General features: G+C 64.1%; 45 protein-coding genes, 1 pseudogene and 1 riboswitch (1 of these 47 running past the window's edge). Of the genes and pseudogenes, 20 read left to right on the top strand and 26 right to left on the bottom strand.

Annotated elements, in window-relative coordinates:
* Together pyc and ACT6VE_RS14770 are read right to left on the bottom strand one after the other, a co-directional pair.
* A protein-coding gene (gene pyc / locus ACT6VE_RS14775; RefSeq protein WP_444799331.1) for a pyruvate carboxylase crosses the window boundary here: on the bottom strand, positions 1-2,296 show its 5' portion. 1,163 nt of this gene lie to the left of the window's left edge; 2,296 of the gene's 3,459 nt are visible here — the first part of the coding sequence; its start codon is at positions 2,294-2,296; the stop codon falls past the left edge of the window.
* Positions 2,297-2,412: 116 nt separating this feature from the next.
* The gene (locus tag ACT6VE_RS14770) at positions 2,413-3,153 is read right to left on the bottom strand and encodes a LuxR family transcriptional regulator (RefSeq protein ID WP_444799330.1); all 741 of its coding nucleotides are present in this window, start codon (positions 3,151-3,153) and stop codon (positions 2,413-2,415) included.
* A gap of 305 nt (positions 3,154-3,458) precedes the next feature.
* On the opposite strand from ACT6VE_RS14770, the gene ACT6VE_RS14765 reads away from it, so the two are divergent.
* Positions 3,459-5,216: a glucan ABC transporter ATP-binding protein/ permease gene (locus ACT6VE_RS14765; RefSeq protein ID WP_444799329.1), complete on the top strand. Its 1,758-nt coding sequence runs from the start codon at positions 3,459-3,461 to the stop codon at positions 5,214-5,216.
* Between the two features lie 6 nt (positions 5,217-5,222).
* Here ACT6VE_RS14765 and ACT6VE_RS14760 read toward each other — a convergent pair whose 3' ends face one another.
* Together ACT6VE_RS14760 and ACT6VE_RS14755 are read right to left on the bottom strand one after the other, a co-directional pair.
* Entirely contained in the window at positions 5,223-6,392 is a 1,170-nt protein-coding gene (locus ACT6VE_RS14760) for an OpgC family protein (protein ID WP_444799328.1), read from the bottom strand.
* Positions 6,393-6,416: 24 nt separating this feature from the next.
* A complete protein-coding gene (locus tag ACT6VE_RS14755; protein ID WP_444799327.1) occupies positions 6,417-14,906 on the bottom strand; it encodes a GH36-type glycosyl hydrolase domain-containing protein in 8,490 nt (2,829 codons plus the stop codon).
* Here ACT6VE_RS14755 and ACT6VE_RS14750 point away from each other — a divergent pair.
* From ACT6VE_RS14750 to metH, 3 genes are all read left to right on the top strand, one after another.
* Positions 14,905-15,111, top strand: coding sequence for a hypothetical protein (locus ACT6VE_RS14750; RefSeq protein ID WP_444799326.1), 207 nt, complete (start codon positions 14,905-14,907; stop codon positions 15,109-15,111). The two genes, ACT6VE_RS14755 and ACT6VE_RS14750, sit on opposite strands and share 2 nt — an antisense overlap.
* 202 nt (positions 15,112-15,313) lie before the next feature.
* A riboswitch (cobalamin riboswitch) is annotated at positions 15,314-15,530 on the top strand.
* A 101-nt stretch (positions 15,531-15,631) separates the two neighbouring features.
* Positions 15,632-15,847: a hypothetical protein gene (locus tag ACT6VE_RS14745; RefSeq protein ID WP_444799325.1), complete on the top strand. Its 216-nt coding sequence runs from the start codon at positions 15,632-15,634 to the stop codon at positions 15,845-15,847.
* Between the two features lie 86 nt (positions 15,848-15,933).
* Positions 15,934-19,725, top strand: coding sequence for a methionine synthase (metH, locus tag ACT6VE_RS14740; protein WP_444799324.1), 3,792 nt, complete (start codon positions 15,934-15,936; stop codon positions 19,723-19,725).
* 6 nt (positions 19,726-19,731) lie between these two features.
* On the opposite strand, the gene ACT6VE_RS14735 is transcribed toward metH, so the two are convergent.
* On the bottom strand, positions 19,732-20,766 hold the full coding sequence (locus ACT6VE_RS14735; RefSeq protein ID WP_444799323.1) for a YeiH family protein: 1,035 nt from the start codon (positions 20,764-20,766) through the stop codon (positions 19,732-19,734).
* 78 nt (positions 20,767-20,844) lie between these two features.
* On the opposite strand from ACT6VE_RS14735, the gene ACT6VE_RS14730 reads away from it, so the two are divergent.
* Entirely contained in the window at positions 20,845-21,720 is an 876-nt protein-coding gene (locus ACT6VE_RS14730; protein ID WP_444799564.1) for a LysR substrate-binding domain-containing protein, read from the top strand.
* On the opposite strand, the gene cobM is transcribed toward ACT6VE_RS14730, so the two are convergent.
* Both cobM and cbiE read right to left on the bottom strand, forming a co-directional pair.
* On the bottom strand, positions 21,717-22,478 hold the full coding sequence (gene cobM / locus ACT6VE_RS14725; protein ID WP_444799322.1) for a precorrin-4 C(11)-methyltransferase: 762 nt from the start codon (positions 22,476-22,478) through the stop codon (positions 21,717-21,719). The genes ACT6VE_RS14730 and cobM overlap by 4 nt on opposite strands.
* Position 22,479: 1 nt before the next feature.
* Positions 22,480-23,736 (bottom strand): precorrin-6y C5,15-methyltransferase (decarboxylating) subunit CbiE, encoded by a 1,257-nt coding sequence (cbiE, locus tag ACT6VE_RS14720; RefSeq protein ID WP_444799321.1) that lies wholly within the window; start codon positions 23,734-23,736, stop codon positions 22,480-22,482.
* On the opposite strand from cbiE, the gene ACT6VE_RS14715 reads away from it, so the two are divergent.
* Entirely contained in the window at positions 23,729-24,499 is a 771-nt protein-coding gene (locus tag ACT6VE_RS14715) for a cobalt-precorrin-6A reductase (protein ID WP_444799320.1), read from the top strand. The two genes, cbiE and ACT6VE_RS14715, sit on opposite strands and share 8 nt — an antisense overlap.
* Here the strand turns inward: ACT6VE_RS14715 and ACT6VE_RS14710 are convergent.
* The 6 genes from ACT6VE_RS14710 to ACT6VE_RS14685 form a co-directional block, all read right to left on the bottom strand.
* Positions 24,463-25,227, bottom strand: a complete 765-nt coding sequence (locus ACT6VE_RS14710; protein ID WP_444799319.1) for a precorrin-3B C(17)-methyltransferase — start codon at positions 25,225-25,227, stop codon at positions 24,463-24,465. The two genes, ACT6VE_RS14715 and ACT6VE_RS14710, sit on opposite strands and share 37 nt — an antisense overlap.
* Positions 25,224-25,961 (bottom strand): precorrin-2 C(20)-methyltransferase, encoded by a 738-nt coding sequence (locus ACT6VE_RS14705; RefSeq protein ID WP_444799563.1) that lies wholly within the window; start codon positions 25,959-25,961, stop codon positions 25,224-25,226. Before ACT6VE_RS14705 ends, ACT6VE_RS14710 begins: the two co-directional genes overlap by 4 nt.
* Positions 25,962-25,963: 2 nt before the next feature.
* On the bottom strand, positions 25,964-26,596 hold the full coding sequence (locus ACT6VE_RS14700) for a precorrin-8X methylmutase (protein ID WP_444799318.1): 633 nt from the start codon (positions 26,594-26,596) through the stop codon (positions 25,964-25,966).
* Entirely contained in the window at positions 26,593-27,942 is a 1,350-nt protein-coding gene (gene cobG / locus ACT6VE_RS14695; protein ID WP_444799317.1) for a precorrin-3B synthase, read from the bottom strand. Before cobG ends, ACT6VE_RS14700 begins: the two co-directional genes overlap by 4 nt.
* Complete coding sequence (cobF, locus tag ACT6VE_RS14690) at positions 27,939-28,718, bottom strand: precorrin-6A synthase (deacetylating) (protein WP_444799316.1); 780 nt, start codon at positions 28,716-28,718, stop codon at positions 27,939-27,941. The genes cobG and cobF overlap by 4 nt, the downstream gene beginning before the upstream one ends.
* A 129-nt stretch (positions 28,719-28,847) precedes the next feature.
* On the bottom strand, positions 28,848-29,669 hold the full coding sequence (locus tag ACT6VE_RS14685; RefSeq protein ID WP_444799315.1) for an AraC family transcriptional regulator: 822 nt from the start codon (positions 29,667-29,669) through the stop codon (positions 28,848-28,850).
* A 109-nt stretch (positions 29,670-29,778) separates the two neighbouring features.
* On the opposite strand from ACT6VE_RS14685, the gene ACT6VE_RS14680 reads away from it, so the two are divergent.
* The 3 genes from ACT6VE_RS14680 to ACT6VE_RS14670 are packed head-to-tail and all read left to right on the top strand — an operon-like array spanning position 29,779 to position 31,643.
* Positions 29,779-30,978 (top strand): MFS transporter, encoded by a 1,200-nt coding sequence (locus tag ACT6VE_RS14680; RefSeq protein WP_444799314.1) that lies wholly within the window; start codon positions 29,779-29,781, stop codon positions 30,976-30,978.
* 57 nt (positions 30,979-31,035) lie between these two features.
* Complete coding sequence (locus tag ACT6VE_RS14675; RefSeq protein ID WP_444799313.1) at positions 31,036-31,365, top strand: type II toxin-antitoxin system RelE/ParE family toxin; 330 nt, start codon at positions 31,036-31,038, stop codon at positions 31,363-31,365.
* Positions 31,362-31,643, top strand: coding sequence for a helix-turn-helix domain-containing protein (locus ACT6VE_RS14670; protein ID WP_444799312.1), 282 nt, complete (start codon positions 31,362-31,364; stop codon positions 31,641-31,643). Before ACT6VE_RS14675 ends, ACT6VE_RS14670 begins: the two co-directional genes overlap by 4 nt.
* 15 nt (positions 31,644-31,658) lie before the next feature.
* Here ACT6VE_RS14670 and ACT6VE_RS14665 read toward each other — a convergent pair whose 3' ends face one another.
* Positions 31,659-32,942, bottom strand: a complete 1,284-nt coding sequence (locus ACT6VE_RS14665; protein ID WP_444799311.1) for an NAD(P)/FAD-dependent oxidoreductase — start codon at positions 32,940-32,942, stop codon at positions 31,659-31,661.
* Between the two features lie 110 nt (positions 32,943-33,052).
* Positions 33,053-33,955, bottom strand: a complete 903-nt coding sequence (locus ACT6VE_RS14660) for a LysR substrate-binding domain-containing protein (protein ID WP_444799310.1) — start codon at positions 33,953-33,955, stop codon at positions 33,053-33,055.
* 115 nt (positions 33,956-34,070) lie between these two features.
* On the opposite strand from ACT6VE_RS14660, the gene hglS reads away from it, so the two are divergent.
* From hglS to ACT6VE_RS14640, 4 genes are read left to right on the top strand one after another with little or no spacing between them, the layout of a single operon-like run.
* Positions 34,071-35,468 (top strand): 2-oxoadipate dioxygenase/decarboxylase HglS, encoded by a 1,398-nt coding sequence (gene hglS / locus ACT6VE_RS14655; protein ID WP_444799309.1) that lies wholly within the window; start codon positions 34,071-34,073, stop codon positions 35,466-35,468.
* An 11-nt stretch (positions 35,469-35,479) separates the two neighbouring features.
* Positions 35,480-36,898, top strand: a complete 1,419-nt coding sequence (locus tag ACT6VE_RS14650; protein WP_444799308.1) for an FAD-binding oxidoreductase — start codon at positions 35,480-35,482, stop codon at positions 36,896-36,898.
* A gap of 22 nt (positions 36,899-36,920) precedes the next feature.
* Positions 36,921-38,444, top strand: a complete 1,524-nt coding sequence (amaB, locus tag ACT6VE_RS14645) for an L-piperidine-6-carboxylate dehydrogenase (protein WP_444799307.1) — start codon at positions 36,921-36,923, stop codon at positions 38,442-38,444.
* A gap of 6 nt (positions 38,445-38,450) precedes the next feature.
* Positions 38,451-39,683, top strand: coding sequence for a pyridoxal phosphate-dependent aminotransferase (locus tag ACT6VE_RS14640; RefSeq protein ID WP_444799306.1), 1,233 nt, complete (start codon positions 38,451-38,453; stop codon positions 39,681-39,683).
* A gap of 155 nt (positions 39,684-39,838) precedes the next feature.
* Here ACT6VE_RS14640 and ACT6VE_RS14635 read toward each other — a convergent pair whose 3' ends face one another.
* On the bottom strand, positions 39,839-40,960 hold the full coding sequence (locus tag ACT6VE_RS14635) for a saccharopine dehydrogenase NADP-binding domain-containing protein (protein WP_444799562.1): 1,122 nt from the start codon (positions 40,958-40,960) through the stop codon (positions 39,839-39,841).
* Positions 40,961-41,051: 91 nt separating this feature from the next.
* Here ACT6VE_RS14635 and ACT6VE_RS14630 point away from each other — a divergent pair, with 91 nt between their 5' ends.
* A complete protein-coding gene (locus tag ACT6VE_RS14630) occupies positions 41,052-41,492 on the top strand; it encodes an Lrp/AsnC family transcriptional regulator (protein ID WP_444799305.1) in 441 nt (146 codons plus the stop codon).
* Here the strand turns inward: ACT6VE_RS14630 and ACT6VE_RS14625 are convergent.
* Positions 41,489-42,742: an NAD(P)/FAD-dependent oxidoreductase gene (locus ACT6VE_RS14625; RefSeq protein WP_444799304.1), complete on the bottom strand. Its 1,254-nt coding sequence runs from the start codon at positions 42,740-42,742 to the stop codon at positions 41,489-41,491. The two genes, ACT6VE_RS14630 and ACT6VE_RS14625, sit on opposite strands and share 4 nt — an antisense overlap.
* 166 nt (positions 42,743-42,908) lie before the next feature.
* Here ACT6VE_RS14625 and ACT6VE_RS14620 point away from each other — a divergent pair, with 166 nt between their 5' ends.
* The gene (locus tag ACT6VE_RS14620; RefSeq protein WP_444799303.1) at positions 42,909-43,616 is read left to right on the top strand and encodes an MOSC domain-containing protein; all 708 of its coding nucleotides are present in this window, start codon (positions 42,909-42,911) and stop codon (positions 43,614-43,616) included.
* A gap of 2 nt (positions 43,617-43,618) precedes the next feature.
* Here the strand turns inward: ACT6VE_RS14620 and ACT6VE_RS14615 are convergent, their stop codons facing one another.
* Complete coding sequence (locus ACT6VE_RS14615; protein WP_069061581.1) at positions 43,619-44,272, bottom strand: GntR family transcriptional regulator; 654 nt, start codon at positions 44,270-44,272, stop codon at positions 43,619-43,621.
* 183 nt (positions 44,273-44,455) lie between these two features.
* Between ACT6VE_RS14615 and ACT6VE_RS14610 the strand changes: the two genes are divergently transcribed.
* Both ACT6VE_RS14610 and ACT6VE_RS14605 read left to right on the top strand, forming a co-directional pair.
* Positions 44,456-45,799, top strand: a complete 1,344-nt coding sequence (locus ACT6VE_RS14610) for a glutamine synthetase family protein (protein WP_444799302.1) — start codon at positions 44,456-44,458, stop codon at positions 45,797-45,799.
* Positions 45,799-47,103 carry an NAD(P)/FAD-dependent oxidoreductase gene (locus ACT6VE_RS14605; RefSeq protein WP_444799301.1) on the top strand — a complete coding sequence of 435 codons (1,305 nt, stop codon included), beginning with the start codon at positions 45,799-45,801 and terminating at the stop codon, positions 47,101-47,103. Before ACT6VE_RS14610 ends, ACT6VE_RS14605 begins: the two co-directional genes overlap by 1 nt.
* Positions 47,104-47,174: 71 nt before the next feature.
* Here the strand turns inward: ACT6VE_RS14605 and ACT6VE_RS14600 are convergent, their stop codons facing one another.
* The gene (locus tag ACT6VE_RS14600; protein ID WP_444799300.1) at positions 47,175-48,398 is read right to left on the bottom strand and encodes an argininosuccinate synthase; all 1,224 of its coding nucleotides are present in this window, start codon (positions 48,396-48,398) and stop codon (positions 47,175-47,177) included.
* A gap of 184 nt (positions 48,399-48,582) precedes the next feature.
* Here ACT6VE_RS14600 and ACT6VE_RS14595 point away from each other — a divergent pair, with 184 nt between their 5' ends.
* Together ACT6VE_RS14595 and ACT6VE_RS14590 are read left to right on the top strand one after the other, a co-directional pair.
* The gene (locus tag ACT6VE_RS14595; protein ID WP_444799299.1) at positions 48,583-49,434 is read left to right on the top strand and encodes an SDR family NAD(P)-dependent oxidoreductase; all 852 of its coding nucleotides are present in this window, start codon (positions 48,583-48,585) and stop codon (positions 49,432-49,434) included.
* An 85-nt stretch (positions 49,435-49,519) separates the two neighbouring features.
* The gene (locus ACT6VE_RS14590; RefSeq protein WP_444799298.1) at positions 49,520-50,161 is read left to right on the top strand and encodes a LysE family translocator; all 642 of its coding nucleotides are present in this window, start codon (positions 49,520-49,522) and stop codon (positions 50,159-50,161) included.
* Between the two features lie 6 nt (positions 50,162-50,167).
* Here ACT6VE_RS14590 and ACT6VE_RS14585 read toward each other — a convergent pair whose 3' ends face one another.
* The 6 genes from ACT6VE_RS14585 to ACT6VE_RS14560 form a co-directional block, all read right to left on the bottom strand.
* On the bottom strand, positions 50,168-50,764 hold the full coding sequence (locus ACT6VE_RS14585) for a DUF1287 domain-containing protein (RefSeq protein ID WP_444799297.1): 597 nt from the start codon (positions 50,762-50,764) through the stop codon (positions 50,168-50,170).
* 60 nt (positions 50,765-50,824) lie between these two features.
* Entirely contained in the window at positions 50,825-51,619 is a 795-nt protein-coding gene (locus ACT6VE_RS14580) for an ABC transporter ATP-binding protein (protein WP_069060611.1), read from the bottom strand.
* On the bottom strand, positions 51,619-52,497 hold the full coding sequence (locus ACT6VE_RS14575) for an ABC transporter permease (RefSeq protein WP_444799296.1): 879 nt from the start codon (positions 52,495-52,497) through the stop codon (positions 51,619-51,621). Before ACT6VE_RS14575 ends, ACT6VE_RS14580 begins: the two co-directional genes overlap by 1 nt.
* A gap of 128 nt (positions 52,498-52,625) precedes the next feature.
* Positions 52,626-53,579 (bottom strand): ABC transporter substrate-binding protein, encoded by a 954-nt coding sequence (locus tag ACT6VE_RS14570; protein ID WP_444799295.1) that lies wholly within the window; start codon positions 53,577-53,579, stop codon positions 52,626-52,628.
* Positions 53,580-53,695: 116 nt separating this feature from the next.
* Positions 53,696-54,925 carry a 23S rRNA (adenine(2503)-C(2))-methyltransferase RlmN gene (rlmN, locus tag ACT6VE_RS14565; protein WP_444799561.1) on the bottom strand — a complete coding sequence of 410 codons (1,230 nt, stop codon included), beginning with the start codon at positions 54,923-54,925 and terminating at the stop codon, positions 53,696-53,698.
* 137 nt (positions 54,926-55,062) lie between these two features.
* Positions 55,063-55,983, bottom strand: a complete 921-nt coding sequence (locus ACT6VE_RS14560; protein ID WP_444799294.1) for a LysR family transcriptional regulator — start codon at positions 55,981-55,983, stop codon at positions 55,063-55,065.
* 126 nt (positions 55,984-56,109) lie between these two features.
* Here ACT6VE_RS14560 and ACT6VE_RS14555 point away from each other — a divergent pair, with 126 nt between their 5' ends.
* Entirely contained in the window at positions 56,110-57,504 is a 1,395-nt protein-coding gene (locus ACT6VE_RS14555; RefSeq protein WP_444799293.1) for an MFS transporter, read from the top strand.
* Positions 57,505-57,579: 75 nt separating this feature from the next.
* Here the strand turns inward: ACT6VE_RS14555 and purU are convergent.
* Positions 57,580-57,671: pseudogene (purU, locus tag ACT6VE_RS14550) on the bottom strand (formyltetrahydrofolate deformylase); the annotation flags it as partial.

Genomic DNA, 57,671 nt, shown 5'->3' with positions numbered 1-57,671 from the left:
CACCCGATTCAACGGCTGCGAGCACGGTTGCGGCGGCAATGCCGGACGTATCGTGCGTGTGGAAATGGATCGGCAGGTCGGTCGCCTCGCGCAGCGCCTTGAACAGCACGCGGGCGGCAGCAGGCTTCAAGAGACCCGCCATGTCCTTCAGCGCGATCATGTGGGCGCCGGCCTTTTCCAGGTCGGCGGCGAGCGCGGTGTAGTACTTCAGATCATATTTCGGGCGAGCGGAATTGAGGAGGTCGCCGGTATAGCAGATCGCCGCCTCACAGATCCTGTCCTCTTCCGCGATCGCATCCATCGACACACGCATGTTGTCGACCCAGTTAAGGCAGTCGAACACGCGAAAAACGTCGATGCCGCCCTTGGCTGCCTGGCGGACAAAATATTTCACGACATTGTCGGGATAATTCTTGTAGCCGACGCCGTTGGCGCCGCGCAGCAGCATCTGCAAGAGCAGGTTCGGCGCGTCCTCGCGGATGCGGGCGAGGCGATCCCACGGGTCTTCCGTCAGGAAGCGCATGGAGACGTCGAAGGTCGCGCCGCCCCAGCACTCCAGCGAGAAGAGCTGCGGTAGCGCCCGGGCATAGGTGCCGGCGACGCGGGCGATATCATGCGTGCGCATGCGGGTGGCAAGCAGCGACTGGTGGCCATCGCGCATGGTCGTGTCGGTCAGGAAGACCTGGCTTTCGCCGCGCACCCATTCGGCAAACTTCTTAGGGCCGAGTTCGTCAAGCTTCTGCTTGGTGCCGGCGACGATCTTGCCTTCGATGAAGGGCACGATGGGTTTGGCGACATCCGCCGGCGGCCTCGGACGGCCCTTCGCCTCCGGATGGCCGTTGACGGTGACGTCGGCGAGATAGGTGAGCAGCTTGGTGGCGCGGTCCTGACGCTTCACCTGCTGGAAGAGTTCCGGCGTCGTGTCGATGAAGCGGGTGGTGTAGCTGTTGTCGCGGAAGGACTCGTGGCTGATGATCGCTTCAAGGAAGGTGAGGTTGGTGGCCACGCCGCGGATGCGGAATTCGCGCAGCGCCCGGTCCATGCGGGCGATCGCCTCCTTCGGGTTTGGTGCCCAGGCCGTGACCTTGACAAGCAGGGGATCGTAGAAGCGGGTGATCACCGCGCCCGGATAGGCCGTGCCGCCGTCGAGACGGATGCCGAAGCCGGAGGCCGAGCGGTAGCCGGTGATGCGGCCATAGTCGGGAATGAAGTTCTGTTCCGGGTCTTCCGTGGTGATGCGGCACTGCAGCGCATGGCCGTTGAGGCGGATATCCGCCTGTGCTGGAACACCCGATTCCGGCGTGCCGATCGCCTCGCCGTCGAGGATATGGATCTGCGCCTTGACGATATCGATGCCGGTCACGACTTCCGTGACGGTATGCTCGACCTGAATGCGCGGGTTCACCTCGATGAAGTAGAATTTGCCCGAATCCATATCCATCAGATATTCGACCGTGCCGGCGCCGATATAGTTCGTCGCCTTGGCGATCTTGATGGAATGCGCGGCCAGTTCCTGGCGCTGCGCCTCGCTCAGATACGGGGCCGGTGCGCGCTCGACAACCTTCTGGTTGCGGCGCTGGACCGAACAATCGCGCTCGAACAGATGCACGACATTGCCATGTGTATCGCCGAGAATCTGGCTTTCGACGTGGCGGGCGCGCTCGACGAGCTTTTCGAGATAGACCTCGTCCTTGCCGAAGGCGGCCTTGGCCTCGCGCTTGGCTTCCGTCACCTCGCGCAGCAGGTCCTTCGGGTCGCGGATGGCGCGCATGCCGCGCCCACCGCCGCCCCAGGAAGCCTTCAGCATCACCGGATAGCCGATGCTCTCGGCAAGCCGGTGGATTTCGTCCGCATCGTCCGGCAGCGGATCGGTGGCCGGCACGACGGGCACGCCGACGGAAATCGCAAGGTTGCGCGCGGCGACCTTGTTGCCGAGCTGGCGCATCGTATCCGGCCGTGGGCCGATGAAGATGAGGCCGGCGGCATCGCAGGCGTCGACGAATTCCGGGCTCTCCGACAAGAGGCCGTAACCCGGATGAATGGCGTCAGCGCCCGAAAGCTTGGCGACGCGGATCACTTCCTCGATCGACAGATAGCTCTCGATCGGCCCGAGATCGCGTGTCAGATGCGAGCCGCGGCCGATCTGGTAGCTTTCATCCGCCTTGAAGCGGTGCAGCGCAAGTTTGTCCTCCTCCGCCCATATCGCGACCGTTTTTATGCCGAGCTCGTTGGCTGCGCGAAAAACGCGAATGGCAATTTCGGAACGGTTGGCGACAAGGATCTTGGAAATGGGCAAGTCGGACTCCTCAATGACTTGAACGCGGGAAATGCTGCACCCGCGAAGAGGATTATTAGCGGGTAATTTTCAAAGTTCAATTTTGGAGTCGCCGTTCGGCGAAAGAATTGCGACAATCAGGAGACAAGGCCGAGCCGGAAGGCGATGGCGATAGCATGGTGCCGGTTGCGCGCGCCGAGCTTTTCCTGGATGCCGTTCATGTACCAGTCGACCGTGTGGCTGGAAATGCCGAGCACGCGGCCGATATCGTGCGAGGTCATGCCCTCGGCAAGCAGGCTCAGCGCCTCCATTTCGCGGCGCGTCAATTCCACGTCGACGATGGCGGAAAGGCGCGCAGCCTCTTCCGGATCCGCGACGTTGATGAGCTTCCAGTACAGCCGGCGGGCGATATTGTCGAAAAGTCCGATCTCGACACTTTCCAGGTCGACCGGCTTGCCGCCCAGGCTGAGGCTGCCAATGAGACCGCGGCGGCCGTGCACGGGAAACACGTAACCATCCTCGAGCCCGTTCTGCCGCGCATCGACCATCATGCGCTCCATGCGCTTGCGATGCGGGCTGAGACGGAAGGCGCCCAGCGTGTCACGCCAGCGGAAACCGGCCTGCGCATGGCCGAGATAGCGCACGGTCGGATCGACCTGCATATAGCGTTTGCGCAAATAGGTTTCCGGCCAGCCCTTCGGCCAGCGGCCGGCGAGCAGCAGGCTCGATGGGCTCTCCACCGGCTTCGGCGCCTGGAGGAGGCCGTAATAGTCGAACCCGTAAAGCATCAGCAGACGCTCAAACTCAGCCGTCGTCTCTTCCCGGCCGCGCAACTCGTCGATCAGTGCAAGAAATTGCACCAGCAAGTTGATCTTCATATGCCTCGCGCTTAAAGCGCCCCAAATCCATTTTTGAAAAAACCAAACCCGGCCCCGCGTTCGAACCAGTCATGTCCCATTCATGTTGCCCCGCATACAATTGGCAGGATCGAAGGATGAAAATCAATCGGCTAAGGGACATAGCGCGGCGTAAAATCGAAAATCACGCAAGATTTCATAGGAGTCATGAAATTTGCACGCTGTCGAAGAACTTTAGCCCCTTCCGCTGATTAAGAGCGCACTGCAAAGAGAACTGGTGCTTTCGCTGCACCGCACAATAGGTATCGCCGGAAAGGCCTTATTCCGTGTCTTTGTTTCAGGTTTATGCAAGAGCCCTTAGCTATCTTGGGGTCTACAAGATTCGCGTCGGCTCGGTGGTGGTGGCCAACATCGTGCTGGCAATCATCACCATTGCGGAACCGATCCTGTTCGGCCGCATCATCGACGCCATCTCCTCCAAGGGTGACGTCACGCCGATGCTGGCCATGTGGGCGGGCTTCGGCCTGTTCAACACGATCGCCTATGTGCTTGTCGCCCGCGAGGCCGACCGGCTGGCGCATGGCCGCCGCGCGAGCCTTCTGACGGAAGCGTTCGGCCGCATCATTTCCATGCCGCTTTCCTGGCATAGCCACCGCGGCACCTCGAACGCGCTGCATACGCTGCTGCGCGCCTGCGAAACGCTGTTCGGCCTGTGGCTGGAATTCATGCGCACGCATCTGGCGACCGCCGTGGCACTCGTTCTGCTGATTCCCACGGCTTTCGTCATGGATTATCGCCTGTCGATCGTGCTGGTGGTGCTCGGCGTGCTCTATGTCATCATCGGCAAGGTGGTGATGAACCGCACCCGTGAAGGCCAGGCATCGGTGGAGAACCACTACCACACCGTCTTCTCCCACGTGTCGGACTCGATCAGCAACGTTTCCGTCGTGCACAGCTATAACCGCATCGAATCCGAGACGCGCGAACTGAAGCGCTTTGCCGAGCGTCTGATCAACGCGCAGCTTCCCGTGCTCGACTGGTGGGCGATTGCCAGCGCGCTGAACCGCATCGCATCGACGATTTCGATGATGACGATCCTCGTCATCGGCACGGTGCTCGTGCAGCGCGGCGAAATCCGTGTCGGTGACGTCATCGCCTTTATCGGCTTCGCCGGCCTGCTCATCGGCCGCCTCGACCAGATGAAGGCCTTTGCCACGCAGATCTTCGAAGCCCGCGCCAAGCTTGAGGACTTCTTCACGCTCGAGGATTCCGTCAAGGACCGCGAGGAGCCGGCCAACGCTGGCGATCTCGGCGACGTCAAGGGCCGGATCGAATACCGCAACGTCAACTTCGACTTCGCCAATGCGACCCAGGGCGTCAACGACGTGTCTTTCACGGTGGAAGCCGGCCAGACCGTCGCCATCGTCGGCCCGACGGGTGCGGGCAAGACGACGCTCGTCAACCTTCTGCAGCGCGTCTACGAGCCGAAGTCCGGCCAGATCCTGATCGACGGCGTCGATATCGCGACGGTGACGCGCAAGTCGCTGCGCCGGTCCATCGCCACCGTCTTCCAGGATGCGGGCCTGCTCAACCGTTCGATCTCCGACAATATTCGCCTGGGCCGTGAGGGTGCGACGGAAGAGGAAGTCATGGCAGCGGCAGAAGCGGCGGCAGCGAACGACTTCATCACCTCCCGCCAGAGCGGCTACGAGACCCATGTCGGCGAACGTGGCAACCGGCTTTCCGGTGGCGAACGCCAGCGCATCGCCATTGCCCGCGCCATCCTCAAGAACGCGCCGATCCTCGTGCTCGACGAGGCGACCAGTGCGCTCGACGTGGAGACGGAAGCGCGTGTGAAGGCGGCAATCGATCAATTGCGCCGCAACCGCACGACCTTCATCATCGCCCACCGCCTGTCCACCGTCCGCGAAGCCGACCTCGTCGTCTTCATGGATCATGGCAAGGTGGCCGAGATGGGCACGTTCAACGATCTCAGCCAGAGCAACGGCCGCTTCGCCGCCCTGCTGCGGGCAAGCGGCATTCTGACGGACGACGACGTGCGCAAGAGCCACACCGCCGCCTGACGTCTCTCATCGTTGTGAGTCGTTCCTTTTGACCGGCAGGGCCTGCAAGCCCTGCCGTTTTGCATTCTGGCTGATGACGGCCGCCTGCCAGTCAAGATAACGCGCATAGGCGATGTGCAGCGCGATGCCGAGGATCGCGTAGAGCGTGCCGAGGATCGGGTTCTTGCCGGTCACGAACATCATCACCTGCCCCGCCATCGCAAGGATCGTGCCGAAGATGAAGACGGCAAGCGAATGCCGCCCCACGGCCACCAGCGGATGGGAAAGCGGCAGCGCGGCCCAGTTGGACAGAACCGGGATCGTCGCCACCAGATAGGCGCCCGCCAGCACATGAAGCAGCCGCGTGATCGAGAGGAACGTCTTGTCGAAACCGGTCAGTACCGCCGGCAGGCCGTAGGAAAAATCGATGTTCCACCAGGAGAACATCACCCACAGCATCGAGACGAAGAGATAGGTCGCCGACAGCGCCATCAGCACCGGATTGCGCGAAAAGCCCTTCTTCTTCGCCCGCAACACGCCGACGAAGCCGATCACGAAGAGGAACTGCCAGGACAGCGGATTGAGGAACCAGTAGCCGTCATCGAGAAAATTCGACGGCGCGATCTGCCAGATGCCGGCACAGAGCCAGAGCGTGCCGGAGACGGCGATCAGCAGCCAGGCGCTGCGCCGATAGAGCCAGAGGAAGCCCGGCAGCATCAGGAACAGCACGGCATACATGGAAAGAATGTTGTTATAGCCGAACTGATGGCCGAGCAGCACCATGCTGACCACGCCCTGCTCCGTGCGATCCACGACAGCGCGCAGATTGATCTCGGACAGGAGATCCGGCCGGCCGAACCACAACGCACCGCCGGCAAAGATCGCGAAGGTAATGACGCTCGTCATGATATGCGCGACGTAGAGCGTCAGCGCCCGCCGCAGGATGCGCAGCGTCACCGCCAACCGCTCGCCGACCGCAAAACGCGCGCCATAGGCAAGCCCGACCGACATGCCCGAAATGAGAACGAAGGCTTCCGCCGAATCGGAAAAGCCGAAGTTCTTGTGCGTCAGGTGCTCCAGATACTGGCCGGGAACGTGATTGACGAAGATCGTCAGCAGGGCAAGCGCCCGGAAGACGTCGAGGCGTGTGTCGCGTTCGCGCGGCACACGCCCCACCAGTCCATGTCTGTCTGTCATAATTCTCTGATCCATATGCATGGATCAGAGCAAATAACCCTCGTTTGAAGATTTGATGACAGTGTCGTTCACACTTGTTTGCCATCCACCGTCATTGGCGCGCTCGACACGGATCGAAAGTGTCCGTCCATCCAGGACGAGCGTCGCCTCATAGCCGTTCCACGCGGCCGGCAGAACCGGTTCGACGAAGAGGCGGTTGGCTTGCCTACGGATGCCGAGGATGCCCTCGACTGCCGCACGGTAGAGCAGGCCTGCCGACCCGGTATACCAGGTCCAGCCGCCCTGCCCAGTGCGTTCGCCTGCACCATAGACATCGGCGGCAACGACATAGGGCTCGACGCGGTAAAGTGCTGCCGCTTCCGGGTTTTGCGCGTGGTTGATCGGGTTCAGCAGGTTGAAGCAGGTCCAGGCATCCTCGGCCCGGCCCTGCCGCGCCAACGCCAGCACGACCCAGGTCGCGGCATGGGTATATTGGCCACCGTTTTCGCGCACGCCCGGCGGATAGGCCTTGATGTAGCCCGGATCCTGCGGGGTCTCGACGAGCGGCGGAGTGAACAGGCGGATGATGCCGTGCTCCCGGTCGACAAGGTTTTCCATCACCGCATCCATCGCCTGACGCGACCGTTCCGCACTGCCCATGCCGGACAGCACGCTCCAGCTTTGCGCGATCGAATCGATCCGGCACTCCGCGTTTTCAGCGGAGCCGAGCGGCGTGCCGTCATCGAAATAGCCGCGGCGGTAGTAGCTGCCGTCCCAGCCGGCCGTTTCCAGCGCGATCTTGAGGCGGCCGAGATGCTCTTCCCATTGGCTGGCGCGGGTCTGGTCCCCGCGCTCACGGGCGAGCGGGATGAAGCCGCCAAGCGTGCCGGCGAGGAACCAGCCGAGCCAGACGCTCGTGCCACGGCCTGCCTCACCGACGCGGTTCATGCCGTCGTTCCAGTCGCCGCCGAGGATGAGCGGCAGGCCGTTCTCTCCGGTGCGGCGCAGCGCCAGGTCGAGTGCGCGGGCGCAATGTTCATAGAGCGGCGCCTCTTCAGACGAGCGATCCGGCGTGAAGAACGCATCGTGCTGGCCTTCGGCCAGTGCCTGTCCCTCGATGAAGGCAAGCGTTTCGTCGAGGACCGTATGATCACCGGTGGCGCGGCAATAATATTCGACCGCATGGGCGAGCCACACCACGTCGTCGGAGATCATGGTGCGCACGCCGGCGCCGTTGTCGGGCAACCACCAATGCTGCACGTCGCCTTCGACGAATTGCCGCGAGGCCGCGTTGAGGATCTGCCCGCGGGCAAGCTCCGGCCGGTGCAGGATGAAGGCAAGCGTATCCTGCAACTGGTCGCGGAAGCCGTAGGCGCCGCTTGCCTGGTAGAAGGCCGAGCGGGCCTGGATGCGGCAACCCAGTGCCTGATAGGGCAGCCAGTCATTGACCATGCGGTCGAGCGCCGGATCGGGCGTCTTGACCTGAAGCGTGCCGGTAAAGTCGCTCCAGTAGCCACGAACGGCGGTCATGACCTTGTCGAAATCCACCGCGCGGCTCTTGTCGGCCAGCGCCCGGGCGCTGTCGGCATCGGCCGTGTCGCCGAGCACGAAATGCAGTTCACGCGTCTCGCCGGGTTTCAGCGTGATATCGACGGCAAGCGCCGCACAGGGATCGCCGATGCCTTCGGCGGAACCGGACAGCGCCTGCCCCGCGACGACAGCCGCCGGCAGCACGATGTCGCCGCCGCGGCCAATGAACTCGCGCCGTTTCGCGGTAAAGCCCGAGAGCGGCGCATTGACGGCGAAGAAGCTGGTCCGGCCGGCAAAGTCGAAGCTGTACGGGTTCGTTGCAAAGAGCGCGCCGCTCTCCTCGTCATGGCTGGTCAGCACAAAGGGCGCGGTCTTGGTGGGATTGTTGCCGAGCACCCACTCGACATAGCCGTAAACCGTCACGCTGCGCTCCGTTTCACCGGTGTTCTTCACGACAAGGCGCGAATATTTGACCGGATCCTCAGGATCGACCGTCTGCACGAGATCAAGCTCGATATCGTCTTCCCAGCTGCGGAAGGCCGAGTAGCCGAGGCCATGCCAGGTCTCGAACTTCACCGAGGGCTTGCGCGACAGCGTGGCGAAGGGCGTCATTACCGTGCCGCGCTCGCGGTCTCTCACATAGAAGGCCTCGCCCGGACGGTTGATGACCGGATCGTTCGTCCAGAGCGTCAGCTGGAAGTCGCGCGAATTGCGGCTCCAGGTGTAGCCCGCGCCTTCCGCCGAAACGTGGAAGCCAAAATGCTGGTTGGCGATGACGTTGATCCACGGCTGCGGTGTCGCCTCGCCGCCGCGCAACCGCACGGCATATTCCCGGCGATCGGCGTTGAAGCCGCCGAAACCGTTCCAGAAGGAAAGACCGTCACCGTTTATGTCCACCGGCTCGCCGGCGGGCGCCGGCAGCTTCGGAACCAGCGTTTCGGCCTTCGTCTCCTCCACACCGCGCGGCGTGGAGAACAGGGCGACCGTGCGGGCAATCTGGTCGGCAAGCGTGCCGTTGCGCGCGTGGAAAACGGCGCGCGCGGTGGCGAGCAGCGCCTGCCAGGTGGTGCCGTCCATCAGGTCGCGGCGCACCGTGAAGACATGCTGGCGCGCACCGTCGGACTGGCTGCGGCTGCGCAGGTTCTCGCACATATGGTCGAGTGTGTGCTGCATGTCCTGCGCATAGGAAGAGGCGCGCTCGTTCAAGATCACCAGATCGGCCGTGACGCCGCGGTGACGCAGGTAATCCTGTGCACGCAACGCCTGGCGGGCGACTTCGATGTCCATCTCGTCGTTGATACGCAGCACGAAGATCGGGAAGTCGCCGGAAATTGACAGCGGCCACAGCGCCGACTGGGCAGCCAGCCCGCTCTGGATCGTGCCGGTATCGGCGCGAAGGTGCATGTCCGGATAGGTGAGGTAACGGCCGAGCATCTGGAAGCTCGCCGCCTCCTGCGAGGTGACGCCGACATGGCGCATATGCACCTGCGAGCGCGTCCAGGCATGGATCATTTCGTGGTTGAAGACGTCCGGGTGGCGGTAGCGGTCGATTGCCGCATCCACTTCGGCACGGCTGGGGGCGGCAATGGTCCAGAAGATGACCTTGACCTTCTTGCCGGCCGGCACGCGCACCACGCGGCGCAGCGCCATGATCGGATCGAGCGTGAAGCCGTCCGTGCCGGAAAGCTGCGCGCCCGGATCGAAGGCGGCGGCCGTCGTCAGCGATCGGCCGCGGCCGATGAAGCGGCGGCGGTCGGTTTCGATCTCGGTGCGGCGCGAGGGACCGGCATTGTCGACGATCAGGTGGGCGACCATCATGTCCGGTTCGTTCGGGTTGCGCTTCTGCCGCTCGGCGCGCACGACATCGCCGCGCTTGCCGATCTCGGTGCGGATGAACATTTTCGAGAACAGCGGATGGGCGCTGTCGGCCTCGTCGGTCGAGATGACCGGCTCCATGTAGGACGTCACTTCGATGAAGCGGTCCTCCGTTCCGGTGTTGAGAAGCGTCAGGCGGCGGCCTTCGGCGTCATGCTCGGTGGCAACGATGACCTCGAGTTCGCTCGTCAGCGTGCCGACGGTCTTGATGAACTCCGCCTTGTCGTCGCCGAACTGGGTCTTCGTTTCCTCGCCTTCGGCGCGCTTCGGCTCGGCAGTGGCGGACCACCACTCGTTCGTCGCCGTATCGCGCAGGAAGAGGAAGGAGCCCCAGCGGTCTTCCGTGGGGTCGGGCTTCCAGCGGGTGACCGACTGGCCGTTCCAGCGCGAATAGCCGGCACCATTCGCCGTCAGCATGACGGAATAGTGCCCGTTCGACAGGAAGACGGTCTCGCGCTCCCTGGAGAACGGATCCTTGATGATGCGGATTTCCGGGCGCAACAGGTCGGCCTGCGTGCTGCCGACGGTTTCCGGTTCGCGCTTGGCGTTGATGACCGGAATGTCGCGCGGCGCCTTTTCCTGCAGGAGCAGTTCGGCGGCCTCGATGACCGGGTCGGAGTGGAAACGTTCGCGCAGCGCGCCGTTGAAGACGACGTTGGCAACGGCGGCGATCGACATGCCGTGATGGTGCGCCATGTAGTTGCGCACGACCGCGCAGGTCTTGCCCTCCGGCACGCGCGTCGGCGTGAAGTCGACGGCATCGTGGAAGCCATAGACGCCGAGGGCACCGAGCTTGCGCAGCCGCTCGAGGTTTTCGAGCGAGGCCGCCGGCGCATATTGCGAGGCAAGCAGCGAGGCATAGGGCGCGATCACCGCATTCTGGCCGAGGCCGCGCTTGAGGCCGAGCGTCGGCACGCCGAAATTGGTGTACTGATAGGTCAGTTCGTGGTCGCGGGCGTTGAAAGCGGCTTCCGAAATGCCCCAGGGCGTGCCGAGACGGCGGCCGTGGTTCATCTGCTCCTTCACCACCAGATTGTTCGTCTGGTTGAGGATGCCGCCCTGGCGCTCCTGCATGACGAGCGGCGGCATGAGATATTCGAACATCGAGCCCGACCAGGAGACGAGCGCACCGCGCGAGCCGACCGGCACGACCGGGCGGCCGAGCTTGTACCAGTGCTCGGTGGGAAGATCCCCCTTGGCGATGGCAAACAGGCTGGTGAGACGTGCTTCCGAGGCGAGCAGGTCGTAGCAGGCCTCGTCGAGTTCGTTGGTCTCGACGCGGTAGCCGATGGACAGCAGGCGGCGCTCCTGGCGGAACAGGAAGCCGAAATCCATCGAGAAGGCGATGTCGCGTGCACGGTCGCGCAACACGACCAGACGCGCCCGCAAGGTCTCGATGCTGCCTAGGTCGAAGACGCTGTCGGCAATATGCGCCTCGCAGGCCGCGACCAGCGCGCCCGCCCAATGCACGACCTCGCCGCTCTGCGGCGACTTGATCTCGTGGTCGAGGTTGACGATCAGCTTGTTGACGTCGCGCGCCAGCACCGAAAGGTTGATGACGCGGATGGAGGCGAATTCGTGCTCGCGCTTGACCGCGGCGAGCGCGTTGTGGAAGCCGGCGATGCGCTCCTCGATGAGACGGCGCAGCGGGCGGACGGTCTTGCGGTCGTCGGGGAGTTCGCCCAGCGTCTCGGACAGGATCGATGCCACGTCGCCGATGCCGTCGAGGCTGCCCTGCAGAAATGCCGACGGCGCTTCGGCCCATTCGCGGCACATGGAAGAGACGGCGATGAGGTGGCCGGCGAGGTTGCCGCTGTCGACCGCCGAAACGTAGCGAGGGCCAAGCGTTTCCAGCGTATTCGTGCGGTACCAGTTGTAGAGGTGGCCGCGATATTTCGGCATGCCGTCGACGGTCGAAACCGTCTGTTCCAGGCGCCGCACCGTCTCTTCAAAACCGATCCAGCCGAAATCGCGCGCGGAGATGACCGAGAGCAGGTAGACGCCGATATTGGTCGGCGAGGTGCGCTCGGCAAGCACCGGCTGCGGCGTTTCCTGGAAATTGTCCGGCGGCAGGAAGTGCTGCTCGGCCGTCACGAAGGTCTCGAAATAGCGCCAGGTGCGCCGCGCGATCTTGCGAAGCTCGGTGGCGACATAGTCGGATACGACGAGCTGGTCCTCGGTCTCCGCCGTCTGGCTGACATTCCAGGCGATCATCGGCGACAGCAGCCAGACGAGAGCGAACGGAATGCCGATGAAGGGCAGGCCCGTATCGGAGACCATGGCGAGCGCCACGGAAACCACGGCGAGCGCCGGCGCCTGCCACATGGATTTGTAATGAGCAAGAATGCCGCCGCGCGCGGCACTGTCGGCCTGCGCGGCCGTGCGCCATTCCAGCATCAGCTTGCGGCTGACGAAGGTGCGGTAGAGCGAGCGGATGATCGCATCCGCCATCAAGCCCGCCGAATGGGCGATGAAGACGATGCGGAGCGCGACCTGCGCATTGGCCGCGCGGATGTCCGAGATGACCCGATGCACATGGGCACGCGCGACAATGTCGTTGCGGCGCGGCATGATGCCGGAGATCAGCGACAGCGTCGGCGCGACGAAGAGCAGGAAGATCAGCACGAGCTGCCAGATCAACGCCTGGCGCGGCTCCATATAGTACCACCCCATGACCGAGGCGACGAGCCAGCCGATCGGGATGAGACTGCGGCGCAGGTTGTCGTACATCTTCCAGCGGCCGATCATGGAAATTCCACTCGACGGGCTGAAGAGGTAGGGCAGCAGCTGCCAGTCGCCGCGCGCCCAGCGATGCTGGCGCGAGGTCTCGACACCGTAGCGCGTCGGGAAATCCTCGACGAGTTCGACATCCGTCACCAGCGCGCAGCGGGACAGCGAGCCTTCGAGAAGGTCGTGGCTCAGCACCGCATTCTCACCGATCCGGCCCTTCACGGCCGCCTCGAAGGCATCGACGTGATAGAGGCCCTTGCCGGTGAACGTGCCTTCGCCGACGAGATCCTGGTAGATGTCGGACACGGTGAAGACGTAGGGGTCGATGCCACGATCGGCGGAAAAGATGCGCTGGAACGTCGAGGCTTCCTTGCCGGTCGTCAGCGACGGCGTGACGCGCGGCTGGAGAATGCTGTAGCCGGCGGTGATTTCGCCCGTCGCCTCGTCGATGACCGGGCGGTTGATCGGGTGGTGCATCTTGCCGACGAGCTTCGTCACGGCGTCGCGCATCAGGCGCGTGTCGGAATCGAGCGTCATGACATATTTGACGTCCGCCGGCACGATGTTGGCGCCCGGCAGGAAGGTCGTGTCGCCGTCACCGCGCAGAAGCAGGTTCAGCTCGTGCAGCTTGCCGCGCTTGCGCTCCCAGCCCATCCAGGCGCCTTCTGACGGATTGTAGAGCCGGCGGCGGTGCAGGAAATAGAAGCGCGTGCGGCCGTCATAGGCGTAGCGGGCGGACAGCGCCGCAACCTCGCGCTTGGCGTAGTCGAGTACGTCGAGATCGGCCGGCGTTTCTTCCGACTGGCTGTCGGCCCAGTCGCTGATGAGCGCGAAATAGATCTCGCCGCGCGGATTGGCGAGGTAGTGCACCTCGAGATTGCGCACCAGTTCGTCGACATGGTCGCGCTTGGAAATCAGACAGGGCACGGCAAGCAGCGTGCGTGCATCGTCCGGAATGCCGTCCTTGAATTCATAACCGACAAGGCGGGACGGCGTGACGAAGAAGGTGACCAGCGTGTTGAAAAGACCCGTCGCACCCTCGGAGGCCGGCAGCGCGAAAAGCACGAGCATGATGAGCCATGCGCCGTTCGGAATGTCGAGCGGATCGAGGAAGAAATAGACCGCGATCATCGCCAGCAGCGTCAGGATGATGTTGGGCCCGGCAATCGCGAACCAATCCAGCTTGCGGATCAGGCGCACGGCCTGCTGGACAAGCGAAGGCCGGTAGCCGATGCGCTTTTCGAGCTGCTTGCGCTTCTTGCCGACGAGGAAGGCCGCCACATTGGCCTTGTAATCCAGGTCCTCGACATGCGCCGCCGCATCTTCCTCGGTCATGGTGAGCGCGGTTTCGGTCACTTCCAGCTCGGTCTTGCCGGAACGGCGGGCGAAACGCTCGATCGTGTTGCGGTACTTGTTGCGCGAGCCGAAATCGAGGTCGCTATAGTCGGAACGCTGGCGCAGCGCTTCGTCGAGACGGCTGACGCTCTCGAACCAGACGGGCCATTCCGTATCGTCGACGGAGCGCAGGCTCTTGATGAGCGAACTCATCGTGACGTTGCCGGAGGACAGCCGGTTGTTCTCCGCGACGATCAGCTCCTCGAGATCGCTGCCGCGGCTCTCGATCTTGCGCTCCAGCCACTGGATCACGGCGCCGGAGGCCTGCAGGCCGTCACGAAGCCGGTAGAGCAGCTGGATGACGAAAGTGTTGTCGTCGATGAAGGTCTCCATCGACTGGAGATGGGCAATGCATTTTTCCGGATCGTTGAGCCGGATCAGTTCGTCCGCCACCTCGTTCGCCTTCAGCCGCATCTTGCGCGAGCGCTCGACGCGGCTCGAAATGCGGCGGAGGTTTTCGAGAAGCACGAAACGAATGAAGGACGGCAGCGCCCAGAGTTCGCCGATCTTCAGCGCATCAACCTTCTGGAAGCCCTGGACGAAGGCCGTCAGGCCGTCATGCGAGACGCCGCTATGCGTATGGGCGACATAGAGCCAGGCGAGCGCCAGCGTGCGCGGCATGACCTGTCCCTCGACCTCCATGGTCGGCAGCTGGCGGAAGAAGCGGCGGGGGAAATCGCGACGGACTTCCTGGATCGCCTCTTCGATCACGTAATAATTGTCGAGCAGCCATTCGGCGGCGGGGGTGATCTGCACGCCCGCTTCGACGTCCTTCGCGGTCACCTGATAGACGCGGAAGATCTCCTTCTCGTTCTCCTTGTGCCGGGCACGGAATTCGAAGGGACGGAAGCCGGGCAGGGCCGCGCGTTTGTCGCGCGCCAGCGCTTCACCGCAATCGGCGAGCTCCTCCAGCGTCAGATAGGTGGCGCGGATCGAATCGTTATAATCGATCTGCTTGACGTCGGCATCGCGCGAGGAGGCTTGCGGCGTATTATGAAGGGGCATGTTTCTGATTCTGGATCCGGCCATGTGGAACCATCCGGCGGCGGCCTTTGCGCTGGACAGTTTTTTGCGGGCAGGGTTCATATTTGTGCCGCGATCAGCCATGGCACCGAACCGCACCTGGGAGATGCTTGACGGTTGGACATGGCTCAGGCGACACGCTTGTTGGCATCCTGGCCGCGTGGTGCATGAAAACGGCATTTTTTAGCCGTAAGGACAGAGACTTGCAACATGTCAACAGGACTGGATGGCGCAGCATGGACCCTCATCTGCGGATTTGGTGAATCGCCCCTCCCTCCCGCAGGGCGAACCTGCGCATGGTGCAGGCGAAAAGCCCAATGCCTGACGACGGAAAAAGTTCCCGCCCTGTGCATGACGGCCAAAACCATTGACTTGCCGGCGCGCTGACGCCAGTTTGCCGAAGTCAGGGTCTTCCGAGTCGCATGCGGCTTGGAGGCTAAGAGGGAAGCCGGTGCGATGCTCCAGATGGAGTGCCAAGACCGGCGCTGCCCCCGCAACTGTGAACGGCGAGCGACTGTCGATAAAGCCACTGGTCTTTGGACCGGGAAGGCGAGACTGGAGCAACGACCCGTGAGCCAGGAGACCTGCCCTGATACTTGAAACGTCCATGGGCGGGGTGTCCCAGTGGTGCGCTTGCTTGTCGCCTTTGGGCGAAATCCAGCATGCGTGCGTCCGGTCATCCCCCAATTTACCGATTGGGGATCTACATGTTTGCAACCACCGACAACGGTCTCTCCGGCACCGGAAAACCGGAATCCGTTTTCATCTCCTGGCTGCTCTGGCAGCCGCGCGGCGCCGACCTTGCCGTCGAGGCGCTGAAGGAGGTGCAAAAACTCTCCCGTTATGACGATTCCGATCCGGATATTACCCGCCTCCGATCGCTGTTCGTATCGCTTGCCGGCGCAGACGGGCCGCTTCACTGATGCGTCAGCCGGCATAAAGACATATTGACATAAAGATATCTTTATGTGACTTCCGATGCAGTATGATTGCACCGGAGGGCTTTGCCATGGCCAAATCGCACCTGGACACCCTGTTCGGCCCCGAACTCCCGCCCCGCGACGGCCGCGAGATCCTCGCCGCCCTGCAGGAGGCTGCCCGCGAGCGCATCCTGGTGCTCGACGGCGCCATGGGTACGGAAATCCAGACGCTCAAGCTCGTCGAGGACGATTTCCGCGGCGACCGCTTCGGCGATTGCGCCTGCCACCAGCAGGGCAACAACGACCTCCTGACGCTCACTCAACCGGGCGCGATCGAGGACATCCACTACCGCTATGCGCTGGCCGGCGCCGACATTCTCGAAACCAACACCTTCTCCTCCACCACCATCGCCCAGGCCGATTACGGCATGGAGGACATGGTCTATGAACTGAACCGCGACGGCGCACGCCTTGCGCGGCGCGCCGGGCTGCGCGCCCAGGAAAAGGACGGCCGCCGCCGTTTCGTCGCCGGCGCGCTCGGCCCGACCAACCGCACCGCCTCCATCTCGCCTGATGTCAACAATCCCGGCTACCGCGCCGTCTCCTTCGACGACCTGCGCCTCGCCTATGCCGACCAGCTGCGCGGCCTCATCGATGGTGGCGCCGACATCATCCTGATCGAGACGATCTTCGACACGCTGAACGCCAAGGCCGCGATCTTCGCCACCCGCGAAATCTTCGAGGAAAAGGGCATCGAGCTGCCGGTCATGATCTCCGGCACGATCACCGACTTGTCCGGCCGCACACTGTCCGGCCAGACGCCGGAAGCCTTCTGGAACTCGGTGCGCCACGCCGATCCCTTCTCCATCGGCCTCAACTGCGCGCTCGGCGCCAATGCCATGCGCGCCCACCTCGCCGAAATTTCTTCCGTGGCACAGACCTTCGTCTGTGCTTACCCCAATGCCGGCCTGCCGAACGCCTTCGGTCAATATGACGAGACGCCGGACGAGATGGCCGCCCAGATCGAAGGGTTCATGCGTGATGGCTTGGTCAATATCGTCGGCGGCTGCTGCGGCTCGACGCCGGACCATATCCGCGCCATCGCCGCCGCCGCCGCCCGCCATAGCCCACGCGAAATCCCCGACATCCCGCGCCATATGCGGCTTTCCGGCCTCGAACCCTTCACGCTGACCGACGCCATTCCCTTCGTGAACGTGGGCGAGCGCACCAACGTCACCGGCTCGGCGAAATTTCGCAAGCTGATCACCGCCGGCGACTATGCGGCCGCCCTCGACGTCGCGCGCGACCAGGTGGCGAACGGCGCGCAGATCATCGACATCAACATGGACGAGGGCCTGATCGATTCTGCCAGGGCCATGACGGAATACGTCAATCTCATCGCCGCAGAGCCGGATATCGCCCGCGTACCCCTGATGATCGACAGCTCGAAATGGGAGGTGATCGAGGCCGGCCTGAAATGCGTGCAGGGCAAGCCGCTGGTCAACTCGATCTCGCTGAAGGAAGGCGAGGAAGCCTTCCTGCACCACGCCAAGCTCGTGCGCGCCTATGGCGCCGCCGTCGTCGTCATGGCCTTCGACGAGACCGGGCAGGCCGACACCAGGGCGCGCAAGGTGGATATCTGCACCCGCGCCTACAAGCTCTTGACCGAAGTCGCCGGCCTTGCGCCGGAAGACATCGTCTTCGACCCGAACATCTTTGCCGTCGCCACCGGCATCGAGGAGCACGACAATTACGGTGTAGACTTCATCGAAGCGACCGCCGAAATCACCGCCACCCTGCCGCATGCCCATATTTCCGGCGGCGTCTCCAACCTCTCCTTCTCGTTCCGCGGCAACGAGCCGGTGCGCGAGGCGATGCACGCGGTGTTCCTCTACCACGCCATTCAGGCGGGCATGGACATGGGCATCGTCAATGCCGGCCAGCTTGCCGTCTACGACACGATCGAGGCGGACCTGCGTGAGGCCTGCGAGGACGTGGTGCTGAACCGCGTGCCGAAGGGCGGCGGCACCGCGACCGAGCGCATGCTGGAGATCGCCGAACGCTTCAAGGGCACGGCCGGCAAGGAAGCCAAGGAGCGCGACCTCGCCTGGCGCGACTGGGCGGTCGAAAAGCGCCTCGAACACGCCCTCGTCAACGGCATCACCGAATTCGTCGAGGCCGACACGGAAGAGGCCAGGCAGAATGCGGAACGCCCGCTGCACGTCATCGAAGGCCCGCTGATGGCCGGCATGAACGTCGTCGGCGACCTTTTTGGCGCCGGCAAGATGTTCCTGCCGCAGGTCGTGAAATCCGCTCGCGTGATGAAACAGGCCGTCGCCGTGCTGCTGCCCTACATGGAAGCCGAAAAGCTCGCCAATGGCGGCAGCGGCGGGCGGCAGAGCGCCGGCAAAATCCTGATGGCAACCGTCAAGGGCGACGTGCACGACATCGGCAAGAACATCGTCGGCGTCGTGCTCGCCTGCAACAATTACGAGATCATCGACCTCGGCGTCATGGTGCCGGCAACGAAGATCCTCGAGACGGCGAAAGCCGAAAAGGTCGACATCATCGGCCTGTCCGGCCTGATCACGCCCTCGCTCGACGAGATGGTGCATGTCGCCAATGAAATGGAGCGCGAAGGTTTCGACATCCCGCTGCTGATTGGCGGCGCCACGACGAGCCGCGTGCACACGGCCGTCAAAATCCACCCGCGCTACGACCGTGGCCAGACCGTCTACGTCACCGATGCGAGCCGCGCCGTCGGCGTGGTCGGCAGCCTGCTGTCGGCCGAGATGAAGCCCGGTTACGTCGAGACGCTGAAGGCCGAGTACCGCAAGGTGGCCGATGCCCATGCCCGGAGCGAAGCGGAAAAACAGCGTTTTCCGATCGGCAAGGCGCGCGACAATGCCTTCAGGGCCGACTGGTCCGCCTACCAGCCGAAGACGCCCTCCTTCCTCGGCACCCGCGTCTGGCAGGATTGGGATCTCGCCGATCTCGCCCGTTACATCGACTGGACCCCCTTCTTCCAGACCTGGGAGCTGAAGGGCGTCTATCCGAAAATCCTCGATGACGAAAAACAGGGGCCGGCGGCCCGCCAGCTCTTTGCCGATGCGCAGGCGATGCTGGAAAAGATCATTGCGGAAAAATGGTTCACGCCAAAAGCCGTCGTCGGCTTCTGGCCGGCCGGCACCGTCGGCGACGACATCCGCCTCTTCACCGACGAGGCACGCAACAAGGAGCTTGCGACCTTCTTCACGCTGCGCCAGCAGCTTTCCAAGCGCGACGGCCGGCCGAACGTCGCGCTCTCCGATTTCGTCGCACCCGTCGATAGCGGCAAGCAGGATTATCTTGGCGGCTTCGTGGTGACGGCCGGCATCGGCGAGATCGCCATTGCCGAACGTTTCGAGCGGGCGAACGACGACTACAACTCGATCCTCGTGAAAGCGCTCGCCGACCGATTCGCAGAAGCCTTTGCCGAGCGCATGCATGAAGTGGTGCGCAAGGAACTCTGGGGCTACGTGGCGGACGAGACCTTTGCCCCGACCGACCTCATCGGCGAGCCCTATGCCGGCATCCGCCCTGCTCCCGGTTATCCGGCTCAGCCGGATCATACGGAGAAGACGGCACTGTTCCGCTTGCTCGACGCGGAAAAGGAAATCGGCGTGACCTTGACCGAAAGCTTCGCCATGTGGCCCGGCTCCTCCGTCTCCGGCCTCTATATCGCGTCACCCGAGAGCTACTATTTCGGGGTCGCCAAGGTGGAGCGCGACCAGGTGGAAGACTACGCGCGGCGCAAGGATATGCCAGTCGTCGAAGTGGAGCGCTGGCTCGGGCCGGTGCTCAACTACGTGCCGGCGCCGGTGCGGGAGAACGCGGCCTGAGACCTCTCAGGCCGTCGCAAGATTGAGGACGAGCACCATGGCGTAGCTTGCGATGACCAGCACGCCGAGCGATAGCACGACCGCGGCCGTCACCCGCGGTCCCGCGCGCATCACGCGCCTCAGGTCGATGCCGAGGCCGAGTGCGGCCATGGAAAGAATGGTCAGCACCGTCGCGGCATCGCCCATCACACCCGCCATGGTGGCATCGATGAGACCGAAACTGCGGGCAGTCAGCATGGCGAGAAAACCAAGGATGAACCACGGCACGAGCCGGTGCAGCGCGGGCCTGCGCCCTGTCGCCCCCGCCGAAGCAAAAGACAGCAGGAAGATCACCGGCCCCAGCATCAGCACACGCACGAGCTTGACGAAGGTGCCGATCTGGATACTGAGGGCGGAAACCGGCGCGGTCGCCGCCAGCACCTGCGGCACTGCATAGACCGTCATGCCTGCCATCACGCCGTAACCCGTCGCCGAAAGGCCGAGCAACGGCACCAGCACCGGCAGGAGCAGCACGGTGATCATGCCGAGCACGGCGGTGAACGCGATGGACGAGGCGACATCCTCGGCGTCGGCGCGGATGACGGGCGCCGTCGCGGCAATCGCGGAATTGCCGCAGATCGAGTTGCCGCAGGCCACCAGCAGCGCAACGGAGCGGGACAGGCCAAGCCAGCGCCCTATCCCGTAACTCGTCATGAGAACCGCCCCCACCACCACGGCGATGGCACCGATCAGCGAAATGCCCATGCCCCCGATCGCCGCGGCACTGACGCTCGCACCGAGCAGGACGATGGCCACCTCGAGAAAGTACTTTGCCGAGAAGGCAATGCCGGGATCGAAACGCGCGGGTTGACGCAAAAACAGCCGCAACACGGCGCCGATCAGGATGGCCAGCACAAGGGCCTCGATCCAGGCTCCACCCGTCAAGCGCACTTCCAGGTGCTCGGCAAGCACCGCAAGACCAGAAACCAGGCCGGCCAGGGTGACACCCGGCAGCAAAACACGCGTTCCAAGAAATGCTTTGTTATTAGATAAATTTTCCATGCGCCAACGATGCGCTTGAAAGTCTGTTCAATCCATCAGTAAGTATCGGATGTTTCATTCGATTGGATCGAACAGATGATGACACTCGATCAGCTCCGTATCTTCGTCGCCGTGGCAGAGCGCGAGCATCTCACGCAGGCCGCCGACGCGCTGAACCTCACGCCCTCCGCCGTCAGCTCGGCGATCCGCGTCGTGGAGGAGCGCTACGGCATCGCGCTATTTCACCGGACCGGCCGGCGGATCGAACTGACGGAGACAGGCCATGCCTTCCTGCCGGAAGCCAGGGCGACGCTGGCGCGGGCCGAAAGCACGGACCTCTTCCTCACCGAAATCGGCGGCCTCAAGCGGGGCACGCTGACGCTTGCCGCCAGCCAGACGGTCGGCGCCTACTGGCTGCCCCCGCTGCTCATACGCTTCCACGCGGCCTATCCGGCCATCGACATGCGCGTTGGCAGCGGCAACACGGAGCAGGTTGCCGAGGCCGTGCTCGAGGGGCGGGTGGAACTCGGATTCGTCGAAGGCGCAATCGACCACCCTGCCCTCTCGCAGCGGATCGTCGCGCGCGACCGCGTCGTCGTCGTTGCACCGGCCGGCCATCCGCTCTTGGGCAAACCGGTCGAACCGGCAGATCTTTTGGCTGCGCACTGGGTTCTGCGCGAAGCGGGTTCCGGCACACGCGGCGCCCTGACCGCTGCGCTGGCGGCGCGCGGCGTGGACGAGGCATCCCTCGACATCACGCTTTCCCTGCCGTCGAACGAAGCCGTGCGCAGCGCCGTGTTTGCCGGCGGCGCATTAACCGCGATTTCCGAACTGGCCGTCGCAGACGACCTGGCATCGGGCCGCCTGGCCCGCATCGCCTTCGACCTGCCGGAGCGCGCCTTTCGCCTGCTCCGGCACAAGGAGCGTTACCGCTCCAAGGCGTCGCTCGCTTTGGAAGCCCTTCTGCCGATCTAATCGCCCCGGCCGCGAAAACGCCGTTGGTAGGTGGGATCGTAGAGCGAGCTTTCGCGAAAATCCGTGGCCGCGAGCGCGCGGCCGACGAAGATCAGCGCCGTGCGCTCGATCGGCTCTTCGGCGACTTTCGCCACGATATCGGCGAGCGTGCCGCGCACCACACGCTCATCGGGCCAGGAGGCTTTCACGACGATCGCCACCGGGCAATCGGCGCCGTAGAGCGGGGTAAGGTCTTCGACCACCTTATCCAGGGCGTGAATGGCCAGATGGATGGCCAATGTGGCGCCCGTCGCACCAAAGTTCTCCAGCGTCTCGCGGTTCGGCATGGGCGAGGCGCGGCCGGAGACGCGGGTGAGCACGAGGCTCTGCGCGACGGCCGGAATGGTGAGTTCGCGACCAAGTGCGGCGGCGGCGGCGGCAAAGGACGGCACGCCCGGGGTCATCGTATAGGTCAGCCCGTGGTTTTCGAGCCGGCGGATCTGCTCGGCAACAGCGCTCCAGACGGAAAGATCGCCGGAATGCAGCCGCGCGACGTCGTCCCCCGCCTGCGCCGCGCGCAAGAATTCCGCCTCGATCTCGTCGAGCGATAGCGGCGCCGTGTCGACGATACGCGCACCGGGCGGGCAATATTGCAGAAGCTCCGGCGAGACGATGGAACCGGCATAGAGGCAGACCGGGCACTTGCCGATCAGGTCCCGCCCACGCACAGTGATGAGGTCGGCAGCGCCGGGGCCGGCGCCGATGAAATGAACGGTCATATTATTCCTCAATTTGTTTAGCCGGCTTAACCCAGCTCCATTGCGTGACCGGCATTGCGGGCCGCCAGCCCGTCATCTGCCCGACGGATGAGGCCCGCGCGATATCGATGCGGGTCAACGCGCCGCCAAGCCGCGCATGGTGCGCAAGCAGCACTGCTTCCATTTCCGTCGTCACCGCATTGGCGACGAGCCGACCACCGGCCTTCAGGCCACCAATCGCCGCCTCCATCACCCCCGCCTCGCTGCCGCCGCCACCAATGAAGACGGCATCCGGCGGAGCAAGCCCGGCAAGCGCTGCCGGCGCCACGCCCTCGACTACCGAAAGGCCCGGCACGCCGAAATTGTTGGCATTGCGGCGGATGCGGGCGGCGCGTTCGGTGTTTCCCTCGATCGCGATGGCGCGAAGCGAGGGATCGGCCAGCATCCACTCGATGCCGATCGATCCCGAGCCGGCGCCGACATCCCACAACAATTCGCCCCGCTTCGGCGCCAGCGCGGAGAGGGTCAGCGCGCGGACTTCGCGCTTGGTGATCTGCCCGTCATGCTCGAACAAACCGTCATCGAGACCGGGCGTATAGGCGAGGACCCGCGCGGCACTGCCGGCCGCAACCTCCACGGCGCAGACATTCAGCATATCGGCATCCGTAAGTGCAAACGTCTCCGCCCGATGGCTGCTCAGCCGATCCCGCGCGCCACCGAGCGCTTCGAGAACGGTGAGCGTCGAGGCGCCAAAGCCGCTTTCCGCAAGCAGGGCGGCCAGCGCCGCCGGGCCGTCACTGTCCGACGTCAGAGCAAGAATGCGGCTGCCGGGATGCAGGTGCGGGCGAATGAGATCGATGGGGCGGCCATGCAGCGAAAGGCAAAGCGTATCCTGAAGCGCCCAGCCCATGCGCGAGGCCGCAAGACTGAACGACGACGGCGCCGGGAAGACGCGCATTTCGGCCCGTGCGATGCGACGGGACAGCGTGACGCCGACGCCGTAGAAAAACGGATCGCCCGAGGCCAGCACGACGACCGGCCGGCCACGGACTGACAGCACGGCATCGACCGAACGCTCGAACGGGGACAACCAGCCATGGCGCTCGCCCCGGATCACAGCGTCGGCGAGTTCCAGATGCCGCGTGCCGCCGAAAACCAGCTCGGCCGCGGCAATTGCGGCCTTGGCCTCGTCACCGAGACCCGCTAGACCGTCCTCGCCGATCCCGACGATGGAAAGCCAGGGGGCGGCTTGCGGGGGGATTTGATCAGGCGTGGACAAGCGACGCATCCTCATACTGGGCGGCACGACGGAAGCCCGCGACCTTGCCGGCCGCCTTGCCGGCCGACCCGATCTTGCCGTCACGCTTTCGCTTGCCGGCCGGACCGTCGATCCCGCGCCACAGCCGGTGCCCGTGCGCATGGGTGGTTTCGGCGGCGTACCGGGGCTTGCGGCCTATCTCGATGAGCATGCCATCGAGCTCGTGATCGATGCGACCCATCCCTTCGCCAGGCAGATTTCGGCCAATGCCCGTGTAGCAAGCGCTGCGGCGGGCATTCCGCTGCTGCGACTGGAAAGGCGCGGCTGGGAGGAGATGGAGGGCGATCGCTGGATCCGCCGAACCTCCATCGAAGAGGCCGTCACCGCATTGGGTGCGCAGCCGCGCCGCGTCTTTCTTGCCATCGGCCGGCAGGAGGCGAGAGCCTTCGACGCAGCACCGCAGCACCACTATCTCGTGCGCAGCGTCGATCCAGTCGATCCGCCGATGGAGGCACCGAGCGTCGAGTATCTGCTCGCCCGCGGCCCCTTCGCCGTCGAGGCGGAAGTGGATCTGCTGCGGCAACAGCGCATCGATGTCATCGTCAGCAAGAATTCCGGCGGTGACGCCACCTACGGCAAGATCGTCGCCGCGCGCATTCTCGGCCTCAACGTCATACTCGTCGAGCGGGCGGCCAGCGAGAGCGGCCACCACGCCGAGACGGTCGAGGATGCGGTGCGGCTTACCGATCATCTGCTCGCGTCCTTCAGGAAGCGCGGCGTATAGACCAGGTCCGGCAGGCCGGGACGCGCGATGACCCGCGTTTCCGGCGAGCCGATGACGACGCAGGTCGCCATGTCGGCCCGCTCCGCCGCGGCGTCTCCCAACGGCATCACCAACATATGCTCGTCCGGCCGGCCCGCGGCACGGCCGAAGATCACCGGCGTCGTGGCCGGAAGTGTCTCGCGAAGGATCTCGAATGCCTTGCCGAGTTGCCACGGCCGCGCCTTGCTGATCGGATTGTAGAGCGCGATGACGAGACCGGCTTCGGACACCAGGCGCAGCCGCTTCTCGATGATCTCCCAGGGTTTTAGATTGTCAGACAGAGAAATCGTGCAGAAATCGTGGCCGAGCGGCGCGCCGATGCGTGCTGCGACGGCCAGCATCGCGGTGACGCCCGGAACGATGACGAGGTCCACGGATTTCCAATCGTTCGGCCCCGCATCGATAGCCTCGCAGACCGCCGCCGCCATGGCGAAGACGCCGGGATCACCGCCAGAGACGACGCAGACATTGATACCCGCCGCTGCACGGATCAGGGCCGCCTGCGCGCGATTCAATTCCTCGCGATTGTCCGAGGCGACCTTGATCTGGTCGGAGCGAAGATTCAGTCGGTCGATATAGGGAAAGTAGCCGAAAAACTCGGTTGACGCCGCAACGGCGCTAAGCGCCTCCGGCGTCATCTGGTCCGGATTGCCGGGACCGGTTCCGATCACGAAGAGCTTGCCCGTCATCCGCGGGTGCTCCAGCCCGGCACGAGCACCAGCGAGAAATAGGGCGCGGTGTCGTCGAGCTTTTCGGAAAGCCGTATGGATTTGCCGACTGGCGTTGTGCCGCGTTCGACATAGACCGCTTCGCCCAGACGACCGGCCTGCGAAAGGGCCCGGCGGATTTTCGGCAGGTTGCGACCGACCTTCATGATGACGGCGGCCTGCGTGTCGACGAGACGGCGTGACAGCTCGTCCTCGCCCATCGTGCCCGGCAGCACGGAAAGCACGTCGTCGCCCTGCACGATCGGCAGGCCGGAGAGCGACCAGCAGCCGGACATGGCCGTGATGCCGGGGATGACCTCCGTCGGAAAGCGATCGGCGAGCCGCACATGCAGGTGCATGTAGGAGCCGTAGAACATCGGGTCGCCCTCGGAGAGGATCGCGACCGTGCGACCGGCGGCGAGATGCTCGGCAACGGCCGCGGCGGAGGCATCGTAGAAGGCCGTGATCTGGCTCTTGTAGTCGTCGTGGTCCTTGTCGATCTCCGTCGTCACCGGATAGTAGAGCGGCAACTCCACCATCTCCGGCTTCAGCAGGCCTTCGACAATCGCCCGCCCATTGCCGGAGCGCCCGGCCTTGGCGAAATAGGCAAGCACATCCGCCTCGCCGATCGCCCGCACCGCCTTCAGTGTCAGGAGTTCCGGATCACCCGGCCCTGTTCCCACGCCATACAATCGTCCCGTCACCGTCGCCACCATGTTCATAGTCCCGGCCTAGCCAGCGAATTGAGCGCCGCCGCCGTCATCGCGCTGCCGCCGAGACGGCCGCGCACGATGGCATAGGGCACGCCATAGGAATTTTCGGCCAGCGCATCCTTGGATTCAGCCGCCCCGACGAAGCCGACCGGCATGCCGAGGATCGCCGCCGGTTTTGGCGCGCCATCGCGCAAAAGTTCCAGCAGGTAGAAAAGCGCCGTCGGCGCGTTGCCGATGGCAACGACCGAGCCGGCCATGCGATCAAGCCAGAGCCGGATGGCGGCCGCCGAGCGGGTGTTGCCGCTTGCCGCGGCAAGTTCCGGCGTGCGCGGATCGCGCAGCGTGCAGAGCACCTCATTGTTGGCGGGAAGGCGAGCGGCGGTAACGCCGCGGGCGACCATTTCCGCGTCGCAGAAGATCGGTGCACCACCCTGAAGGGCCGTGCGCGCGGACGTCACGAAATCCGGCGAAAAGACGAAATGCGGCGCGGCCTCCACCAGGCCGGCAGCGTGGATCATTCGTACCGCGACATCCGCCTCCGTCTCGGAGAAGCGCGAGAGATCGGCCTCGGCGCGGATGATCGCGAAGGATTTTTCGTAGATGGCAGTGCCATCCTTGATGTAGTCGTACTGGGTCATGACTGGCCTTGATATGCGGAAAGAAGGACCGCGGGTGGAGTGCGGTCGAGCAGGTTTCTGGTGGTCTCGCCCTCCGCACGGCGCGTGCGCAGAACGCTGCCGAAGCGCTGGATAGCCGGCTTCAGATCACCGGCCGGGATAATCGCCGACGGCGCATCGCTCGCCCGCCCGTCAAGGATGAGGCCGACACCTGCGGCAGTGCCGCAGAGTGTGACGGCGGCACCGGCCGGATGGGCGCAGCCTTTCGGGCAGCCGGAAATGTGCATGGCTATGGAGCCGTCCAGCAAGGCGCCGGCTTCGGCGACCAGGGCATCAGCGGCGGCACGGGTGTCGAAGCTGGCCGAGGCGCAGCCGGCGGTACCGGCGCAGATGGAGATGGTGCGGCCGTGCGCACTGTCCGTGTTCCAGAACCCCTGGCGATCGGCGCAGGCCCGGGCGGCCGCGAGCGTTTCGCCGGAAAGGCCGCGCACCAGCAGGCTGCGATGGGGTGCGAGGCGGAATTCCACGGCACCACAGGCGGAAAGTCCCTCGACAAGCGCCGCAAGCCGATCGGCATGCATCTGGCCATATGCCGGCGCCAAGCCAAGCACGGTTTCACTCCCGATGCGGTGCACGCCGAGCGGATGGGTGGAGAGGGCCGCAGGTACAGTCTGTATCGGCCTCGCACCCAGCATCTGCACCAGCGCGGCGACATCCAGATCGCGGCCGCGGGCGGAAGGGCCGATAGCCGCAAGCGCGGCGATGACGGCCATTGCACCATCCAACACGGAATCTTCTGGCAGCAAGGCGACAGGTCTAGCCCTTTGACGATCGCCACCGACCGACAGGCGCCACGCCGTGCGTCCCCCGACAACGACGGCATCGAGCCGGAGATCCGCGACCATGTCGGCAAGCGAAAGCATGCCACCGCCATCGACAACGATTGCGAGTTTCGGCGCGAGGGTAAACGATGCCCGGGAAATCGCCTTGCGCAACGCATCCGCAACCGGCGTGGCATCGGCGATTTCTGACGGATCGATGCCGGCGAACGGCGGGACTTCAATGGCGACGCCCGTCTGGGGAACGATGCCGGCAGCGGCAAGACCGGCCGCCAGACGCGGCACCGAAGCCTCCGTCAAGCCGCGAAGCTGGAGATTGCCGCGTGCGGTGATTTCGATGAGGCCATTGCCATGGGCGCGGGCGAGATCGGCAAGGGCAAGCAGATCATCCGCCGTCAGGGCAGGCGCGACCGGGCGCAGGCGCACCAGCAGGCCGTCACCGGTCTGCATCGGCGCGGCGATCGAGGGGCAGGCGCCGCGGCGCAGCGCACCCGTATCGCACCGGTCGAGGGCGAGCGTCATGGTCATGCAGGGCCCTCCTCCGCCTCAGTGGCAGGACGCCGGATCAGATAGGTATCCATGATCCAGCCATGCTTTTCGCGCGCCGTGCGGCGGGTCTCGGTGATGGTTTCGGCCATATCGGCCAGCCGGCCGGAAAGCAGGATTTCGTGCGGCGTACCGAGATAGGCGCCCCACCAGATGTCGGCTTCCGGATCCGTCACCGTTCGGAAAGCCTGCACGCCATCGAGCATGACCAGCGCATCACGCGAGGATTCCGGCCAGCCCTCGGCAAGCCGGCGGCCGGTGGTAATTTCGACGGGTAGGCCGATGCGGTTCAGCGCGATGCCGTGGCTGGCGCAAAGCGCCTGCACGCTGGTGATGCCGGGGATGACTTCCGTTTCGAAGGCAACGCGGCCGGCGGTGCGGACATGGCCGATGATGCGCAGGGTGCTGTCGTAAAGCATGGGATCGCCCCAGACGAGCAGGCCGAGCGTCTCGTCCTCGCCGACCGCGTTCAGCAGCGTGCGCTCGTAGATCGCGGCGATGGCGCGGTGCCAGTCGTTGACGCCGTCCTCGTAGGAACCATCGGCGCGGCGCACCGGCACGGGGTAGTCGAGAATGCGGCAGGCAGGATTGGTGAGGAACCGGTCGCAGATGTCACGGCGCGCATCGGCGAGAAAGGCCTTTTCGTCGCCCTTCACCGGTATAAGCAGCACATCCGACCGGTTCAGCGCATTGATCGCCTGAACGGTCATGTGCTCGGGATTGCCCGCGCCGATCCCGATGACCTGTATTTTCCTCAAATTTCCGTCTCCCGTGCGGCTTGCGCTCCCGGTCTGCGGCCCGATTTGGGTCCCGCACCCCTTCCTAATCCCAAAAGCCAACGGAAAACAGTCCCCGGATCGCGTCCTTTGCCGGTCTTTTTGAGACTCCTACGCCGCCTCGCGGCTTGTGAGATAGGCGCGCGGGGAGGAGCCGAGCATGCGCTTGAACATGGTGGTGAAGGCCGGCACGCTTTCATAGCCGGCTTCGAGCGCCACGCGTGTCACCGGCTCGCCGGCAGCAAGCCGCGGCAGGCAGGCAAACAGGCAGGCCTGCTGGCGCCAGGTCACGAAACTGATGCCCATCTCCTCGCGAAAGAACCGCGTGAAGGTGCGCCGGCTCATGTTGAGGCGTCGCGCCCAATCGTCGATCTTCGCCGTCGGTGACGGCTGCTCGACGAAATCACGGCAAAGGCCGGCAAGCCGGCCGCTCGCCGGAAAGGGCAGGCCGAGGCGGCGTTCGGGCAGGCGGCCGATCTCGTCGAGCAGCAGCGCCATCACCAGCTCAGCCCGGTTGCGCTCCTCGGAAAGCGCGCCCTTGCGCACCGCCTCCGTGATCAGCTGCCGGGCAAGGTCCGTCACCTCCAGCACCGTCGGCTCCTGCGAGGCGGCGCGGCCTTCCGGCGAATAGATATAGACGGAGCGCATGCTGACATCGCTGTACATCTCGACGGAATGTTCAAGCCCGCGCGGGATGAGCAGCGCATGGCCGGGCGGGATCATCCAGCGGCCGCGATCCGTCGAAACCAGCACGACGCCGGCAAAGACGCAGAGGAACTGCGTGCGACGATGGCGGTGCGGCGGCACGGTATAGCCGCCGGGAATCTCCGAACTGTGGACCAGAACGTCCTCGTTCGACTGTTCCATGCGGGAAAGATTGCGGATGTGATCGTCATCGAGCGCCTTGAGGCGCGCCGCGGTCAATTTTTCCATCTTTGGCCCACTCGCGTAAGAAATGGACCTCAGCACAAAAGCAGGCCGCGCGCAATCCTAGTATGGGAACGACAAAGACGCCAAACCGGGCGGATCAATCGAGGCCATCATGTCGACTGTCGTTCCCGCGGTGCCCCGCAGCACCGCAACCGCCACCTATTCCATTATCGCCGCGGTCAGCGCCTGCCATATGCTGAACGACATCATGCAGTCGCTGCTGACCTCGCTCTATCCGCTCCTGAAGGAAAACTACGCGCTCGACTTCGTGCAGATCGGCCTGCTGACGATGGCCTTCCAGGTGACGGCCTCGCTGCTGCAGCCGGCCGTCGGCATCGTGACGGACCGCTGGCCGATGCCCTTCTCGCTGCCGGTCGGCATGGGAAGCACCTTCGTCGGCCTCATCATGCTCGCCTATGCGCATTCGTTCCCCGTGCTGATCTTCGGCGCCTGCCTGATCGGCCTCGGCTCGGCGATCTTCCACCCGGAATCCTCGCGCGTCGCCCGCCTCGCCTCCGGCGGCCGCCACGGCCTCGCGCAATCGATGTTCCAGGTCGGCGGCAATGCCGGCACGGCGATCGGCCCGCTGCTCGCCGCCTTCATCGTGCTGCCCTTCGGCCAGACGAGCGTTGCCTGGTTCTCGGCGGTCGCCCTCATCGGCATGATCATCCTGACCTGGGTCGGCAAATGGTATGCCGGCGAGCGCCGCTCGTCCGCCGGCCGCCCCGCGGCCAGCCGTGAACTGCCGCTGCCGGGCAAACGCGTTGCCTGGGCGCTGGCCGTGCTCGTTCTGCTGACGACGACGAAGAACGCCTATCTCGCCAGCATTTCGAGCTACTTCACCTTCTATACGATCGAACGCTTCGGCCTCGACATACAGCAGGCGCAGCTCATGCTGTTCTTGTTCCTCGGCGCCTCGGCCGTCGGCGTCTTCATGGGCGGCCCGATCGGCGACCGCTTCGGCACGCGCTTCGTGATCTGGTTCTCGATCCTCGGCGTCATCCCCTTCGCGCTGATGCTGCCCTACGCCAACCTGTTCTGGACGGGCGCGCTGACGGTGCTGATCGGCCTGATCTTCTCGTCAGCCTTCTCGGCCATCGTCGTCTTCGCGCAGGAGCTGATACCGGGCCGCGTCGGCATGATCGCCGGCATCTTCTTCGGCTTCGCTTTTGGCGCGGGCGGTCTGGGAGCAGCCCTGCTCGGCGGCGTCGCGGACAGCCACGGCATCGCGTTTGTCTTCCAGGTCTGCTCGTACATGCCGCTGCTCGGCATTCTCACGATCTTCCTGCCGCGCCTGCCGGGCAAGCACTGAGATCCTGACAATCAAACGTCTTGCGGGGAACATACAAAATTTTGTATAGTTCCCCGCATGAAGACGGTTAAGTTCTGCGGCACCGCCCTCGATGATTTGCGCGTCTTCCCCGATTCAGCGCGGCGCGAAGCAGGCTACCAACTCGACCGCGTGCAAAATGGCCAGTCCCCGACGGACTGGAAGCCGATGACGACCGTGGGCAGAGGCGTACAGGAAATCAGGATTCGGGATGAAGCCGGAGCGTTTCGGGTGATCTACATCGCAAGACTCGCCGATGCAGTTTATGTGCTGCACTGTTTTCAAAAGAAGACGCAGAAGACCAGTAAGGCGGATTTGGACCTAGCAGGGAAACGCTATAGCGAACTCGTGAAGGAATTAGGCTCATGAGCAACGAGACTTTCACAAGCATATGGGACGCGATCGAAAATACTCCCGCCGAGGCAGAGAACATGAAGCTTCGCTCCCAGTTGATGATGGCATTGGAGCAGCATATCGGTGCGAAGGGTTGGACGCAGGCAGAAGCCGCACGCAAACTCGGCGTCACACAGCCGCGTGTATCCGATCTTCTGCGTGGTAAGATCACCTTGTTCGCCCTCGATACGTTGGTCAACATGGTGGCCGCAGCCGGGCTCCATGTTGAAATACAAATCTCGGAAGCAGCCTGACCGATTGTCTTGGTCTCAAAACCGCGCGCCCGCAAAATGGGCGATCTGGGCGCCGAGTTCGTAATAGCCCTCCCGCACCGAGCGGAAGGACTGGGCCTCGGGATCGCTGACGGGCAGCGGCAGGTCCATCTCGGCGATCTCGCCGGATATGAGTTGCGCCAGCGTGCGGCCGAAAACGGTGCCCGGCGCGATGCCGCGACCGTTATAGCCGGAAAAACCGATGACATTTTCGGCCAAGCGGTGGAAGCGCGGCAGGTTGTCGGTGGTCATGCCGATCTTGCCGTACCATTCCGCCTCGAAGGCGACGTCGCCGATCGCCGGGAAAAGCTTTTTGAGCGCCCGTCGGGCCCAGGATTTGTGGATGCCGGTCCCCATGCCGCGCAATGCCCCGACGCTGCCGAACACCAGTCGGCCGCGCTTGTCAAAGCGGAAGGAGGAAAGCACTTCCTTCGTGTCCCACGCGCCCTGCTTCTCCGGCAGGATTTTTGCCTGCATCTCCGCCGAGAGCGGCACCGTGGCGAAATTGAAGTAGGGCAGGTGGAGAAGCTCGGCGCGCACTTCGTTCCAGGGTGCCACCGTATAGGCATTGGTCGCGACGACGACCCAGTCCGCCGTCACCGAACCGCGCGGAGTGTTGACCGTCCAGCGCTTGCCGGTCCGCTCCGCACCCGTCACCGGGCTTCCCGTAAAGACCTGTGCGCCGGCGGCAATCGCAGCGCGCGAAAGGCCGCGCGCATAGGCGAGCGGCTGGATCGTGCCGGCGCGCATGTCGAGAAGCGCGCCTGCATAGGCATCCGTGCCGACCTTCACCGCTGTCTCGGCTGCATCGAGCAGGCGCACCGGCGCGCCGCGACGCGACCATTGCTCCGCACGCTGCTTCAATTCATCGAGGCCCGATTGACCAACAGCGCAATGCAGCGTGCCGGCCGGATTGATTTCGCAGTCGATCTTGTGCTTTTCGACAAGTTCGAACACCAGGCGCGGCGCATTGCCGAGCAGTTCGAGCAATCGGCTGCCGTAGAGATCGCCGAGCACGCCCGGCAACTCGTCCGGCATCACCCACATGCCGGCATTGACGAGGCCGACATTGCGGCCCGAGCCGCCGTAACCGATTTCAGCACCTTCCAGCAGGATGACCCGCGTACCGCGCTCGGCAAGATGGAGTGCTGTCGAGAACCCGGTATAGCCGCCACCGACGATGACGACATCCGCATCCGCCTTGCCGGAAAAGGCGACCGTTTCAGGAGCGGGCGGTGCGGTCATCTCCCAAAGGCCATGGGAGCGCGGGTCGTTGAGCATGGTGGTCTGCTTTTCAGAAGGAGGAGCTATTCCCGCACCATCGACGATGCGGCACCATGACTAAAGCAAAAAATCAGAACGGGGTCATGCCCCGTCCGCATGACAGGCGGTCAACGCCGGTCGGGAACCTGATTGACGATCCACGCACGAAACGCCTGGCTCAGCGGATTTTCGAGCTTTCCCTCGGGCGCGACGAGATAATAGCTGTTTTCCGTCTCCATCGGCCGGTCGAAGACGACGGCCAGCCGGCCGTTCGCCAACTCCTGCTCGATCAGATAATGCGGCAGGAGCGCAAAGCCGAGACCGGCCACGGCCGATTCGATGACCATGGCGAACTGGTCGAAGCGGTGGCCGCGATAGGCGGTATCCGCCGAGCCGCCGTTCAGCTCGAACCATTGCGCCCAGAGCTTTGGACGCGTCGCGAGATGGAGGAGCGGCGCTGTCTCCAGGTCCTTCGGCTCGGAAAAATTCCACGCCTTCAGAAGCTCCGGGCTTGCCGCCGGCAGGATGACCTCGCTGCATAAGTAGGAGCAGGCGGCGCGCGCCCAGACCGGCTGGCCGTAATGGATGGCAAGGTCAAAATTCTCTTCGTCGAAATCGAAGGGTTTCGAACGCGAGGCGATGTTGACGATCGTGCCCGGATGTTCGCTGAGGAAAGCCGGAATGCGCGGTGTCAGCCAGCGGCTGCCGAAGGTCGGCAGCGTCGCGATGCTAAGACTGTGTTCGGACGACGCCGACGCCATGGCGCGCAGCATGGTTTCTTCCGTCTGGTGCAGCAGCTTGCGCACTTCCGGCAGGAAACGCCGCCCGTCATCCGACAGCACGACACGCTGGCGCACGCGCTCGAACAGCAGCACGCCGAGCTGTTCCTCGAGGTCCTTGATCTGCCGGCTGACGGCGCTCTGGGTGAGGTTCAGTTCGTGCGCCGCCTGCGTGAAACTGCCATGGCGCGCGGCACATTCGAACGCCTGCAGCGTGGTGACGTCCGGGATCAGCCTTCGACTGAGCTTCATTCTTTCCTCGCATCAACATAGTCAGAACGGTCGCAATCGCTCAAGGAAACGATCCGGTATGATCCGTTTTGAGAATGAACAGGGCACCCACCCTTGTAAGATGAGACCGCTCGCCATGAAAGCAAATTCGTACATTTCCGCAGACAAGATCCGTTCGAATTTCTCCGCCGCCATGTCCGCCATGTACCGCGACGAGGTTCCGGCCTATGGCACGCTGATGTCGCTGGTGGCCTCGGTCAATGACGAGACGCTTTCTTCGGATGCGCACCTCAAGACCCGGCTTGAAGCGACGGATACGCTCGACCGCATTTCGGAAGAGCGCCACGGCGCCATCCGCCTCGGCACACGACAAGAACTTTCCATGATGCGCCGCGCCTTCGCCGTCATGGGCATGGCCCCCGTCGGTTATTACGATCTTTCCACGGCCGGCGTGCCGGTGCATTCCACCGCCTTCCGCCCGGTCGGCACCGAAAGCCTCAGCCGCAACCCCTTTCGTGTTTTCACCTCGTTGCTCCGCCTTGATCTGATCGCCGACGAAACACTGCGCCAGGAAGCGGCCGATGTGCTCGCGGCGCGAAAAATCTTTACGGATGAGGCCGTGGCCCTCGTCGAAAAGGCCGAGCGCGATGGCGGCCTGGACGCCGCTGACGCCGCCCGCTTCGTCGCGCAACTGCTCGAAACCTTCCGCTGGCACGACCATGCTATCGTCAGCGCCGACATGTACAAGCGCCTGCACGATGCACATCGCCTGATCGCCGACGTCGTCTCCTTTAAGGGCCCGCACATCAACCACCTGACGCCGCGCACGCTGGATATCGACAAGATCCAGACGCGCATGCCGCAGGAGGGCATCGCGCCCAAGGCCATCGTCGAAGGCCCGCCGACCCGCAACTGCCCGATCCTGCTGCGCCAGACCTCGTTCAAGGCGCTGGAAGAGGCCGTTTCCTTCACCGCTGCAGACGGCACTTGGCAGGAGGGCTCGCACAGCGCCCGCTTCGGCGAGATCGAGCAGCGCGGTGTGGCGCTGACCCCGAAGGGTCGCGCGCTCTACGACACGCTTTTGAACGACACCCGTGCCCGCGTGCGCCCGGCCGCCGACGGCTCCAATGCGAGCGAATACGAAGCAGCACTTGCCGACGTCTTCAAGGCCTTCCCGGACACCTGGGACGGTATTCGCAAAGCGGGCCTTGGCTATTTCAGCTATTCGCTGACGGAAAAGGGTATGTCGGTCTCCGGCCGCAGGGCTGATCTCGAAACCGCGATCGAAGCCGGCCTCATCCAGTTCGATCCGATCGTCTACGAAGACTTTCTCCCGGTCAGCGCCGCGGGCATCTTCCAGTCGAACCTCGGCGACGATGCGGCGCAGGATTTTGTCGCGAGCCCGAACCAGATGATGTTCGAGCGCGATCTCGGTGCAACGGTTCTGGATGAATTCGCGCACTATGCCGGCATCCAGCGCGCATCGCTTGAAATGTGCCTCGGCATCGTCAACATGGCGGCCGCCGCGGAGTGACGGACGAGAGAATGATCGAGGCACGCCATATCGACACGCTGAAGAGCCTGCTCGGCGAGAAGGGTCTTCTCACCGAGGCCTCGGACATGGCTGCCTACGAGACCGGCGCGCGCTACGACAAGGGCCGCGCCGCCTTCGTCGCCCGTCCGACCGCGACAGAAGAAGTCTCCGCCGTCGTCTCCTACTGCGTGAAAAACGGCATCGCGTTGGTGCCGCAATCCGGCAATACCGGCCTCGTCTCCGGCTCGACACCGGATGGTAGCGGCCAGCAGGGCGTCTTGAGCCTCGATCGCCTCACGGCCCCCTTTGAACTCGACCGCGTCAACCGCACCATCAAGGCAGGTGCTGGCGTCCGCCTCTCCGACCTCAACGGCAAGCTCGACGAAACCGGCCTGTTCTTCCCGATCGACCTAGGCGCCGATCCGCGCCTCGGCGGCATGATCGCCACGAACACCGGCGGCTCGCGCTTCCTGCGTTATGGCGACGTCCGCCGCAACACGTTGGGCCTCACCGTGGTGCTCGCCGACGAGGCCGGTACGGTGCTCGACCTGTCCTCGGATCTGCGCAAGAACAATACCGGCGTAGATTGGAAACAACTGTTCATCGGCACGTCCGGCGCCTTCGGCATCATCACAGAATGCGTGCTCAACCTCGAACCCGCGCCAAAACAGTCGGCGACAGCGCTCCTCGTTCCGTCTTCCGACGAACAGGTTTCCGCCCTCCTCGTCGCCATGGAAGATGCGCTGGGCAGCTACCTCTCGGCCTTCGAGGGCATGTCCGGCAATGCCATTCGCGCCGCCCTCGACCATGTACCGTCGTTGAGAAACCCCTTCCAGGGCGGCATCGTGCCGGATTTCGTGATCCTTGCGGAAATCTCCCGCTCCAGCCCGCCACGCGAGGGCGAACAGCCGCTCGATGCGGTGCTGGAAGAGGTGCTGGCCGCCATCTGGGAGCGCGAGGACGCGCCGCTCGCTGATGCCTTCGTCGGCCCGCCGCACGAGATCTGGGCGCTGCGTCATGCTTTGTCCGAGGGCGTAAAGCATAGCGGGCGATTGATCGCCTTCGATCTGTCCTTCCGCCGGGGTGACATCATGCCTTTCCTCGCCCATATGAAGGCGGAAATGCCCGATCACTTCGAAGACGTGACGATCTGTGACTTCGGCCATATCGGCGATGGCGGCGTGCACTTCAACCTCGTCATCGCAAAGTATGATCCTAGGCTTGCCGATCCGGATTTCGAAATGGACCTGCGCGACTGGGTGTTTTCGGTGGCGGTCGAACAGTTCGATGGCAGCTTCAGCGCGGAACACGCCATCGGCCGCAAGAACCAGGCCTTCTACGACAAATACACGCCCGAAGAGATCCGCCGGCTTGCGGCCGGGCTGAAAACCATCACCTCGCCGGGTTCGCTCGGCGCCATGACCTTTTAACAAGACATCAGGGAGAATACCCATGACGAAAGTCGACGTGAAACACGAAACCGCCGCCCTTCTCGACAAGCTCGGCGTGCCGCGTGCCGCCTGGCAGGGCGGCGACATGGCCTCCTACAGCCCGGTCAGCGGCGAGGAGATCGCAAAGCTGAAGTCCATTTCGGCCGCCGATGCCGCCAAGGCCATCGAAGCCGCCCATGAAGCCTTTAAGGAATGGCGCCTCGTACCCGCCCCGCGGCGTGGCGAACTGGTGCGCCTGCTGGGCGAAGAGCTGCGCGCCGCCAAGGCCGATCTCGGCCGCCTCGTTTCCATCGAAGCCGGCAAGATCACGTCGGAAGGCCTCGGCGAAGTGCAGGAAATGATCGACATCTGCGATTTCGCCGTCGGCCTTTCCCGCCAGCTCTACGGCCTGACCATCGCCACCGAGCGCCCCGGCCACCGCATGATGGAAACCTGGCACCCGCTCGGCGTCGTCGGCATCATCTCGGCCTTCAACTTCCCGGTCGCTGTCTGGTCGTGGAACACCGCACTCGCGCTCGTCGCCGGCAACTCCGCCGTCTGGAAGCCGTCTGAAAAGACACCGCTCACCGCGCTTGCCAGCCAGGCGATCCTCGAGCGTGCGCTTGCCCGCTTCGGTGATGCGCCGAAGAACCTTTCGCAGGTCCTCATCGGCGACCGCGCCATCGGCGAAGTCCTCGTCGATCACCCGAAGGTCGCCCTCGTTTCGGCCACCGGCTCCACCCGCATGGGCAAGGAAGTCGGCCCGCGTCTCGCCAAGCGTTTTGCCCGCTCGATCCTCGAGCTCGGCGGCAACAATGCCGGCATCGTCTGCCCGTCCGCCGATCTCGACATGGCGCTGCGCGCCATTGCCTTCGGCGCCATGGGCACCGCCGGCCAGCGCTGCACGACGCTCCGCCGCCTCTTCGTGCATGACAGCGTCTACGACCAGCTCGTTCCGCGCCTGAAGAAGGCCTATACCAGCGTTTCCGTCGGCAACCCGCTGGAAACCTCGGCGCTGGTCGGCCCGCTCGTCGACAAGCAGGCTTTTGACGGCATGCAGAAGGCGCTGGAAGCGGCCAAGGCCGAAGGCGGCTCCGTCACCGGTGGCGAGCGCATTGCCGAGGCCGGCAAGGACACGGCCTACTATGTGAAGCCCGCCATCGTCGAAATGCCGAAGCAGGCCGGCCCGGTTCTCGAAGAGACGTTTGCGCCGATCCTCTACGTCATGAAGTATTCCGACTTCGAAGCCGTGCTGGACGACCATAACGCCGTTTCGGCCGGTCTTTCCTCGTCGATCTTCACGCTCAACGTCCAGGAAGCTGAACGCTTCCTCTCGGTCGACGGCTCGGATTGCGGCATCGCCAATGTCAACATCGGCACGTCCGGTGCGGAAATCGGCGGCGCGTTCGGCGGTGAGAAGGAAACCGGCGGCGGCCGCGAATCCGGCTCCGACGCCTGGAAGGCCTATATGCGCCGCGCCACCAACACGGTGAACTACTCGAAGGCCCTGCCGCTCGCCCAGGGCGTCTCCTTCGATATCGAGTAAGCCAATATGAACAGCCAGACCAAGGTTGAGGAGGCGGGCTTTACGCCCGCCTCACGCATCGCCGCCATCGGCGTCTCAAAAATCCTGCAGATCGGCGCCCGCGCCTCTGCCATGAAGAAGGACGGCCTGCCGGTCATCATCCTCGGCGCCGGCGAGCCCGATTTCGACACGCCGGATAACGTCAAGGCCGCCGCCAAGGCCGCCATCGACCGCGGCGACACCAAATATACCGCGCTCGACGGTACGCCGGACCTGAAGAAGGCGATTGCCGAAAAATTCCGCCGCGAAAACAACGTCGACTATGCACTCGACGAAGTCACCGTCGCGACCGGCGCCAAGCAGATCCTGTTCAACGCCTTCATGGCGACGGTCAATCCGGGCGACGAGGTGATCATCCCGACGCCCTACTGGACCTCCTATTCCGACATCGTGGAAATCTGCGGCGGCGTGCCGGTGCTGATCCCCTGTGACGCGGAAGCCGGGTTCCGCCTGAAGGCCGAGCAGCTGGAAAAGGCGATCACGCCGAAGACGCGCTGGGTGCTGTTCAATTCGCCGTCCAACCCCTCGGGTGCGGCCTATGGCGAGGCCGACTACCGCCCGCTGCTCGACGTGCTGCTGAAGCACCCGCATGTCTGGCTGATGGTCGACGACATGTACGAGCACATCGTCTATGACGGTTTCAAGTTCGTCACCCCCGTCGCCATCGAGCCGCGCCTGAAGAGCCGTACGCTGACCATCAACGGCGTCTCCAAGGCCTACGCGATGACCGGCTGGCGCATCGGCTATGCCGGCGGCCCGAAGGCGTTGATCAAGGCCATGGCCGTGATCCAGAGCCAGGCGACCTCCTGCCCCTCCTCCGTCAGCCAAGCCGCGTCGGTCGAGGCCCTGAACGGTCCTCAGGGCTTCCTGAAGGACCGCCAGGCGAGCTTCAAGCACCGCCGTGACCTCGTCGTGTCGGCGCTGAACGCCATCCCCGGCCTCGCCTGCCGCACTCCGGAAGGCGCCTTTTACACCTTCTCCGGCTGCGCCGGCGTGATCGGCAAGGTGACGCCCAAGGGCAAGCGCATCGAAGCCGACAGCGACTTCACGGATTACCTGCTGGAAGACGCCCATGTCGCCGTCGTGCCCGGCTCCGCCTTCGGCCTCTCGCCGTTTTTCCGCATCTCCTACGCCACGTCGGAAGCGGAACTGACTGAAGCGCTGAAGCGCATCGCGGACGCAGTCGCGCGGCTCTCCTGAGCCGCACCCAGACAATCGACAAAAGAAAAGGGGCCTCGAAAGAGGCCCCATTTTTATAGGTCCGCGCCTTTTGGCGTTCTCTGCTTCCCCGCGGCGGCGCCACAGATGCGAAAACACCCCGGCTTTTGTGCCGGGGTGTTGAAGGGCTGGAAAAATCAGGCGGCGCGGGCGCCGTACTGGTCCTGGGCGTAGTGGTGGCCGAAGCGGTTGGCGAGGAAGGCCTCGAGGGCGATTTCTTCCTGGCGGACAAACCCTTCGGCGCGCAGCGTTCCATCAGCCAGCATGTCGAGCACGGCGCAGATCGAGCCGGCCGTGGTGATCTGGATGGCGGAATGCAGGACGCCGGCGATTGGCGCGCTGTAGACCTTGTTGGCGTAAGTTTCCTGGATCAAGCGACCACCCTTGCGACCCGAGACGGTCACGAAGATGATGACGACGTCCTGCGTGGTGGTCGGCAGGGCGTTTTCAAAGATGTCCTTGAGGACTTCGCGGCGGTGACGCAGGCCAAGGTCGTTCAAGAGCGCCTTCATGATGGCAGCGTGGCCGGGATAGCGGATCGTCTTGTAGTTCAGCGTGCGGACCTTGCCCTTCAGCGTTTCGCAGAGCGTGCCGAGGCCGCCCGACGTGTTGAAGGCTTCGTAGGTGACGCCATCGAGCGAAAACTCTTCGCGCTCCTCCAAAGCCGGAACCTCGATCAGCGCGCTTTCGACGATCGCTTCGCAGGGCTCGATATATTCGTTGATGACGCCGTCCGTGCTCCAGGTGAGGTTGTAGTTCAGAGCATTGGAGGGGTACTGCGGCAGGGCGCCGACGCGCATGCGCACGCTTTCGAGCGAATCGAAGCGGCTGGCGAGATCGTTGGCGACAATCGAGATAAAGCCCGGTGCGAGGCCGCACTGCGGAATGAAGGCCGTCTTGGCGGTTTCTGCGATGCGCTTGACGTGGCGGGTGGATTCGACGTCTTCCGTGAGGTCGAGATAGTGCACGCCGGCAGCCGCTGCGGCTTCGGCGATGGCGACCGTCAGGTGGTAGGGAGCGGCCGAAAGAACGGCGAACTTGCCGGTCAGCAGGGCTTTCATGGCGACAGCGTCGGCGATGTCGACGACGACGGTCGAAACGGCATCGTGACGCTCGACGGCGGCAAGCTGTTCGTCCGAACGGTCCGCGACGGTGACGCGGTAATCCCCGCTGTGAGCCAGCATGCGGGCGATGGTCGAGCCGATCTTGCCTGCGCCGATGACGACGATGTCTTTCATGTGATTTCCCTCCGGCATGATTTGATGCGCTAATTTTGAAGGCTGTCACTGTCGATTTAAAGCGCCACATCTGGCATAATACATCATCAGTATCGGCAGAATGACGGTAAAAATGAGCATTTCGACACTAGGCACCAAGGATCGCGAACTTCTCGCCATTCTCAGCGAGAACGCCCGCGAACAGACCGCGACGATCGCCCGCAAGCTCGGGTTGTCGCGCACCACCGTGCAGGCAAAGATCGATCGGCTGGAACGCGACGGGGTGATCGCCGGCTACGGCGTCAAACTCTCGGACGCCTATGAGAGCGGCATGGTGAAAGCGCACGTGCTGATCACCATCGCGCCAAAGACGCTGGCGCGAATCACGACGGAGCTGCACGCCATTTCCGCCGTGCGCACGCTGCATTCGGTGAGCGGCAGTTTCGACCTGATCGCCGTGGTCGAGGCGGCATCCATCGCTGAACTCGATCACCTGATCGACAAGATCGGCGCGATCGACGGCGTGGAACGCACGCTGTCGTCTATCATCCTATCGACGCGCATTCGCCGCTAGGCGATGAAGCGCTCCGGACGGTAGGGGCCGATATTGATGACCGTCCGCTCGCCCAGCATCTTCTCCGCCAGCACGCGGCCGGTGATCGGGCCGAGCGTCATGCCGTGGTGGGCGTGCCCGAAGGCGAACCAGAGGCCGGAATGGCGCGGCGCCTTTCCGATGATTGGCATCATGTCCGGCGTGCAGGGGCGGCAGCCCATCCACGGTTCTTCGTCGCGCCGTTCGGCGAGAGGGAAGAATTCGCGCGCCACCTTTTCCGCGCGGCGGAGCTGCACCGGGGTCTTGCGCGTGTCGCGCCTCGCAAATTCGGCGCCAGTGGTGAGGCGGATGCCGCGCTGCATCGGCGCGAGGAAATAGCCGCGCTCGGCATCGAGCACCCAGTTGTTGAGGTGTGCGCCCTCTTCCGCACCGTAGTGCATGTGATAGCCGCGCTTGACGGCGAGCGGGAAGCGGTAGCCGAGCTTGCGCGTTACGGTATCGGCCCAGGGGCCGAGCGCCACGACGACTTCCTTGCCTTCCAGCGGCCCGTCCGGCGTCGCGATGCGCCAGCCCTCACCTTCCAGCACATGTTCGATGGTCGCAGCGTCACCCGACTGGAGCGTGCCGCCGAGCGACTGGAAATAGGCGAGGTAACGCTTCATCAGGCTCTGCGGATCGAGGATCGACCACGGATCGGTCCAGCGCAGGCCGCCGGTCAGCTCGGCGCGGATGGAGGGTTCGGCCGCAGCCACTTCCGCCGTCGTCAGCTTCTGGTGGTTCACGCCGAAATTGGCGGACAGCTTTTCCGCGTCCGCATAGGCTGCGTCGCGCGCCTTCTCCGAACGAAAAACCTTCATCCAGCCATCCTTGCGGATGAGGTCGTCTGCGCCGGAGGCGGCAATCAGGTCGGCATGCTCGGTGATCGAGTGCTCGATCAGCGGCGCATAGAGATGGGCGATGCTCTGGTGCTGGCGGAAACCGGAATGCCACCAGTAGCGCGCCAGGAACGGAATGATGCTCGGGACCGCCGACAGATGGTAATGCGCGTCGATCGTGTTGTTCAGCGCATAGCGGAACAACGCGCCGAAATCGTGCGGAAAGCCATAGGGAAAGACGCCCTCGCGCTGGATCAGGCCGGCATTGCCATAGGAGGTCTCTTCCGCAGCACCCCGGCGATCGACGAGCACCACCGATTTGCCGCGCCGTGCCAGATGGATCGCGGTCGAAATGCCGATCACGCCCGCGCCGAGAACAATGACGTCCGTCTTCATGTGCCTGCCCCATAGTCCACATTCAGGTTTTCTGATCCATTGCATGGGCCGAACGGGGGATGCAAGCCGCTTGCTTGCGGCAAAGCGCCTTCAGGCGCCAGAGATGGACACCGGCCGGATGCGGCGATAGCGTCACGGCACGAGGGGACCTTCGAAAGGAAGCGGCATGCAGTTTGGTACCACGCGCGAACTCTGGCGTTATCCCGTCAGCTCGCTGACCGGAGAACAGCTCGAAACCGCCGAGCTCGACGAAGCCGGTATCGTCGGCGACCGCCAATGGGGGCTGTTCGACAAAGACAGCAAGGCCGTTGCGGCGCCGGAAAAAGAGCGGCGCTGGCGGCCGGTTCCGGGGCTCCAATCGCGGGCGGCTGTCGATGGACCGGAAATCAGCCGCGATGGCACCGCATGGCATGCCCTCCCCTCGCCGACCGCCGACGGGGTCGCTTCCGACCATCTCGAATTTCCCGTCCAGTTCCTGCCCTTCGGCGAAACGGGTGCGGCACCGCGTTATGATCGCGATCACCTGCATATTCTGACCACGTCTTCGCTGGCACACCTGCAAGCACTGTTGCCCACGGCCGTCCTCGACATCAGGCGTTTTCGGCCCAACATCCTGATCGGTACAGATGCGGGTGACGTCGATTTCGTCGAGCAAAAGCTCATTGGCCGCATCCTGCGCGCCGGCAACGCGGTCATCGAAATCCTCGAGCCCTGCGCGCGTTGCGCCTTTACCGCGCTTGGCCAGCCCGGCGTGCCGTTCGACAAGGATGTGCTGCACACGATCGCCAAACACGGCGGCGGCGGATTTGGCGTGCTGGCAAGGGTGGTCACCCCGGGACGGATCGCCCTTGGAGATACTGTGACGGTCGATTAGACCTATTGCCCGGCAAGCCGCAGCAGGTTTTCGATCGCCGCGCGCTCGAAGCCGCCGATGCCCTCAGAGATATCGGCCTTGATCGCCGCCGCCACGGCATCCTCGTCGCGCTTGCGCAGCGCCTCGATGGCCTCCACGTGACGATCGACGAAATAGAGTTGGGCGACATGTTCCATGGCGATGCCGAGGAAGGGGCCGAGCTGGAGCCAGATGCTCTCCACCATCGGCATGATCACCTGCTCTGGATTGGCAGTGTATAGCGTGCGATGGAATTCCTGGTTCAGCAACAGGGCCGTCCCGTTGTCCTTGCGGGAAATCGCCTCGTCCTGCGCCTTGTCGATCTCGGCAAGGCGGTCGATGCGCCGTTCGGTGATGTGCGGCACGGCGCGGCGGGCGGCATGCTGTTCCAGCACGGAGCGCAGCGAGACCAGCTCGCTGAAGCGATCCGCCGTCATGCGCGGCACCATGATGCGCCTGTTGTCGAGCACCCGGAGTGCCCCCTCGGAGCTGAGGCGCCGCAGGGCTTCGCGCACGGGCGTCGGGCTCGATTCCATCGCCTCCGCAATGCCGCGAATGGTCAGTGATTCGCCCGGCCGGATGGAGCCCACCATGATCGCCTGGCGCAGGCGCCGATGCGCATATTCATGCGTCGTCATGCCTTCCGGCCGGTCCAGCGGCTCAAGCGCCAAATTGCCCAATCCATCCCTCCTGTGACCGGCTGCAGGGTGCTATCCTACCCCTTGTGACAGGTTCTAGCAGCTTGACCGGCGACAAGAAAGTGTGCATATTTCCAAAATGTGATCACAAATATTACTATGTGATATAGAAAGACGAGGGCGATGAACGAAGATTCCAATTGGCTGATCACCGCCGATGGCGTGGAAAGCATCCAGGCCGTCGTCTGCGATCTGAACGGCATCCTGCGCGGCAAGCGCGTGCCCGTCGGGCAGGCGGAAAAGGTGTTGAAGGGCGGCATCCGCATGCCGCTTTCCATCGTCGGCGTGGACGTCTGGGGCGAGGACATCGTCGGCTCGAGCCACGTCTTCGCGAGCGGCGACATGGACGGCATCTGCGCGGCAACCGGCCGCGGCGCACTCCCTGTGAGCTGGACGCTGAAACCATCGGCCGTCGTGCCGCTCTGGCTGTTCAAGGAGAGCGGCGAGCCCTTCCTCGCCGATCCGCGCCAGGCGCTCGCCAACATCGTGCGCCAGTATCACGAACTCGGCCTGCGCCCCGTCGTCGCCTCGGAGATGGAATTCTACCTGATCGACGCCGAGCCGGACCATGCCCAGCCGCCGATCTCGCCCTATACCGGCAAGCGGCTGGATTCCGACGCCATTCTGTCGATCGACGAACTCGACGATTTCGGCCAGTTCTTCTCCGACGTCTATGCGGAATGCGAGCGGCAGAACGTGCCGGCGGATTCCGCCGTCGCTGAAAACGGCATCGGCCAGTTCGAAATCAACCTGATGCATTCCGACGACCCGTTGAAGGCCGCCGACGACGCACTGTTCTTCAAGCGCATCATCAAGGGCATCGCCCGCAAACACGGCTTTGCCGCCACCTTCATGGCAAAACCCTACGGCATGCGTTCCGGCAGCGGCATGCACATGCATTTCAGCCTGATCGACGAGGACGGCAACAATGTCTTCGACGACGGCACGCCTGAGGGCTCCGACATCATGAAACATGCCGTCGCGGGCCTCACACGCGGCATGGCGGAATCGACGCTGCTCTTCGCGCCGCATTTCAACTCCTACCGCCGTCTGCGGCCGGATACACACGCGCCGACCTCCGTCTCCTGGGGCTATGAAAACCGCACAGCCGCCATCCGCATTCCCGGCGGCAGCAACAAGGCACGCCGCATCGAACACCGCGTCGCCGGTGCCGACGCCAACCCGTATCTCGTCATGGCCGCCATTCTCGGCGCCGCACTTGTCGGCATCCGCAACAAGTGGGAGCCACCGGCACCGGTCTCGGGCCGCGCCTATCTCTCGCAGCTGCCGCGCATCCCCTCGGAATGGGGTTCTGCCGTCACCGCCTTCGAGAATGGCTCGATCGTCTCCGAAATTTTCGACGCGGATCTCCGCTCCATGCTGATCGCCTGCAAGCGGCAGGAAATCGCCGGCTTCGCCGAACAGGTGACCGACTTCGAGTTCAGCGCCTACCTGGAAATCGTCTGATGGCTAAGAATGAATCCTATGCCGGCAACGGCACCTATCCCGACAGCTACTACGCCGCCTCGCGCAACATCCTCCGCACGCCAAAAGTGCTCGAAGGCGCGGTGACGGCCGACGTTGCCGTGCTCGGCGCCGGTTATTCCGGCCTGTCCACCGCCATCCACCTTGCCGAAAAGGGCTACAAGGTCGTGATGGTCGAAGGTGCAGGCATCGGCTGGGGCGCGTCCGGCCGCAACGGCGGCCAGATCGTCAACGGCCTCAATGCCAGCCTCGACACGATCAAGCGCCGCTACGGCGATCAGGCCGGCGCCTTTGTCGGCAGCCTCGTGCAGGAAGGCGGTAAGATCATCCGCCGCATCGTTTCGCAATACGACATCGATTGCGACATGAAGACCGGCAACATCTATGCAGCCTACACGCCTGCCCACATGAAGGACCTGGAGCACAAGAAGGCTCTGTGGAAGAGCTACGGCATGGACGACCACCAGATGCTCGACAAGGCGGCGATCCGCAAGCTGGTGAACACTGACGCCTATCTCGGCGGCATGCTGGACACGACCGGCGGCCACATGCACCCGCTGAACCTCACGCTCGGCGAGGCCAAGGCGCTGGAATCGCTCGGCGGCGTGATCTACGAACAGTCGCCCGTCATCCGCGTCGAGCATGAAGCCGAAAAACCGGTGATCCACACCGCGCGCGGCAGTGTGACGGCAAACACCGCCGTCATCTGTGGCAATGCCTATCTCGGCCATGTCGTGCCGAAACTCGTCTCGCGCGTCATGCCGGTCTCGACCCAGATGGTCGCAACCGAACCGCTCGGCGACCGCGCCGATGCATTGATCCCGAGCGACATGTGCGTCGAGGACGTGCGCTACATCCTCGATTATTTCCGCCTCTCGGCCGACAAGCGCATGATCTTCGGCGGCGGCACCGTCTATGGCGGCACCGACCCGGCCGACGTGCGGGCAAAAATCCGCCCGAACCTCGAAAAGGTTTTTCCGTCGCTGAAGGGCGTGAAGATCGATTACGCCTGGAGCGGCAATTTTGCGCTGTCCTTCTCGCGCGTGCCGCAGATGGGCAAGATCGGCAAGAACACCTATTTCGCCCATGGCTACAGCGGCCACGGCGTCACCGGCTCGCACCTGTTCGGCCGCATCCTCAGCGAGGCGATCCACGGCGACCTGTCACGCTTCAGCCAGTTCGAAAAACTGCCCTGGATCCCCTTCCCGGGCGGCCGCACGTTCCGCGCGCAATATTCCACCATCGGCTCCTGGTGGTACCAGTTCAAGGACGCCTTCGGCCTCTGAGACCGGCTCCTCTCAAGCAAAAAGCCCGCTGTTGTTTCCAACAGCGGGCTTTTTCATGGACAAACGGTCGATCAGCCGCGGCGGTTGCGGGCGGCGAGCGTGCGCAGGCGCAGCGCGTTCAACTTGATGAAGCCGGCGGCGTCCTTCTGGTCGTAGGCGCCCTGGTCGTCTTCGAAGGTGACGAGCTTGTCGGAATAGAGCGACTTTACCGATTCACGGCCGGTGACCATGACATTGCCCTTGTAGAGTTTCAGCGTGACTTCGCCTTCGACATGCTCCTGGCTGCGGTCGATCAGCGCCTGCAGCATTTCGCGTTCCGGCGAGAACCAGAAGCCGTAATAGATCAGTTCGGCATACCGCGGCATCAGGTCGTCCTTGAGGTGTGCGGCACCCCGGTCGAGCGTGATGGATTCAATAGCGCGGTGGGCAGAGAGCAGGATCGTGCCACCGGGCGTCTCGTAGACGCCGCGCGACTTCATGCCGACGAAGCGGTTTTCCACGAGGTCGAGGCGGCCGATACCGTTGTCGCGGCCATAGGTGTTGAGGGTGGCAAGCAGGGTAGCCGGCGACATGCGCACGCCGTTGACCGAAACCGCGTCACCACGCTCGAAGCCGACCTTGATGGTGGTCGCCTTGTCGGGAGCGGCTTCCGGCGAAATCGTGCGCATGTGCACATATTCCGGTGCCTCGACAGCCGGGTCTTCCAAAACCTTGCCCTCGGAGGACGAGTGCAGCAGGTTCGCGTCCACCGAGAACGGCGCTTCGCCCTTCTTGTCCTTGGCGACCGGGATCTGGTGCTGCTCGGCAAATTCCAAGAGATGCGTGCGGCTCTTGAACGACCAGTCGCGCCACGGCGCGATGATCTTGATATCCGGGTTCAGTGCATAGGCCGACAGCTCGAAGCGGACCTGGTCGTTGCCCTTGCCGGTCGCGCCATGCGCGATGGCATCGGCACCGGTCTTGGCGGCGATCTCGATCAGGTGCTTGGAGATCAGCGGACGGGCAATCGACGTGCCGAGCAGATAGACGCCTTCATAGACCGCATTGGCACGGAACATCGGGAAGACGAAATCGCGCACGAATTCCTCGCGCACGTCCTCGATGAAGATCTCCTTGATGCCGAGCATCTCGGCCTTCTTGCGCGCCGGCTCCAGCTCTTCGCCCTGGCCGAGGTCGGCCGTGAAGGTCACGACTTCCGCGTCGAGTTCGGTCTGCAGCCATTTCAGGATGATCGAGGTGTCGAGGCCGCCGGAATAGGCCAGCACGACTTTTTTCACGTCTTTGTAAGATGCCATGGTGATGAGGTCCGTTGCATGGAGAGGATCTGCGGCAAGCCCGCAAGGCCCGGTGTCGCGGCACTTTTAGCGAAGTTGGCGCGTGACGCAAGGGTGAGGCGGGAGGCTTCCTGATGCAAGCCAGGTTTGACAGCGCGCCATCGCAACCCATATTCGCCTCAGTAAACCATGGAAGGGGTGCCCCATGACGAACATCCAGGACATCATCAAGCAAGCCAATGTCGCCGTCATCACCGGCGGCGCCTCCGGCATCGGGCTGGCCGCCGCACGGCGTTTCGCCGAGGCCGGCATGAGCGTCGCGATTGCCGATCTCGGCGGCGACCGGCTCGGCGAAGCCCGCGCCGAACTCGAAGCGATCGCCGGCGAAGCAAACATCATGGCGGTGGAGACGGACGTCGCCCACCGTCACGAACTGGAAGCACTGGAACGCGCCGTGCTCCAGCGTTTCGGCCGCGTGCATGTGCTGATGAACAATGCCGGCATCCAGCCGGCCACCTCGATCTTCAGCGCCGAGGCCAACTGGGACCATATCCTCGCCGTCAACCTGATGGGCGTCATCCACGGCAGCCAGGTCTTCGGCCCCAACATGCTGGCCCATGGCGAACCGGGCCTCATCATCAACACCGGCTCCAAGCAGGGCATCACCACGCCGCCCGGCAACCCGGCCTATAATGTCTCCAAGGCCGGGGTGAAGGTGTTTACCGAAGCCCTCCAGCACGAATTGCGCAACACCGAGGGCGCAAATATCTCCGCCCACCTGCTCATCCCCGGCTTCGTCTTCACCGGCCTGACCAGAGGCGACCGCACGGAAAAGCCGGATGCCGCCTGGACCTCCGCCCAGACCGTCGATTTCATGCTGGAAAGCCTGGAGCGCGGCGACTTCTACATCCTCTGCCCGGACAACGACGTGCCCCGCGCACTCGACCAACGCCGCATGGCCTGGGCGATCGGCGACGTCATCGAAAACCGCCCGCCGCTGTCACGCTGGCACGAGGATTATGCGGCAAAATTCCGGGCCTTCGTCGAAGGTGAATAACGTCCATCACAAAGCTTGATTGGTATTTTTCCGGAAGCCGGACTAGGGATTTCTCACCCTTTCCCGGCTTTCGAGAAACACCATCATGGACGTCCTGCCCACCCTTCCGACGCTTCTCACCTTCACGGCCGCAAGCCTGCTGCTTGCAGTCACTCCCGGGCCAGACATGACACTCTCGATCAGCCGGGCGCTGTCTCAGGGCCGTAGGCCGGCGCTTTTCGTGGTGATCGGCACCAGCCTCGGCATCGTGGTGCACACGCTGCTCGTCGCCTTCGGCATTTCGGCACTCATCACCGCCTCGCCCACGGCCTTCATGATCCTGAAGACCGGCGGCGCCGCCTACCTGCTCTGGCTCGCCATTCAGGCGATCCGTTCCGGCTCGAACCTCTCCGTAAAGACGGCCGCAGGGCCGCAGGGCACGGCGCTCTCGAACATTTCCAGCGGCTTCTGGGTGAACCTGCTCAACCCGAAGGTCATCATCTTCTTCATGACCTTCCTGCCGCAGTTCATCTCCGCCGGCGACCCGGATGTCACCGGCAAGCTGATCTTCCTCGGCCTGTTCTTCATCGTCGTCGGCATACCGGTGAACGTCGCCGTCATCCTGGCAGCCGACAAGCTCTCGGCCTGGCTCCAGCAGAACCCCAAGGTGTTGCGCGGCATCGACTACACCTTTGCCGGCGTGTTTTCCGTCTTCGCGATGAAGATTTTTTTCACCCAGGCGAAGTAAAGGCGGTCACACGCCGTAGCGATAGTGCCCAGTGATTGGATAGGCAAAAAGCACGTCCTCCAGACGCGCACCAGCACCAATATTGTGCACGACGATCGGCCGGGAGCCATCGGAGGAACGCTCATCCGCCACGATGCCGATATGCGGCAGATTGCCGGGCAGCATCTGCGAGACGATATCACCCGGCAGGTAATTCTCGCTCGACGCCAATGCCGCACCCGCTCGCTTGAAGAACGCCTGGAGGTTGGGCACCCGGCGATGGTCGATGTTGCGGTCCGTCTTCTTCAGGCCCCAGAGCGCCGGATAGGCAGAAAAGGCGCGCCGCATGTCCTCGTGCACCAGCACCTGAAGGTCGATGCCGAGCCCGTCCCGGTAGGCCCGGACGAGCACGTCGGTGCACACGCCCCGCTCGCGCGGCACGTCGCCGCCGGGATAATCGAGCCTGGAATAGGCTGCATCATAGGTCAGCGTCACGCCGACCTGTTTTCGCGCGGCCGCAACGAGCCGATCCGCAGGTGCGGCCTCTGCCCGCAAGACTGCCGGCAGCGCGAGCACAACCCCTGAAGACAGGCCACCGGCCAGCAGCGTGCGGCGAAACAGCATGCGCATCCCCCAAAATCCAACGGAAGAAAGCTGCTGCCGGATTCAGGCGCTTTGTGGGCGTCAGCCGATCAGCAGGGCGTCGTCGTCCAGCGTCTGGCCGCGCATCTTGCGGAACATGTCGATCAGGTCTTCGACCTGAAGGTCCTTGCGGCTGTCACCGGCCACATCGAGCACGATCTCGCCGCCATGCAGCATCACCGTGCGGTGGCCGTAGTCGAGCGCCTGGCGCATCGAATGCGTCACCATCAGCGTCGTCAGCTTGCGCTCGGACACGATCTTTTGCGTGAGGGTCATGATGAATTCCGCCATGCCCGGATCGAGCGCTGCGGTGTGCTCGTCGAGCAGCAGCACGTCGGATCCGGCGAGCGTCGCCATGACGAGCGACACCGCTTGGCGCTGGCCGCCGGACAGGAGGTCCATGCGGTCGCGCATGCGGTTTTCAAGCCCGAGGTTCAGTTCGGCGATGCGCTCGCGAAAATGCGCCCGGCGCTTGGGGCCGAGCGACGAGGACAGTCCGCGCCGTTCGCCGCGACGGGCGGCAAGTGCCAGGTTTTCCTCGATCGAGAGCGCGCCGCAGCTCCCGGTCAGCGGGTCCTGGAACACGCGGGCGACCCGGCCGGCGCGCGCCGCCGTACCCTGGCGCGTGACGTCCACCGTGCCGATCTTCACATGCCCTTCGGTCGCGATGACGTCGCCGGCCAACACGCCGAGCAGCGTCGACTTGCCGGCACCGTTGGAGCCGATGACGGTGACGAACTGGCCTTCCTCAATGGTCAGGCTGACGCCGTTCAGCGCCTGTTTCTGCAGCGGCGTGCCCTTGCCGAAGACGACCTTGATATCGGAAACGGAAATCATCAGGCGGCTCCCCCGCGACGAAGGCGCGGCAGCACGAGCGCCACGGTGACAAGCAGCGCCGTCACGAAGTTGAGGTCGGAGGCCTGAAGGCCGAGCACGTCGGAGGACAGCGCCAGCTGGATCGCGATACGGTAGAGGATCGAGCCGAACACGCAGCCGATCAGCGCCAGCAGAATGCCGCGCGCGCCAAACAGCGTCTCACCGATGATGACCGCGGCAAGGCCGACAACGATGGTGCCGACGCCGGAGGTGACATCCGCAAAGCCGTTCGTCTGCGCAAAAAGCGCGCCGCCGAGCGCCACAAGCGCATTGGAGAGCGCAATGCCGAGATAGACCTGACGGTTGGTGTCGACGCCCTGCGCGCGGGCCATGCGGGCATTCGCACCGGTCGCGCGCATCGAAAGGCCGGCATCGCTTTCCAGGAAGCGCCAGACGACAATGACGGCAACGACGACGAGAACGCCGACGAACAGCGGTCGGACATAGAAATCACGCAGGCCCAGCCCGAAGAACGGGCTGATCATCGTGTCGGCATTGATCAGTGCGACGTTCGGCTTGCCCATCACGCGCAGGTTTACCGAGAAGAGCGCGATCATGGTGAGGATCGAGGCGAGCAGGTTGAGAATGCGGAAGCGCACGTTCAGCATCGCCGTCACGAGGCCGGCACCAGCGCCGGCCAGCATGGCGACCGCCGCCGAAAGCCAGGGGTTCACGCCCGCAATGATCAGCACCGCCGTGACGGCTGCACCGAGCGGAAACGAACCGTCCACGGTCAGGTCCGGAAAATCCAGCACGCGGAAGGCAAGGTAAACGCCGATCGCGACAAAGGCATAGACCAGCCCCAGTTCAACGGCACCCCAGAAGGCAATCAGGCTCACGGCTCTTGGCTTTCTCTCTTCACCCATTCCGCGTCTTGGCGCGGGAGGGGCCTTTTTAACAGATCAACCGCTGCCGGGCGATCCGGCAGCGGTTGGCTGCGATTGGAAATGTCCGGCGAACCGGCAGATTATTCGATGACGCGGGTCGCGCGACCGATGACTGCTTCCGGAAGGGTGACGCCCATCTTGGTGGCAGCGGACTTGTTGACCACGAGGTCCGTGCCGGCGGCAACCTTCACCGCGATGTCGCCCGGGTTTTCACCCTTGAGGATGCGCACGACGATCTCGCCCGTCTGGCGGCCGACGTCCTTGTAGTTGAAGCCGAGCGCTGCGACGGCGCCGCGCGAAACGGAATCCGTGTCGGCGGTGAAGAGCGGCAGCTTTGCCTCCACGGCAACAGCAACCGCGCCTTCCAGCGCCGAGATGATCGTGTTGTCCGTCGGGATATAGATCGCATCGGCACGGCCAACGAGCGCGCGGGCGGCACCCTGCACTTCAGCCGACTTCGTGGCGGCGGATTCGACGACCGTCAGGCCGGCCTTTTCCGCTTCCGTCTTCAGCACGGCAAGCAGCGAAACGGAGTTGGCTTCACCCGAATTGTAGAGGAAGCCGATGGTCTTGGCGTTCGGCAGGATTTCCTTGATCAGCGCCAGGTGTTCGGCGACCGGCGACATGTCGGACAGGCCCGTGACGTTGCCGCCGGGCTTGTCCATGTCCTTGACGAGCTGCGCGCCAAGCGGATCGGAAACGGCCGTGAAGACCACCGGGATGTCGCGCGTCGTGGAGACGACGGCCTGGGCGGACGGCGTGGAGATTGGCACGATGACGTTCGGCTCTTCGCCGGCGAACTGGCGAGCGATCTGCGCTGCCGTCGCCGGGTTGCCCTGCGCCGACTCGTAGAGGAACGTCAGGTTCTCGCCTTCCTTGTAGCCGGCCGCTTCCAGCGCTTCCTTGACGCCGTCACGAGCAGCATCCAGTGCCGGATGTTCGACGATGGCCGTCACGGCAACCGTGACATTTTCGGCCTTGGCCGGCAGCGAAATCGCGAGCGTTGCCGCGAAAGCGAGGAGAAGTTGACGCATGGAGGGCCTCCCTAGAATGATTTCGACCCGTTTCTAGGCAAAACGGTCGTTCAAATCAATTCTCGGAATCCGCTTCTTCAATCACATTTTCTGATAGGAGGCGGAAGCGCCGCCCCTCAGTCGTCCTCGCCGTGGCCGACGATCATCATCGCCTCGAAGGCCATGCGATCGACCTTGCGCATGCGCTCCGAATCCGACTTCAGCTGGCCGCAGGCGGCAAGGATGTCGCGGCCGCGCGGGGTGCGGATCGGCGAGGCATAGCCGGCCTGGTTGATGAAATCGGCGAAACGCTCGATCTGCTCCCAGTCCGAACATTGATAGTTCGTGCCCGGCCAGGGATTGAACGGGATGAGGTTGATCTTCGCCGGAATGCCCTTCAGGAGCTGGGTGAGCAGCTTGGCGTCCTCCAGTGAATCGTTCACGTCCTTCAGCATCACATATTCGAAGGTGATGCGGCGTGCATTCGACAGGCTCGGATAGGCCCGGCAGGCCTCCAGCAGGTCCTTCAGCGGATACTTCTTGTTGATCGGCACCAGCATGTCGCGCAGGTCGTCGCGCACCGCATGCAACGAGATCGCCAGCATGACGCCGATCTCGGAGCCCGTGCGATAGATTTCCGGCACGATGCCCGATGTCGACAGCGTCACGCGACGCTTGGAGAGCGACAGGCCGTCGCCGTCGGTCGCGATCAACAGCGCCGTCTTGACGTGCTCGAAGTTGTAGAGCGGCTCGCCCATGCCCATCATGACGATGTTGGAGACCTTGCGGCCTTCGGCCGGCGCGATCATGCCGGCCGGCGTGTCCCGGTCGGGGAAATCGCCGAGGCGGTCGCGGGCAAGCAGCAGCTGCGCGAGGATTTCCTCGGCCGTCAGGTTGCGCACCAGCTTCTGCGTGCCGGTGTGACAGAAGGAGCAGGTGAGCGTGCAGCCGACCTGGCTGGAAATGCACAGCGTGCCGCGGCCTTCTTCGGGAATGTAGACGGTCTCGATCTCGACCGGCCGGCCCGCGCCGCGCGGCGGGAAACGCAGCAGCCACTTGCGCGTGCCATCGGCGGAAACCTGTTCCTCGACGATCTCCGGACGGGCGATGGTGAAATGCGTCTTCAGCATTTCGCGCATGTCCTTGGAGATATTCGCCATGTCGTCGAAATCGGAGACGCCGCGCACATAGAGCCAGTGCCAGAGCTGGCTGACGCGCATCTTCACTTGGCGCTCGGCGACGCCCTTGTCAGCGAGCGCGCGGCCCATATCCTCGCGCGAAAGGCCGATCAGCGACGGCTTTTCGGCGGCGGGAACGGTGCGGGCGGCCGGTGCCTTGACGGGCTCGGCCGCGTTGAGAAAATCCATGCTTGCCATCGGGTCATCCTCAGGAACAGGACGGGCTGGCGCAGGCTTTTGCGTCGCAAGCGGTCCATGCTCGACAGAAGTTCGTTGCGGGCCCACCGGTGCCGCTTGATGCGGCTCAGGACCCAGTTGCCGGCCCTTTAGCATTGTTCCGGCACAAAGTCACCTGCCTTGCCAGTGCAGACCTCGCGGAAACATGCACGCAGCCAGCGATGCGCCGGATCAGCATCCATGCGCGGATGCCAGAGCATGGAAATGGTGAAGTCCGGCAGGGCAATCGGCAGCGGGAAACTCGCCATGTCGTCGCGAAGCGACAGGGTCGACCGGTCGGAGACCTGGGCGATCAGGTCGGAGTGCCGCGCGAGCGTCACCGCCTCGGCAAAACTGGCGACAGTAACGGCAACGGTGCGCGTTAGCCCCATGAAAGCCAGTGCCTCGTCGACCGGGCCGCGCTCACGCCGGCCGCGGGAAACGAGGATATGGCTGCCCTGCACGTAGCGCTCCGGCGTGATCGCGCCGTCGAGCAGCGGGTGCCCCTTGCGCACGACACCGATGAAACGATCGCGAAACAGCGCCTGCGCCCGCACTTCCGGTCCCGTCGTATCGCCGATCACGCCCGTTTCGAGATCGACCGTTCCATCGCGCAGCGGCGTGCTTTCCTTGTCGGGCTTTGGAACGAAGCGGATTTTCACATGGGGCGCCTCCCGCGTGAGGCGCCCCAGCAAGGCCGGCCCGAACGTATCGACGAAACCCTCGCGGTTGCGGAGCGTAAACGTCCGCTCGAGGGTCGCGAGATCAAGAAGTTTTGCCGGGCGCAGCAGCGCTTCGGCTGCCGCAACGACCTGGCCGACCTCCTGGCGCAGCTCCAGCGCCCGCGGCGTCGGCACGAGCCCCCGCCCGGCCCGCACGAGCAACGGATCGCCGGTCACCTCCCGCAACCGCGCGAGCGCACGGCTCATCGCCGAGGGGCTGAGCCGCAGCCTTTGCGCCGCCCGCGCCACATTGCCCTCGGCGAGCAGCACATCGAGCGTGACGAGAAGATTGAGATCGGGTCGTGACATGGCGCGATCCTAGCATGCCCGCGAAAAGATGACATGGCGTCAAGCGCACGAATAGAATGCAAATGATGCACCTTCCGCCTTATCACGCGGAGGGCTACCTGCTCTGAGGATCCCAAGGAGCAAAACATGCACGATACAGAGACCATAACGGCGAACCGTCACCGGGCCGGAGCCCTTGCCGGCCTCTCGCTCGCCATCCTCTTGTCCTCCCTCGGCACCAGCATCGCCAATGTCGCTTTGCCGACGCTGGCGGATGTCTTCGCCGCACCCTTCCAGCACGTGCAGTGGGTGGTGCTCGCCTATCTCCTGACCAGCACCGTGCTGATCGCCACCATCGGGCGCCTCGGCGACCTATTCGGTCGCCGCCGGTTGCTGCTGGCGGGCCTTGCGGTGTTTTCCGTCGCCTCGTTGCTGGCAGGCCTGTCGCTATCGCTGCCCATGCTCATTGCGGCTCGTGCCGTTCAGGGGGCGGGTGCCGCGGCGATGATGGCGCTTGCCATGGCCTTCGTCAGCGAAACCGTGCCGAAAGAAAGGATCGGCAGCGTTATGGGCCTGCTCGGCACCATGTCCGCCGTCGGCACTGCGCTCGGCCCTTCGCTCGGCGGCCTGCTGATATCGGGCTTCGGCTGGCACGCGATCTTTCTCATCGCCGTACCTTTCGGCCTGTCCGCCTTCGCCCTCGTCCACCATTTCTTGCCCGACGACCGCAAAGCTGCCGCGACCGGCCGTTTCGACCTCGTCGGCGCCGGCCTGCTGGCAGCAACGCTGGCCGCCTATGCACTGGCGATGACGGTGGGCGAGGGCCGGATCGGTCCGCTGAACGTCGCACTCGTCGTCGCCTCGGCCGTGGGTGCCGGCCTCTTCGTGCTTCGGCAACGCCGGATCGCCTTTCCGCTGATTCGGCCTTCCGCCTTCCGCCGTCCCGGTTTCCCCGCAAGCCTTGCAGCGAATATTCTCGTCGCCACGGTGATCATGGTGACGCTGGTCGTCGGACCGTTCTACCTGTCGCGCACGCTCGGCCTCGGCCCGGCGCAGGTCGGCTTCGTGCTGGCGATCGGCCCCGTGGTGTCCGTGCTGACCGGTGTTGTTGCCGGGCGCTTCGTCGATCGGTTCGGCGCAAGCCCCATGGTCGCCGCCGGACTTGCCACGATGGCGGCGGGTGCCGCGGGCCTGCCCGTGCTGTCCGCCCTGTTCGGCCTTCCCGGCTATATTCTGGCGATCGTCGTTCTCACGCCCGGCTACCAGCTCTTCCAGGCCGCCAACAATGCGGCCGTGATGACGGGTATTGCCGCGGAAGAGCGCGGCGTCATCTCGGGCCTGCTCAACCTGTCCCGCAATCTCGGCCTGATCACCGGCGCCTCGCTGATGGGGGCGATCTTCACGCTCACCGTCGGCACGAAGGACGTGACGGGCGCCAGCGCCGCGGCCGTCGCGACCGGCATGCATGTCACCTTCGCGGTGGCCGCCATCCTGCTCCTGATCGCCCTCGCTCTTGTGCGCGGCTTCAAACGCCAGGCCTGAAACGGCAAGACCTCCGCCAAGGGCGGAGGTCTTTCTGTAATACAACGATATCCGGCCTTAACGGCCGTCGTTTGGTCAGCCCATGCGCTCGGAGGCGTAGGAGCCGGGGCTCGGCGGGAAGACGATGGTCTTGTTGCCGTTCATGAAGGTGCGGTGATGAATATGCG

Origin of the sequence: Shinella sp., assembly GCF_052438155.1 — a bacterium.
Lineage (GTDB): Bacteria > Pseudomonadota > Alphaproteobacteria > Rhizobiales > Rhizobiaceae > Shinella.
Note: the sequence above shows the minus strand (reverse complement) of the source record. Positions and strands in the feature narration are given on the sequence as shown.

Excerpts from the sequence above, each read along its gene's own strand:
- ACT6VE_RS14770 (WP_444799330.1), bottom strand. The coding sequence starts at position 3,153 with ATGAAGATCAACTTGCTGGTGCAATTTCTTGCACTGATCGACGAGTTG.
- ACT6VE_RS14760 (WP_444799328.1), bottom strand. The coding sequence starts at position 6,392 with ATGACAGACAGACATGGACTGGTGGGGCGTGTGCCGCGCGAACGCGAC.
- ACT6VE_RS14750 (WP_444799326.1), top strand. The coding sequence starts at position 14,905 with ATGTTTCTGATTCTGGATCCGGCCATGTGGAACCATCCGGCGGCGGCC.
- ACT6VE_RS14755 (WP_444799327.1), bottom strand. The coding sequence starts at position 14,906 with ATGCCCCTTCATAATACGCCGCAAGCCTCCTCGCGCGATGCCGACGTC.
- ACT6VE_RS14745 (WP_444799325.1), top strand. The coding sequence starts at position 15,632 with ATGTTTGCAACCACCGACAACGGTCTCTCCGGCACCGGAAAACCGGAA.
- metH (WP_444799324.1), top strand. The coding sequence starts at position 15,934 with ATGGCCAAATCGCACCTGGACACCCTGTTCGGCCCCGAACTCCCGCCC.
- ACT6VE_RS14735 (WP_444799323.1), bottom strand. The coding sequence starts at position 20,766 with ATGGAAAATTTATCTAATAACAAAGCATTTCTTGGAACGCGTGTTTTG.
- ACT6VE_RS14730 (WP_444799564.1), top strand. The coding sequence starts at position 20,845 with ATGACACTCGATCAGCTCCGTATCTTCGTCGCCGTGGCAGAGCGCGAG.
- cobM (WP_444799322.1), bottom strand. The coding sequence starts at position 22,478 with ATGACCGTTCATTTCATCGGCGCCGGCCCCGGCGCTGCCGACCTCATC.
- ACT6VE_RS14710 (WP_444799319.1), bottom strand. The coding sequence starts at position 25,227 with ATGACGGGCAAGCTCTTCGTGATCGGAACCGGTCCCGGCAATCCGGAC.
- ACT6VE_RS14705 (WP_444799563.1), bottom strand. The coding sequence starts at position 25,961 with ATGGTGGCGACGGTGACGGGACGATTGTATGGCGTGGGAACAGGGCCG.
- ACT6VE_RS14700 (WP_444799318.1), bottom strand. The coding sequence starts at position 26,596 with ATGACCCAGTACGACTACATCAAGGATGGCACTGCCATCTACGAAAAA.
- cobG (WP_444799317.1), bottom strand. The coding sequence starts at position 27,942 with ATGACCATGACGCTCGCCCTCGACCGGTGCGATACGGGTGCGCTGCGC.
- ACT6VE_RS14685 (WP_444799315.1), bottom strand. The coding sequence starts at position 29,669 with ATGGAAAAATTGACCGCGGCGCGCCTCAAGGCGCTCGATGACGATCAC.
- ACT6VE_RS14680 (WP_444799314.1), top strand. The coding sequence starts at position 29,779 with ATGTCGACTGTCGTTCCCGCGGTGCCCCGCAGCACCGCAACCGCCACC.
- ACT6VE_RS14675 (WP_444799313.1), top strand. The coding sequence starts at position 31,036 with ATGAAGACGGTTAAGTTCTGCGGCACCGCCCTCGATGATTTGCGCGTC.
- ACT6VE_RS14670 (WP_444799312.1), top strand. The coding sequence starts at position 31,362 with ATGAGCAACGAGACTTTCACAAGCATATGGGACGCGATCGAAAATACT.
- ACT6VE_RS14665 (WP_444799311.1), bottom strand. The coding sequence starts at position 32,942 with ATGCTCAACGACCCGCGCTCCCATGGCCTTTGGGAGATGACCGCACCG.
- ACT6VE_RS14660 (WP_444799310.1), bottom strand. The coding sequence starts at position 33,955 with ATGAAGCTCAGTCGAAGGCTGATCCCGGACGTCACCACGCTGCAGGCG.
- hglS (WP_444799309.1), top strand. The coding sequence starts at position 34,071 with ATGAAAGCAAATTCGTACATTTCCGCAGACAAGATCCGTTCGAATTTC.
- ACT6VE_RS14650 (WP_444799308.1), top strand. The coding sequence starts at position 35,480 with ATGATCGAGGCACGCCATATCGACACGCTGAAGAGCCTGCTCGGCGAG.
- amaB (WP_444799307.1), top strand. The coding sequence starts at position 36,921 with ATGACGAAAGTCGACGTGAAACACGAAACCGCCGCCCTTCTCGACAAG.
- ACT6VE_RS14640 (WP_444799306.1), top strand. The coding sequence starts at position 38,451 with ATGAACAGCCAGACCAAGGTTGAGGAGGCGGGCTTTACGCCCGCCTCA.
- ACT6VE_RS14630 (WP_444799305.1), top strand. The coding sequence starts at position 41,052 with ATGAGCATTTCGACACTAGGCACCAAGGATCGCGAACTTCTCGCCATT.
- ACT6VE_RS14625 (WP_444799304.1), bottom strand. The coding sequence starts at position 42,742 with ATGAAGACGGACGTCATTGTTCTCGGCGCGGGCGTGATCGGCATTTCG.
- ACT6VE_RS14620 (WP_444799303.1), top strand. The coding sequence starts at position 42,909 with ATGCAGTTTGGTACCACGCGCGAACTCTGGCGTTATCCCGTCAGCTCG.
- ACT6VE_RS14615 (WP_069061581.1), bottom strand. The coding sequence starts at position 44,272 with ATGACGACGCATGAATATGCGCATCGGCGCCTGCGCCAGGCGATCATG.
- ACT6VE_RS14610 (WP_444799302.1), top strand. The coding sequence starts at position 44,456 with ATGAACGAAGATTCCAATTGGCTGATCACCGCCGATGGCGTGGAAAGC.
- ACT6VE_RS14605 (WP_444799301.1), top strand. The coding sequence starts at position 45,799 with ATGGCTAAGAATGAATCCTATGCCGGCAACGGCACCTATCCCGACAGC.
- ACT6VE_RS14600 (WP_444799300.1), bottom strand. The coding sequence starts at position 48,398 with ATGGCATCTTACAAAGACGTGAAAAAAGTCGTGCTGGCCTATTCCGGC.
- ACT6VE_RS14595 (WP_444799299.1), top strand. The coding sequence starts at position 48,583 with ATGACGAACATCCAGGACATCATCAAGCAAGCCAATGTCGCCGTCATC.
- ACT6VE_RS14590 (WP_444799298.1), top strand. The coding sequence starts at position 49,520 with ATGGACGTCCTGCCCACCCTTCCGACGCTTCTCACCTTCACGGCCGCA.
- ACT6VE_RS14585 (WP_444799297.1), bottom strand. The coding sequence starts at position 50,764 with ATGCTGTTTCGCCGCACGCTGCTGGCCGGTGGCCTGTCTTCAGGGGTT.
- ACT6VE_RS14580 (WP_069060611.1), bottom strand. The coding sequence starts at position 51,619 with ATGATTTCCGTTTCCGATATCAAGGTCGTCTTCGGCAAGGGCACGCCG.
- ACT6VE_RS14570 (WP_444799295.1), bottom strand. The coding sequence starts at position 53,579 with ATGCGTCAACTTCTCCTCGCTTTCGCGGCAACGCTCGCGATTTCGCTG.
- rlmN (WP_444799561.1), bottom strand. The coding sequence starts at position 54,925 with ATGGATTTTCTCAACGCGGCCGAGCCCGTCAAGGCACCGGCCGCCCGC.
- ACT6VE_RS14560 (WP_444799294.1), bottom strand. The coding sequence starts at position 55,983 with ATGTCACGACCCGATCTCAATCTTCTCGTCACGCTCGATGTGCTGCTC.
- ACT6VE_RS14555 (WP_444799293.1), top strand. The coding sequence starts at position 56,110 with ATGCACGATACAGAGACCATAACGGCGAACCGTCACCGGGCCGGAGCC.